Below are 57,671 nucleotides of genomic sequence, written 5' to 3'. Positions count from 1 at the left end.
ACGCGAATCGTGTCGACACCGCTCGGCGCGTATTCCGCCGCCGCGCCGAGCGCGATGCCGAGCGCGTCGGCCTCGTTCTGGTTGTAACGGTGGTTTTCGTATTCGACGACCAGGTCCGCGCCGACCGCGCCCGCACGCACCCGCTCGAGCCCTGCGTCGGTCAGGATGCGCACGATCTCGTCGAGCTTCGCTGCATCGGGCATCGCTGCATCTGGCGTCGCCGTATCGGGCATCGCCGATTTGGCGGGCGCCGCTGTTTTCAGGTAAAGCGGGCTGCGCAGCGGCAACGCGTCGACGTGGTCGTATTCGGCTGCGACGCTCGCCGGTGAATCCACACCCGGCGTCACGCGCACGAACGATCCGAATGGTGCCGCTGCCGAGAGCGGTACCGGCGCGACGTCGCTGTCGGCACGCAAGCCGTAGGCCGATGTCGTGTTTGCTGTCGTGTTTCCAGCCGTATTCTCTGCCGTGTTTCCCGCGGCGGCCATTGGCCCCTGGCACAGCCCGTCGCCACAGCGCGCCGCGTCGAAGCGCTTGCCCAGCGGAATCTGTACGCCGATCGAAAACGAGGTTCTCGCGACAACGCCGTTGGTGTCCTTGAGCGCGCGCACCAGCGTTCCCACGATACTCGCGTCGGCCAGCCAGCGGATCGGCGGCGAACGGTAGCGGATGCCCGCATACGGCGTCTTCGAATCATGCTCGGCCAGCAGCGACAGGCCCGTGTGCCACACCTGCAGTTCCGCGCCGCCGAACACGCCGTCGAGCCGGTCGCCCTTGCCATAGCCGACGGTGAACGTCGCGGGCCCGAGCGACTGCGACACGACCCCGTACGTCGATCGGAAATAGTGCGTCTGCCCACCGATATCGCTGATGCCGAGCGCCATGTCGGGCTGGTACGCGAAAAATTTCGGCACCGCGACCTTGAGGTTCGCCATCAGGTGCCGCAGCACCAGATGATCGTAGCCCGGCACCGTGACCGGGTTGTGGCCGGGATAGTTCACGAGCCCGCCGGACACCTCGACATACGGAAACAGGCCGACCGCGCCCCACACGATGTCCGAGCGCGTCGTCTTCTTGCCGAAACGCGGATCGATATAGTTGTTGTATTGCCCCTCGAACGTCCCCTCGGGCAACACGAACCCGTAAGGAATCACGAGGCCGCCCGTCAGGCCGAGCGATGTCAGCGCTCGCGAATCGGCCGCATGGGCCGCCTGGGCGGAAAGGGAAAAGGCCAGCGCGGCGCCCAGTGCGGCAGCCGTCGGCCTGTTCGTGATTCTCTGCGCGCGTAACTTGTTTGTCATTTGTTCAGGTCGAGATTGCTCGAATCGCGTTGAGGCACTCAACATCGACAGACGTCGTCGTCCGGCACGCAACCACCGCGCCGCCTTCCCGACTCATCCCTGCTTCAAAAAACGTTACTTTGCACGACTAATCAAAGGCCCATCATCAACCACTCCACCCGCGCAGCGTGAACCAGGCTGAACCAGCACCAGCCGCTTCACGCGATCTCCTGACTGCGAGCATGTTTCAAGCGGAGATTAAAGGATTCGCCCCCAAATCTCCGCCAGATTCTTGATCAAATCAGACAACGCCGAATGCCACACGATGCGCGCCCGGCCGGCGCTCACTCCGCCGGGCCTCCGGTGCTCACTCCCCGCCCCCTCGCGCGCCCTTCTCCACGGCCACCCGCTGCGCCCGATAGATCCCCGCGTGTCCGGAAAACAGGTACGCGACGACACACGCGACGATCGCATACACGCCGATATCCGCGCCGAACAGCTCGATCGCCATGATCGTCGACGCGATCGGCGTGTTGGCCGCGCCCGCGAACACCGCGACGAAGCCGAGCCCCGCGAGCACCGGCACCGGCAGCGCGAGCAACTGGCCGAGCGCATTGCCGAGCGTCGCGCCGATGTAGAACAGCGGCGTGACCTCGCCGCCCTTGAAGCCCGATGCGAGCGTGACCACGGTGAACGCGAATTTCCCCGCGAAATCGTAGAGCGGCAGCGGGCCGTGGAACGCGGCCTCGATCGTCGGGATGCCGAGGCCGAGATACTGCGGCACGTTCAGCGCCGTCGCCGCGGCCGCCACGAGCAGGCCGCCGATCACCGGCTGCAGCGGCGCATAGCGGATGCGCTGGCGGAACAGCGCGGACAGCGCATGCGTCGCATGCGCGAACAGCCGGCCGACGACGCCGAACGCGATGCCCGCGACGACCGTCGCGCCGAGCCCCGCCGCGGAAACGGGCGGCACGAACGGAATCGCATACACGGTGTGATGCACGCCCCACAACCGGCACACGGCGTCCGCGACGATCGCCGACGCGACGCACGCCAGCAGCGCGTCGTAGCGCACGCGCCCGATCGCGAGCACTTCGAGCCCGAACACGGCGCCGGCGAGCGGCGTGCCGAACACCGATGCGAATCCGGCTGCGATCCCGCCCATCAGCAGTACGCGGCGATGCTCGCGGTCGAGGCGCAACAGATGCGTGACGCGATCGGCGAGCGCGCCGCCCATCTGCACGGCCGTGCCTTCGCGCCCGGCCGAGCCGCCGAACAGGTGCGTGACGACGGTCGCGACGAGCACGAGCGGCACCATTCGCTTCGGCACGAGCGCTTTCGGGTCGTGAATCTCGTCGATCAGCAGGTTGTTGCCGCGCGCGACCGACTGGCCGAAGCGGTGATAGATCCAGCCAGTCGCGAAGCCAGCCGCGGGAAGCCCCCACAGCAGCCACGGATGCGCGACGCGCGTGCCGGTCGCCCAGTCGAGCGCGAGCAGGAACAGTGCGGAAGCCGACCCTGCGAGCGCGCCGAGCATGGCCGACAGCGCGAGCCAGCGGCACACGTAACGCGCGGTCGCGAAGAGGTCTGCAGACGTGTTGAACATCGAGTGATTTCCAGATTCGACAGAACATCAAACCTGGGCGGCAGGGCACCGCATGGACGGCCTGCGACCTCCCGAACCCAGGAATGCGCAGGCATCATCAGCCGGACAACCGGCGGTTGAGGGCCGGTGCGCGCTCATGGCGAGCGGGACCGCGCCCGGGGAGGCATGCCATCTCCGAAGCGCGCATTGTACGCGGGCGCGAGTGCGGCGCGCAACGCGGGCCGTCAGCTGAGCGGCTTGTGCGGCTTTGCGTGTTACGCGTCGACCTTGAAGCGCGACACGCTGGTACGCAACTGGGTCGCAACGAGCGTCAGGTTGTCGATCGCCTGCGACGACTGGCGCAGTGATTCGGCCGTCTGCTGCGCGGCTTCCGACAGCTGCGACAGCGCCTGCGTGATCTGCTCGGCGCCGCTCGCCTGCGTCTGCATCCCTTCGTTGACCATCTGGAAACGCGGCGCGAGCGTCTGCACCTCGTCGATGATCTGCGACAGTTGCCCGCCGACCTGCTGCACGTCGAGCATCCCGCGCCGCACTTCCTCGGAGAACTTGTCCATCCCCATCACGCCGGCCGACACCGCCGACTGGATCTCCTTCACCGTCTGCTCGATGTCGTAAGTGGCGACGGCCGTCTGGTCGGCGAGACGGCGGATCTCGGTCGCGACGACCGCGAAGCCGCGACCGTATTCGCCGGCTTTCTCGGCTTCGATCGCCGCGTTCAGCGACAACAGGTTGGTCTGATCGGCGACCTTGGTGATCGTCGCGACGACCTGGTTGATATTGAGCGCCTTCTCGTTGAGGATCGCGAGCTTCGCGTTCACCGAGCCCGCCGCGTCCATCACGCTGCGCATCGTCTCGCCCATCCGCGCGAGCCCGCCCTGGCCCACGCCCGCGAGCGTCGCCGACTGCTCGGCCACGCCTGCCACTTCGTTCATCGTGTGCAGCAGGTCGCGCGATGTCGCCAGGATCTCGCGGGACGTCGCGCCGATCTCGGTCGTCGTCGCGGCCGTCTCGTTCGCGGTCGCCTGCTGCTCGCGCGACGTTGCCGCGATCTCGGCGACCGACGTCGCCACCTGCAGCGACGATTGCTGCGCGCGCGCGACGAGCTCGGCCAACTCGTCGGCCATCCGGTTGAAGCCGTCCTGCAGCGTGCCGAATTCGTCGCGGCGACGCAGGTCGAGCCGCTGCGTCAGGTTGCCGGTGCGCATCGCGTCGTGCACGCCGACGAGCCGCGCCATCGGCACCGTGATCGACCGGTACAGCGCGTAGCCGAGGATCAGCGCAATCACCAGCACGACGGCCAGCGCGACCGCCACCACGATCTCGGTGCGCTGCACGGATTCGCGGATCAGCTTCGCGGACTGATCCGCGAACTTGCGGTTTTCCTGGACCATCGTGTTCGCGTTGCGCACGGCCTCGGCCCATGCGGGCATCGCGCGCGCATACGCGGCGAGCGCCGCGTTGCGCGATGCGCCATTCTTCTGCACGGCTTCGTTCAGCAGCGGCAGGTAGCGGTCGTACGCGGCACGGAATGCGACGAAACGCGCGCGATCGTCGTCGCGGAAGGTCGCGTTCTGGTAATCGACCGACAGCGCGTCGACCTCCTTCACCGCGTCGCCGATTTTCGCGAGTGCGCGGTGCACGGCTTCCGGGTTGGTCTCGACGAACGTCGCCTGCTGTAGCAGCATGAACGATTCGTTGACGGCGGCGCGCAGCGACGACGCGAGATAGACGCCCGGCAGCGAGTCGCGCTCGATGCTGACCGCTTCGTTGTCGATCGTGCGCAGCCGATCGTAGGACAGGCCGGCCGTCAGCAGCATCAGCACGAACAGCACGCCGAAGCTGAGCAGGATGCCGTTGCCGAGCGTCAGCCGGACACCGCCGATCGTCGGATGCAAGCTTTCATTGGTCGCACTGGGCGTCACGATGGCCATGTTTGTTTTGGGCTTTCAAAGTCTGCGTTGAGAAAGGGGCGCGCCTGACGCCGTACCGCACGGCGAAACGCCGGCACAGTGCGGCACAAAGCGGCACGCACGCATGAGGATCGGCGGAATCGCACGCGGTGAGGCCGGCACGTGCCCCGCCGCCGCGCGGACTCACCGCTCCGCTTGCGCCGGCAGCCAGAGCGCGACCATGAAGCCGCGCGCGGTATTGCACATCTGGATCTGGCCGCGGTGCCGCGCGGCGGTCGCGCGGACGAACGCAAGGCCGAGACCGAAGCCGGCGCGCGCCGCGCCGTGCGCGGGCTCGAGGCGCACGAACGATTCGGTCGCCGACGCGCGCTGCGCGGGCGCGATGCCCGGGCCGGCGTCCTCGACACCGATCAGCCATGCACCGCCGTCGCTGCTCAGCGTGCAATGCACGTCGGTGCCGGCCGGGCCGTATTTCAGCGCGTTGTCGATCAGGTTCGCGACCGCGCGCGTCAGCATCATCCGGTCGCCCATCGTCACGCATTCGGTATCGGGCACCTGCGCGACGACCCGGCTGCCGAACCCGGCCGCCTTCTCCCACAGCTGGTCGACCGCGTCGAGCACGATCTCGTTGAGGCTGACGACTTCGTGCGCGCGCCGCTCCGATTGCGCGCGGGTCAGGTGGATGAAGCCGTCGGCGAGTGCGAGCGCGTGCCGCGCGTGGCCCGCGATCCGCTCCATGATCGGCGGCATCTCGCCGTGCTCGGCGCGGTACCCGTCGAGCAGCGCGAGGATCGACGTCTGCGGCGAACGCATGTCGTGCGACAGGAAATCGAGCGCTTCGTCGCGCTGGCACGACATCAGATAGGAATTCGAATGGTAGCGAATGCGCGCCGTCAGCTCCATCGCATCGGGCAGCTTGACCAGATAGTCATTCGCGCCGGCAATGAACGCCGCGCGCTTGACGACCGGCTCTTCCTTCGCCGACAACACGATGATCGGCACGCGTGCGGTGGCCGCATCCGCGCGCCACGCGCGGACGAGGTCGAGACCGTCGATGTTCGGCATCACGAGGTCCTGGAGGATCACCGTCGGCTTCACATCGCGCGCGACGGCCATCGCGTGCTGCGCGTCGGTGCAGATATGAAGGTCGATGTCATGCTCGCTGCGCAGCGCGCGACGGATCACTTCGCCGACGAACGGCTGATCGTCGACGAGCAGCACCGACAACCCGGATTCAAGGTAATCCGACGGGATTTCCTCGCTCGATTCCTTCATAAATGCGGCTTCAATCGACGAATCTCCGGTCGATTCTTTCATGTGAGTTGTTTATCCGACTTAAAAACTATCCTGTTTTTTCGGAAGAGAAACCTGTCCGCATTTGCCGATATGGCCCGTCGGCATTGCGTCGCGGGGCTGCGAGCGTCGATTTTCCCCGTCGACACCCGCATGCCTTCCCCGGCTCTTCTGTCAATAAACATAATCGGCTGATTCTAGATGAAATTAGTGTAAGCCATCTATCTCGTGCCGTGACGATTCCGACAAACGCGCAAAAAGATGCGCGTTCGATTAAATCGGATCATTTTGCGTTCAACCGCGCGCGTGCTCCGCCGACACTTCCTGCAGATCGAGGTCGCGTTCGAGCGCGTGCAGCATTTCGTCGTGAATCTGCCCGGAGCGATGCAGCCGCAACAGTTCCGCGCGGCCCGCCGCGATCGCGGCCAGCACGACGTCGTAGTGCGCGGCGCGCGCGCTTTGCGGATACGCGGGCTCGTCCTGTACACGTTGCGTCAACTCCGCGCGATACGTGTACTGCTCGAGCAGGCGCGGGTGAATCACCTCGCTGCTCGCGTCGCGCACGAGCGGCTGGATCGCCGCGAGCTGTGCAGCCTCGACACGCGCCCACGCCTGCGGCTCGGTCAAGTGATGCGCGGCGTGCGCGGGATGGCTCGGCAACCGCAGCAACTGGATCAGCGGACCGATCGTCGTGCCCTGCAGCAGCACGGTGACCAGAATCACCGCGAACGCGGCAACAAGGATCAGGTCGCGGCCCGGCATCGTGTCGGGCAGCGACAGCGCGACCGCGAGCGTCACGACGCCGCGCATCCCGGCCCAGCTCATCACGGTCGCCGCCTTCCAGTCGGGCCGACACTGGCTGCGCGTCAGCCCGTTCACGGGCCATTTCAGCGCCTCGACCGCATAGATCCACACGAAGCGCGACCCGATCACCGCAGCCAGCACCGCGAGCACGGGCGGCATCATCGTGCCGATCACCTGATCGAAGCCGCCGAGCCGGTGCATCACGCCGCGCAGCGACAGCCCGATCAGCACGAACACGAGCGCCTCGAGCAGGAACACGATGACCTGCCAGAACGCGGTGGCGCGCGTGCGCACTGCTGCCGAGAACACGTCGTGCTGGTACCAGCCGAGCATCATGCCGACCACCACGGTCGCGATCACGCCAGACACTTCGAGCATTTCGCCGGCGACGTAGCCGATCCAGCCGGCGAGCACCGCGACGGTGATCACGAGGTAATCGTCGTCGAGCAGCTTCAGGAACCGCACGACGAGCCAGCCGATCACGAAACCGACGACGACACCGCCGAGCCCCAGTTCCGCGAAGCTGACCAGCGCATGCTGGAAGCTGAACGCGCCGGTCAGCGCGGCGACAACCGCGAAGCGGAACAGCACGAGGCCCGCCGCATCGTTCAGCAGGCTCTCGCCTTCGAGCAGCACCATCAGCCGGCGCGGCAGCGCGACGCGCTCGAGCACGGCCTTCGCCGCAACTGCGTCGGGCGGCGACACGATCGCGCCGAGCGCGAAACAGGCGGCCCACGGCAGCGACGGCACGGCCCAGTGCACGGCGAGCCCGACGGCGAGCGTCGTGAACACCACCGCGCCGATCGCGAGCAGCAGGATGCCGCCCACGTTGCGCTTGAATTCCTCCCAGACGGAGAAATACGCGCCGTCCATCAGCAGCGGCGGCAGGAACACCACCAGCACGAGATCGGGATCGAGATTGATCGGCGGCAGGCCCGGAATGAACGCGATGCCAACGCCGCCGACGAGCAGCGCCGCGGCGGGCGGCAACCGCAGGCGCTTCGCGATGCACTCGAGCGCAACAATCGCAAGGAATGACAACAGAATCAGCTTGAATGCCGAGACGGGGGACATGAATCGACCTCGTGAAGAAATAATCCGCGGCGTCCGGGTGTCGTACCCCGGTCGGCCGTTTCGCGGGATTACATCACGATGCCGTGCAGGCAGTCGAGGCCGTCGGCATACAGGTAATGCCGGCCAATACAAAACGCGGCACGCGGCCGGCCTCATCGCCAGCACGCGTGCCGCCGCAGATTGCAAATCGCCGCGCGCTACCTGCGCCGCACGACCATCAGTCGCGGCTCGGTCATGTCCTCGATCGCATAACGGATCCCTTCGCGGCCGAGACCCGAATCCTTCACGCCGCCATACGGCATGTTGTCGACACGGAACGACGGCACGTCGTTGATCACGACGCCGCCCACGTCGAGCTCGTCCCACGCGCGCTGCGCATGCGCGAGCGAATCGGTGAACACGCCGGCCTGCAGCCCGAAGTCGCTGTCGTTCACGCGCGCGAGCGCGTCGTCGAACTGGTCGAACTTCTCGAGAATCGCGACCGGGCCGAACGCCTCCTTGCGGTACAGGTCCTGCTCGCGGCCGACGTTTTCGAGCAGCGTCGCCTGGAACATCGCGCCGTCGACGTTGCCGCCCGCGATGATCGTCGCGCCCGCCGCGACGGCTGCGTCCATCCAGCCTGCGAGCCGGCGCGATTCGGATTCGGAGATCATCGGGCCGACGAAGGTCGCCGGATCCTTCGGATTGCCCATCTTCAGCGTGCGGGTCTTCGCGATCAGCTTCTCGCGCAGCGCGTCGTAGAGGGCCGCGTGCACGATGATCCGCTGCACGCCGATGCAGCTCTGCCCCGACTGGTAGTACGCGCCGAACGCGAGCCGCTCGACCACGTAATCGAGCCGGTCGCGCTGGTCCGCGTCGACGATCGCGGCTGCGTTGCCACCGAGTTCCAGCACGACTTTCTTCTTGCCGGCCTTCTCCTTCAGCGCCCAGCCGACTGCCGGCGAGCCCGTGAACGACAGCAGCTTGAAGCGCTCGTCGGTCGTGAACAGGTCCGCGCCGTCGCGATGCGCGGGCAGCACCGAGAACGCGCCCTTCGGCAGGTCGGTTTCCGCGAGCACCTCGCCGATGATCAGCGCGCCGATCGGCGTGCGGCTCGCGGGCTTCAGCACGAACGGGCAGCCGGCCGCGAGCGCCGGCGCGACCTTGTGCGCGGCGAGGTTCAGCGGGAAGTTGAACGGCGAGATGAACGAGCACGGGCCAATCGGCACGCGCTTCGTGTAGCCTGTGTAGCCCTGCGCGCGCGCGGAGATTTCGAGGTTGATCACCTCGCCGTCGATCCGCACCGATTCCTCGGACGCGACGCGGAACGTGTCGATCAGCCGCGTTACTTCGCCCTTCGAATCGTTGATCGGCTTGCCGGCCTCGATGCACAGCGCCTCGGCCAGCTCGTCGAAGCGCTCGCGAAAGCGCGCGACGCAATGATCGAGCACGGCCTGCCGCTTGTACGCGGGCAGCTCGCGCATCGGCTTCGCGGCGGCGACCGCCGCGCCGATCGCCGCATCGATCGCCTTCGCATCCGCGAGCGCGACGCGCGTCGCAACTTCGCCGCTGTACTTGTCGGTCACCTCGAGATCGGTGTTCGCGTACACGGCAACGTTGGCGAGGTAGTACGGATAGGTTTCCTTCAGCATGGAACGTCTCCTTCCGGTGAGTTCAGAGCTGCGCCGACAGGCGCTTGATCTCGCGGTTCAGCACGCGCTCGTTGTCCGAGTAGTCGATCGGGACGTCAATCACGTGCACGCCCGGCGCTGCGAAGCATTCGCGCAACAGCGGCTCGAGATCGTCGGCCGACTCGACCCGGTGGCCGTGCGCGCCGTAGCTCTGCGCATACGACACGAAATCCGGGTTCTGCAGCGTCATCGCGAAATCGGGGAAATTCATGTTCTCCTGCTTCCAGCGGATCATCCCGAACGCGTCGTCGCGCAGGATCATCACGACGATGTCGAGCTTCAGCCGCACGGCCGTTTCGAGCTCCTGCGAATTCATCATGAAGCCGCCGTCGCCGCACACGGCGATCACCTTGCGCGGCGGATGCACGATCTTCGTCGCGATCGCCGACGGCAGGCCCGCGCCCATCGACGCGAGCGCGTTGTCGAGCAGCAGCGAATTCGGCTCGTGCGCGCGCCAGTAGCGCGCGAACCAGATCTTGTACATCCCGTTGTCGAGGCACACGATCCCGTCGGCCGGCAATGCACGGTACAAGTCGTTGACGATCCGCACCGGATACATCGGAAAGCGCGGATCGTTCTGCCCCTTCTGCAGGTGCGCGTCGAAATGTTCCTTGATCATCGCGAAGCGCGCGAAATCCCAGTGCGGCTGCGGCGCAAGCGACTCCTTCATCTGCCACACCGCATTCGCGATGTCGCCGACCACCTCGATCTGCGGGAAATAGACGGGGTCGACCTGCGCGCCGAGAAAGTTCACGTGGATCACGGTCTTGTCATCCGCGCGCATGAAGAACGGCGGCTTCTCGATCACGTCGTGGCCGACGTTGATGATGCAGTCCGCGTGCTCGATCGCGCGATGCACGAAGTCGCCGTCCGACAGCGTCGCGTTGCCGAGCCACAGCGGGTGCGTCTCGTCGATCACGCCCTTGCCCATCTGCGTCGTGAAGAACGGGATGCCCGTCTTGTCGACGAACTCGAGCAGCATCTTGCAGGTCGTCTTGCGGTTGCCGCCCGCGCCGATCATCAACAGCGGATGGCGCGCGGCCTCGATCGCGTCGACCGCGTGTGCAATCGCCTTCTCCTCGGCCACCGGGCGCCGGCTGTAGCTCGCGGGGATCGGCTTGCCGTCGCCCTCCTCGTGCGCGATGTCCTCCGGCAGCTCGAGGTGGGTCGCGCCCGGCCGCTCTTCTTCCGCGCGCCGGAATGCCTCGCGCACGGCCGACGGGATGTTGCCGATCGACACGATCTGCCGCGTGAACTTCGTGAGCGGCTGCATCATGTCGACCACGTCGACGATCTGGAAGTGGCCCTGCTTGCTGGACTTGATCGGCTTCTGCCCGGTGATCATCAGCATCGGCATCCCGCCGAGCTGCGCATATGCGGCCGCCGTCACGAAGTTGGTCGCGCCGGGGCCGAGCGTCGCCAGGCAGACGCCCGTCCTGCCCGTCAGGCGGCCGTAGGTGGCGGCCATGAAACCGGCCGCCTGCTCGTGCCGGGTCAGCACGAGCTTGATCCGCGATCGCCGCAGCGATTCGAGCAGATCGAGGTTTTCCTCGCCGGGAATGCCGAACACATACTCGACGCCTTCGGCTTCCAGCGCCTTCACGAACAGATCCGATGCTTTCATGGGGGGACTCTCGGTTGATGCCGCCTGCCCGGCCTACGGACGCGCGGCGTTCAGGACGCACGCCGGCCTACGGCGCGCGGACGCTTTACCTAACAGACACAGACCACACTGCACTTGCCCGCCACGCAGCACGCGGCGGCGTCTCCGGATTCCGGAGGACGAACGGATCCGCCGGCGCGCAGCGAACGCGCACCGGCGGCAAAGACGTTTTTGATTGTAGTCGGAATCGGCAGACTTCGATTTCGGTCGCGCGCCGCGTTCGAGCGGCGAGTTCGAGCAGTGCGGAGGCATCATCCGAACAGCCATTTGCGTCACAAACGAAGCGGAAGGCTTTATGGTCAGTGGAAATCGACTCACCGAAATGTGAACCATGGTTGACACACTGCAATCAATGCCCTACAGTGCTCCTTCATTCAGCATCCGAACCACTGACGCCTTCGACGCATGGTTTGTCGGCCTGCCGGATCGCATCGCGAAACGCCGCATCCATGCGCGCATCGACCGTCTGTCGATGGGCAATCCGGGCGACTGGAAATCCGCCGGCGCTCCGGTCGTCGAAATGCGGATCGACCATGGCCCCGGCTATCGCGTCTATTACGTCCGGCGGGGAACGATCTTGGTGATCCTGCTTTGCGGTGGCGACAAGTCGACGCAACAGGCGGACATACGCGCCGCGCACGCGATGCTCGCGCATCTCGATATGGAGTGAACGATGGACAAGATCAGCACCCGCCCGTGGGATTCAGCCGAACATCTGAAGACCGAAGACGACATGGCCGAATACTTCGAAGCCTGCCTGCAAGAGGCCGACGACGATCCGGCCTTCATCGCGCACGCGCTCGGCGTGATTGCCCGTGCGCGCGGCATGTCGCAGGTCGCGCGCGATGCGGGCATGTCGCGCGAAGGCCTCTACAAGGCGCTGTCGCACGACGGCAATCCGAGCTTCGGCACGATCCTGAAAGTCATCAAGGCGCTCGGCCTGCAACTGCATGGCTCGAAGGCGCACGCCTGATCGGTGTGATCCGCCTGACCCGCGTGCGCGCGACGTCGCACGCGGGTCCCGACGCCGGCCGCGTCAATGCACCCATCCCCCCACCCACCGCGGCACCAGCGACACGAGATACAACCCGAGCCCAATCAACCCGCCAACCAGCGTGCCGTTGATCCGGATGTACTGCAGGTCCTTGCCGATGTTGAGTTCGATCTGGTGCGACATCTCGCGAGCGTCCCAATTACGCACCGTGTCGCGAATGTGACGCATCAGAAAATCCGCAAAATCCGGCGCCATCTCGTACACGGCCTTCTCGACGTGCTCGTTCAGCGACGCGCGCAGCGCGGGGCTTTCCGCGAGCCGCGCGCCGAGCCAGCCGCCGAGCGTCGCGGCCTGCCGGTGCAGCATCGAATCGGCGCGTGCAAGATCGGCCTTCAGCCATGCGCGCAGCTGGTCCCACAGATCCTTCAGGTAGAGGTTGAACGCGTCACCATCGCGGATGTAGCGCTTGATCTCCTCGCCCTTCTCGATGAACACGGGATCGTGCTTCAGGCGCTCGACCAGCTTGACGACTGTCGCATCGAAGCGCTGCCGCAGCTCGTGCTCCGGATCCGCGGCGACCTGTTCGAGCACACGGTTCACCGCGTTCGCGATCAGCTCGGCGCCGTTCTCGCCGAGCCAGTTCGTCGGCAGGATCTTCTCGACGGTCGGGTACTGGCTCTTCAGCCAGTCGACGATGTACGCGGCGATCACCGCGCGGTTTTCCGGCTGGTCGAGCAGGTTCGTCACCTGCCCGATCGCGTCGTCGAGCAGCGCCTGGTGGCGGCCGTCCTTCGTCAGCGTGTCGAGGATCGCGCCGGCCGATTGCGACAGGTCGATCCGATTGACCAGCGCGCGAAACGCGTCGTGCACGAACGACTGGATTCGCGCATCGTCGGTCATGTCGAGCGCGAAGCTCATCAGCTTCGTCGCATAGCTGCCGAGCGCGTCGGTGTTCGCGGGCTCGCCGAGCCACGCGCCGAGCTTCTGCGCGGGATCGTGCTGGCGAATCTGCGCGGCAAGCGCGTCCGGGCCGAGGAATTTTTCGCGGACGAAGATCGCGAGGTTGTCGGCGATCTTGTCCTTGTTCTGCGGAATGATTTCGGTGTGACGCGACACGAACGGAATCGGCACGCGGCGGAACAGCGCGACGACCGCAAACCAGTCGGCAAGCGCGCCGACCATCGCGGCCTCGGCCACCGCCTTGATTCCGTCGATCCAGATGCCGCGCGGCAGGAAGATTGTCGTCACGAATACCGCGACGGCGACGAGCAGCAGCGACAGCGCGCGGCGCTTGCTGCGGTTCAGTTCGAGGGCTTTGTCTGGCGTCATGGGCGGCCGGCGCAGGCGGCGGGCGAGTCGGCGATGGCGCTACTATCCCCGATTTCGCGGCGGCCGACAAACGTGCTGGCGACCGCGATACGCACACGATGCGGCGCCCCGCGTCACGGCATGCACCCGTGCGGCAAGTGCGCGCGCCGCCTGGCCGCTTAGCCGCCGCTGCCGCATGCCCTCATCCGCGCCGCCGATACAGGCCGCGCGCCGCCGCCGTCACAGAAACGTCTTCAGATTCACCGCCGGATCGGCCAGCCGCTCCGGATCGGGCACGACACCCGCTGCGATCATCCGCCGACACGCGCCAATGTCGCGCCCCGCGCTCACCGCGGCGGCCGCGACGAGCTTGCCGTCGTCGCCGAGCCCGAACACCGTGAACGGCCCGCTCGACGGATCGCCGCGCACGACCGTCGTCCGCTCGCTGCCGAACAGCCCGAGCATCTGCAGGTTGCAGTCGTACTGATCGGACCAGAGCCACGGCATTTCCGCATAAGTCTCGTCCGCGCCGAGCACGTTCGCCGCGGCGACGGCCGGCTGGTTCTCCGCGACCTGCCACGATTCGATCCGCACATGCCGCCCGAGCAGCGGATTGAAGTGCATCGTCACCTCGCCCGCCGCGTAGATCGCCGGATCGGCCGTGCGGCAGCCCGCATCGACGCGCACGCCGTTGTCGACGTCGAGCCCTGCCGCGGCCGCAAGCTCGACGTTCGGCACGACGCCGATGCCGACCACCACCACGTCGGCCGCCACGTCACCGCGGTCCGTCTCGACCACCGCGCCGCCGGACGCACTGCGCCGGATCGCGCGTGGCAGCGTCGACAGCCGGAACGCGACGCCGCGCCCGTCGTGCAGGTTCTGCGCGTAGGTGCCGACCACGTCCGGCAACGCGCGCTGCAGCAGGCGCGCGGCCGGATCGATCACCGTCACCGCGCAGCCAAGCTGACGCGCGGCCGCCGCCACCTCGAGACCAATGAACCCGCCGCCAAGCACCGCGACGTGACGCCCGGGCGCGAGCGCCGTACGCAGCGCGCGTGCATCGGCGACCGTGCGCACGTAATGCAGCGGCACGTCCGCGCCCACCGGCCCGCCGAACGTGCGGACCCGCGAGCCGGTCGCGAGCATGAGCCGCCGGTATGGCAGCGCGGCACCGTCGTCGAGCCGCACGCGTTGCGCATCCCGCTCGATCGCATCGACCCGCGTACCGAGCCGCAACTCGATCCGTTGCGCGTCGTACCACGCGGCATCGCGTATAAACGCACGCGCTTCGCCGCCGTCGCTCAGCAGCGCGTCCTTCGACAACGCGGGCCGGTCGTAAGGCAGTTCGCGCTCCGCGCCGATCATCACGATGCGCGCGTCGGCGTCGCGCGCGCGCAGCGCCTCGGCGGCACGCCGCGCGGCGTGCCCGGCGCCGACGATCACGATCGGATCAGTCGACATTGACTTCCACCTGCCCGTCGACGATGCGGATCGGATAGGTTCGCACCGGTTCCGTGATCGGCGCGCATTTCGGCGCGCCGGTACGGATGTCGATCAGCCCCTGATGCAGCGGGCATTCGACGCAGCCGTCCTCGACATAGCCTTCCGACAGCCGCGCGTGGCCGTGCGTGCAGAGGTCGTGCATCGCGAACAGTTCGTCGCCGATCCGGAACACCGCGATCGGTTTCTGTCCGGCGACGCGCGCCGCCGGTTCGTCTTCGGAGAATTCGTCGAAGGCGCCGAGCGAATGCCACTCGGTCAGTGTTGCTTCAGTCATGTCTTCCTCACACTCAGATCGGGGTGGCCAGCAGCGTCTGCACGCGCGACGTGTCGTAGATCACGCGCTTGGCCTTGTAGCGCAGGCCGTCGGGCGTGCGCACGACCGTGTCGTAGTACTTGCCGGCCTGGTAGACGTTCGATTCGCCGTTGCTGCGCGTCTGCACAACCACGTAATTGCTTTCGGTGTCGATCTCGCCGTCACGCGCCGCGACGATCGTCAGCCCCGACGTCATGTGCCGGTACGTGTGCTCTTCGTAAATGTTCGCGTGCCGCAGCGACACGACGCGGTCGCGCAGCATCCGCTGGTTCGTGCAGTACACGATCCCGACCGGCAGCCCGAGGTCGGCGTTTTCCTTCGGCACGATCTCGTACCGGCAGTCTTCGGTGAACATTTCCGGCCACTGCTCGAGCCGGTTGTTGTCGAGATGGCCGATGTAGCGGTTCTGCAGCATGTAGATCTCGAACCACGTCTTCATGTCTTCCGTCAGGTTTTCCATCATTGCGCGCTCCCGCATCAATAGCCCATCAGCTTCTGGTAGCCGACCCAGAACTTGCGGATCAGGCTTTCGGTGATCACCGTGTCCTGCTGGTCCGGATTGCCGCGCGACATCTCGATCACCGACGTCGCGTCGCCGTCGCGCACCGTGCCGCGCTGCACGAGTTCGGTCGCCTCGGTGTCTTCCATCGAGATATAGCCAGCCGGCCCGACGAGGTTCGCCTGCTTGATGCGCAGCTCGCGCAGCTCGGGCGTGTCGTCCGTGTAGCCGAAGAAATGGAAGATCAGCTCGAAGTTGTCGGGCCCCTTCGGCAGGATCTGCCGCGCGACCAGCGTGTTGTGGATCTGCTGGATCACGAGCTGCGGGAAGATCGGCTGGATGTGGTTCGTGCAGTCCTCGTCGTATTCGGACACGAGATCGAGTATCGATTCGTCCTCCAGATGAAAGCCTTCATCGAACGAGCGGATGTTCTGCTGCTTGTAGGCCGCCGACGTGTCGTCGCCGGTCTTCGTCACGGTAATGATGCTGTGCAGCCCGTGGTTCGCATCCGGAATCGAACGCGCCTTCATGCCGACGCGGAAGATGTTGAAGGTCGTATGGAACAGATGCAGCATGCTCGCGTGATACGGATCCTTCACGTTCTCCATGTACAGCTTCCAGTTCGACTTCGAGTACTGGCGCGTGCAGCCGAGATACTCGATCGGCTTGTGGAAGATCCGGTCGATCCACGGGCGCATCTGCTCGCCGAGATAGTCGGGCAGCGGCGCGACGTCGTCGCTGAAGGTCGCGAACACGAGGCCGCGATAGCTGTCGACGCGCAGCTTGCGCAGCCCGTGCTGCTTCGGATCGAAATCGGCCGGCATCCCGGTCATCCCCTTCTGGCCGCGCCGGAACGGCACGCCGAGCAGGTTGCCCGTGTTGTCGAAGCTCCACTGGTGATAGACGCACGTGTGCGACGTGGCATTGCCGCGCGCCTTGCGGCACACCTGCGCGCCGCGGTGCGCGCAGCGGTTCACCCACGCGGCGAGTGCGCCGTCCTCGGCGCGCGTGACGACGACGGGCGTGTCGCCGACGAACGTGCTCTTGAAGTCGCCGGGGTTCGGGATCTCCGCTTCCAGCGCGACGAAGTTCCATGTCGGGCCGCGGAAGATGCGTTCCTGCTCGCGGTCGTAGACGGCGCGCGAGCTGAACACCTTGTACGGCACGCGCGAGCCGTCTTCGTGCGGAAACGTCACGTCGGACGCGTCGTCGCGCGCCGCAAACAGGACTGGCGATTCGGTCTGCTCCATGTCGGACTCCTTGTCGATCCGGTTGGGTAGTTCTGATGGAGCCGATTTTTGAAAAGCTAAAATTCGCCGTCTATCCGGAATCTGCAATTGCGGCAGCGCAGTATCCACTTCCGGCAGGTTTCTGCGCTAGGATGGCGGCACACATGACGCCGGCGCGCGATCCCGCCCCATTCGCGAGACCGAAGCGCGCGTCCAAGAACAGGCTGATGCCCATGTCCCCAACGTCGTTCGAGCCGTTCGCGCTGCGTGCGCACCGGCTGTTCGAATCCCGCGATCTCGACGAGACGCGCGAGCGGATCTCGCGCGTGATGCAGCCGCACGCGCTGCAGCCGAGCGGCCGCGTGCACGGCGCGTCGCATATGGATTTCGTGCGGATCGGCGGGCTCGGGATCGGCACGATCGCGTTCGGCGACGCGATGCGCGTGCAGGTCGATGCGGTCGACGGCTATTACCTGCTGATGTTCTGCCTGTCGGGGCAAGCCAACGTGCGGGCGATGGGCCGGCAGATCGGCGTCGACGCGCAGACCGGCATCCTGTGCGCACCTGGCGAGCGCTTCGACGCGCAGCTGTCCGCCGACTGCGAGCAGTTCGTGCTGCGCATCGACGCGGCCACCGTCGGCGCACTGACCGGCGATCCGCGCGCGACGCTCGACCCCGTGCTGCGCGTGAGCGACGCGGCGCTCGCCGCATGGCGCCAGCAGCTGATGCTGGTCGCGGGCTCGCCGGACCTGCTCGAACGCGCGAACGCGAATCCGCGCGTCGCATCGCAACTCGAACACCTGCTGATCGACCTGCTGATCGAAGGGCATCCGCCATCGGCCGTGCCCGCGTCGCGCCACGACCCCGCGCCGGGCTTCGTGCGGCGCGCGCAGGAATTCGTCGCCGCCCACTACGCGCAGCCGCTGCAGCTCGCCGATATCGTCCGCGCGGCCGGCGTGCCGGAGCGCACGCTGCGCGACGCGTTCATGCAGTTTCGCGCGATGAGCCCGATGCAATACCTGCGCCACACGCGGCTCGAGCACGCGCGCGAACTGCTGCGCGCTGCGGACACCGAGCGGCGGATTGCGGACATCGCACTCGATTGCGGCTTCATGCACCTCGGACGCTTTGCTATCGCGTATCGGGAGACGTTCGGGGAATTGCCGTCGGAGACGCTTGAAGGGAAGCGCTGACGCGGCAGCGCCACGTCAGCGTGGGGGCTCGGGCTCGACCGTTAGTTGCAATCTCTAGCGCCAAAGCCAGCGTCAGCCCGCCGGCGCGATCATCGCGCGGGCGATCGCGCAGAACGCCGCCGTCGCGGGGCTTTCGTCATGCACGCGGCGGCTCATGATGATCGGCGACGTCGCGACCGGTTCCGGCAACCGTCGGTAGACGACACCCTTCACCCGCACACCTTCGACGCTTTCCGGCACCAGCGACACGCCGACCTCCGCGGCCACCAGCCCGAGCGCCGTCTGCAGCTCGCGCACCTCGTGCACGGCGGCCGGCGCGAGGCCGCCGTCGCGCAACGCGGACAACTGCTGGTCCGCAAAACTCGGCCGCGGCGTGCTCGGATAGACGATCAGCGTCTCGCCCGCGACGTCGGCCAGCGTGAGCGGCCGGTCCGGATCGGCGAGCGGATGCCCGACCGGCAGCGCCGCGATCAGCTTTTCCTCGATCAGCGCCTCGCGCACGAGCTGGTCGTCATCGAACCGCAGCCGACCGAAGCCGACATCGATCCGCCCGCCTTTCAGCGCGCCGAGCTGCTCGAGCGTGAACATTTCGATCAGCGACAGCTCGACGCCCGGCTGCGCCTCGCGGAATGCACGGATCACGTCCGGCAGCGCGCCATACAGCGTCGACGGCACGAAGCCGATCACGATCCGCTCCGACATCTGCGCGAGCCGCCGCGTCAGCGGGCCGAGCTCGTCGGCCTGGTCGACGAGCCGCTTCGCCTGCGCATAGAACACCCGCCCCGCCTCGGTCAGCTTCAGCGGCCGCGCGCCGCGCTCGAACAGCGGCAGGCCGATTTCGTCCTCGATCGCCTGCAACTGGCGGCTCAGCGGCGGCTGCGTCATGTGCAGGCGCTCCGCGGCCCGCGTAATGTTCATTTCCTCGGCGACGGCAATGAAATACCGGAGCTGACGCAATTCCATTGCATACCTCGAAAGTATGGAAGTAGTCGGAAAGAGTGTTGGACGCCGCCGGGCGGATCTTCCTACCATGTGCACCAACAGGAGGAATCGCATGATAGCAACTGCCGCCACCATCGACCGCGTCGAGACGCTGCTCGTCGATGTGCCGACGATCCGCCCGCACAAGCTGTCGGTCGCCACGATGAATTGCCAGACCCTCGTGCTGGTCCGCATTCGATGCTCGGACGGTATCGAAGGCGTCGGCGAGGGCACGACGATCGGTGGCCTCGCGTACGGCGAGGAAAGTCCGGAAAGCATCAAGGTCAACATCGACACCTATTTCGCGCCGCTGTTGCAGGGCATGGACGCGACCCGCCCGGGCGCCGCGATGGCGCGCGTGCGCAAGCTGTTCCAGGGCAACCGCTTCGCGAAGTGCGCGCTCGAAACCGCGCTGTTCGACGCGCAGGCGCGCCGCCTCGGCGTACCGCTGTCCGAGCTGTTCGGCGGCCGCACGACCGACGCGGTGGACGTCGCATGGACGCTCGCGAGCGGCGACACGCAGCGCGACATCGCGGAAGCCGAGGCGATGCTCGACGCGCGCCGCCATCGCGCGTTCAAGCTGAAGATCGGCTCGAACGCGGTGGCCGACGACGTCGCGCACGTGATCGCGATCAAGCGCGCGCTCGGCGAGCACGGCGACGTGCGGATCGACGTGAACCAGGCGTGGACCGAAGCCGACGCGATCTGGGCCGGCCCGCGTCTCGCGGAGGCCGGCGTGAGCCTCGTCGAACAGCCGATCGCCGCGACCAACCGCGCGGGCCTGAAGCGCCTCACGCAGCTCGCGCAGATTCCGATCATGGCCGACGAGGCGCTGCACGGCGCCGTCGACGCATTCGCGCTCGCGCAGGACCGCGCGGCCGATGTGTTCGCGGTGAAAATCGCGCAGTCGGGCGGCCTGCAGGGCGCGGCGAGCGTCGCGGCGATCGCGGCGGCGGCCGGCATCGGCCTGTACGGCGGCACGATGCTCGAAGGCGCGGCCGGCACGATGGCGTCCGCGCAACTGTTCAGCACGTTCGGTTCGCTGCAATGGGGCACCGAGCTGTTCGGCCCGCTGCTGCTCACCGAGGAAATCCTCGTCGAGCCGCTGCGTTACCAGGATTTCAAGCTGCACCTGCCGGCTGCGCCCGGCCTCGGCATCACCTTCGACTGGGCCCGCATCGAGCGGATGCGACGCGACGCCCGCTGATTCCCCACACGACACCCGATATTGGAGACACGCATGAACAAGGACGCCATCGACGCGCTGCTGAAGACCTTCGACGATGCGGCTGAGAAGCCCGGCAACCCGCGCGTGCGCGCGATCGTCAACCGGATCGTGAAGGACCTGTGCTACACGATCGAGGATTTCGACGTGCAGCCGAGCGAGTTCTGGACTGCGCTCAACTACCTGAACGAAGCCGGCAGGGAGTTCGGCCTGATCGCCGCGGGCCTCGGCTTCGAGCGCTTCCTCGACGTGCGGATGGACGAAGCCGAAGCGAAAGCCGGCTTCCACGGCGGCACGCCGCGCACGATCGAAGGCCCGCTGTATGTGGCCGGTGCGCCGGAATCGGTCGGCTTCGCGCGGCTCGACGACGGCACCGATCCGGGCCAGACGCTCGTGATGCGCGGCCAGGTGCTCGGCGACGACGGCGCGCCGCTCGCGAACGCGCTCGTCGAAGTGTGGCACGCGAACCATCTCGGCAACTATTCGTACTTCGATCAATCGCAGCCCGCGTTCAACCTGCGCCGCTCGATCCGCACCGATGCCGAAGGCCGCTACAGCTTCCGCAGCGTGCTGCCGGTCGGCTACAGCGTGCCGCCGGGCAGCAAGACCGAGCAGCTGCTCGACCAGCTCGGCCGTCACGGCCATCGTCCCGCGCACATCCACTTCTTCGTTTCCGCGGACGGTTATCGTAAGCTGACGACGCAGATCAACATCGAAGGCGATCCGCACATCTGGGACGACTTCGCATTCGCGACGCGCGAAGGGCTGATTCCGAAGATCAAGCAGGCCGAAGGCGCGCAAGGCCAGCCGTATGGCGTCGACGGACAGTTTGCGCTGATCGACTTCGACTTCACGCTGCTCAAGGATCGCGCGAACGTGCCTGAGAGCGAAGTCGAACGCGTGCGCGCACAGGCGTGACGGACTTCGCAGAAAAACATAACGCAAGGAGCGTGTGATGCTGTTTCATGTGGAAATGACCGTCCATCTGCCGGCCGACATGGATCCGGTCAAGGCGGCGACGCTGAAGGCCGAAGAGAAGGCGATGTGCCAGCGGCTGATGCACGAAGGGGTCTGGCGGCATCTGTGGCGGATCGCAGGGCGGTATGCGAACGTCAGCATCTTCGACGTCGAGAGTGTGCAGCAGCTGCATGACCTGTTGAGCCAGTTGCCGCTGTTTCCGTATATGGATGTCGAGGTGCGGGCGCTGTGCCGGCATCCTTCGTCGATTCGGGAAGACGATCGGTAAGCGAGCGGTGCAACGCGGCAGTCGTCGGACGGCCGCGAGCGTTCGCGACGCGGGTTTCAGCGCCCCGCTGTCTCCACATGCGCCGCGAACCCCACCTTCTCCGGCACGATCTCCGCCTTCAACGTCAGCGCCGGAATCTCGTAATCGCCGAAATTCTGCCGCCGGAACGGAATCGGCGGCGTCTCCCACAGACTGTCCAGGCGCTCGCCGAGCGCATCGCGCGTCTGCGCGAACCGCGCATCATCCATTTTTCCGGACCGGTAGATCACGAACGGCGGCAGCACGTCGAAGCCCGGGTAAAACAGAATCCCGTGCTGGATCGGGAACAGCACGTCGTCGATCGCGCCGTTGATGCCGCGCGGGCTGTAGTGCGATTCCCAGCCGCCCGTCGTGACGAGCACCATCGCGCGCTTGCCCGCGAGCGACCCTTCGCCATACCGGTTGCCCCAGTGCGCGTCCGAGTGCTCGCCGACCCCGTACGCAAAGCCGTACGCATACACGCGCTCGACCCAGCCCTTCATGATCGCCGGCATCGAGAACCACCACATCGGAAACTGCAGGATCACCGCATCGGCCCACTTCAGCTTCGCCTGTTCGCGCGCGATGTCGTCGCGTTGCGTACCTTGCTCGAACGCGCGCTTCGAGTCGAGCGACGGATCGAAACGCGCTTCCTCGTGACGATCCGTCACGTCGTCCGCGTCGAGCGTCGCTTTCCAGTTCATCGCGTACAGGTCCGACACCTGCACCGAATGGCCGGCTGCTTCGAGACGTTGCACGGCGAAATCCCGCAGCGCGCCGTTCAGCGAGCGCGGCTCGGGATGGGCGTAGACGACAAGAACATTCATGATCGGGCACTCCGTTGCTTGAATGTCAGCAGGATGCCGAATCGACAGGTATATTGGAAATGAATCTCTGATATTCCAGCTATAGCCATGACTAATCTCCGACGTCTGGACCTGAACCTGCTCGTCACGCTCGACGTACTGCTGTCCGAGCACAACGTCACGCGCGCCGCCGAGAAACTGAACGTGTCGCAGCCGTCTGTCAGCGTGCAGTTGCAGAAGCTGCGCGACGTGTTCGGGGATCCGCTGCTGCTGCCCGGCCCGCGCGGGATGCGGCCGACCGCGCGCGCCGAAGCGCTGCGCGAGCCGCTGCGGGAAGCGCTCGAAGCGGTCGAGCGCGCGGTGCTGCCTGCGACGCCGTTCGATCCCGCGATCGCGACGAACACCTGGAGCGTCGCTGCCACCGACTACGGCGAATCGACGATCGTGCTGCCGGCGCTGCGCACACTGCGGTCCGCTGCGCCCGGCACGCGGCTCGCGGTCGTCGAACTCGCGCCGCCTCGCATCGAGAAACAGGCGGAACACAGCGAGATCGACCTCGCGTTTCACACGACCGAAGGTTCGCCGGCGGGCATGCGGCGTCTGCCGCTGTTCGTCGAACGCTATGTGCTCGTCGGCCGCGCCGGGCATCCAAAGCTCAGGCGCCGGCCTACCCTCGCGCAATTCGGCGCGCTCGAGCACGTGATCGTGTCGCCCGACGGCGGCGGTTTTGCCGGCGCGACCGATGAAGCGCTCGCGAAATGCGGCGCCGCGCGCCGCGTCGTGCTGTCGGTGCCGCATTTCCTGTTCGTGATGTCGGCCATCGCGAACACCGACCTCGTCGCGATGCTGCCCGAGCGCCTCGTGCGTGACGCGCCCGCGCTGCGGATCGTCGACGCGCCCGTCGAGGTGCCCGGCTACGAGATGTCGATGCTTTGGCACGAGCGCTCGCACCGCGATCCGGCCCACCGGTGGCTGCGGGAAACCATCGCCGCATCGGTGTGAACCAGCCGCTCACCCAAACATTCTCTTCATCCGGGACTTGAAACCATCCGAATCACTGTATATATTTACAGTGCTTTTGACCATATGACCCGATTTCCGTCACCTTCGACGGACGGACCTTGTGAGGCGACCATGTTCCAGTCATCCGCTTTCGATCCCGAGCAACCCGGCTTCAATCCCGTCCACTTCGAGCGCGCCGCGCAGCGGGCGGTCGTCGACTTGCAGCGCGTCGTCGGCGCCCCCGCCCAGCGGGCGCTCGGCCTGCGCCGACGCACGCACCCGGCCGCAGTGCGCACGATGAGCTGGCAAGCGCTGCTCGACGTCGAGGAACTGGCGTTCTCCAATACGGGATTTCTTAACCGGAACGATCCGACGGTGATCGACGCGTTCATCCGGCTACGCGACAGCCGTCTGCTGGCTGCGGACGTCGAAGAGGCGGTCGACTGGCGCCGCGACGACGACGACCTGCCGGCCGTCTATCTGATCGTGAAGGCGATGCTCGACGCGGAAGCGGCGGAGCAAGCCGAAGCCGCCTGAGCGAAACTGGATGATCAGCGCCGGTCGCGATGGCATCGCTGCGTCGCGCGTAGGCGACTGCCGCGCGACGCGGCGATGCCAATGCGAGCGGCGCACGCATTACAGCCGCGCCGCCAGCCGCGCACCCTGGTCGATCGCGCGCTTCGCATCGAGTTCGGAGGCCAGCTCCGCGCCGCCGATCAGGTGCACGGGCCGCCCCGCCGCCTGCAGCGGCTCGACCAATGCGCGCTGCGGTTCCTGGCCCGCGCACAGCACGATCGTGTCGACCTCGATCAGCTCCGGGTCGGTGCGCTTCTCTCCGTACGATACGTACAGCCCGCGCGCATCGATCCGTTCGTAGTTCGCGCCGCCGATCATCTTCACCTGCTTCATCTTCAGCGTCGCGCGGTGAATCCAGCCGGTCGTCTTGCCGAGCCCCTTGCCGAGCGGCGCGGCCTTGCGCTGCAGCAGCGTCACCTCGCGCGCCGGCGGCGTCGCCTGCGCGCGCGTCACGCCGCCGCGCGTCGCGGCCGGATCGGTCACGCCCCATTCCGCCTTCCATTCGTCGAGATCGAGCGCCGGCGACACACCGTCCTGCACGAGGAATTCCGCGACGTCGAAGCCGATCCCGCCTGCGCCGACCACCGCGACCCGCTTGCCAACCGGCCGCTTGCCCGCGAGCACGTCGATATAGCTGAGCACATTCGGCCCGTCCTGACCGGGAATCTTCGGGTCGCGCGGCGACACGCCGGTCGCGAGCACGATCTCGTCGTAGCCGCCCGCGATCAGGTCGCTCGCGTCGACGCGCCGGTTCAGGTGGAGCTTCACGCCGGTCAGTTCGACCTGGCGGCCGAAATAGCGCAGCGCTTCGTGGAATTCCTCCTTGCCGGGAATCTGCTTCGCCATGTTGAACTGGCCGCCGATCTCGGATGCCCCGTCGAACAGGTCGACGTGATGGCCGCGCTGCGCGAGCACGGTCGAGCACGCGAGCCCGGCTGGCCCCGCACCGACCACCGCGATGCGCTTCGGTTGCTGCGCCGGCGCGTACTTCAGCTCCGTCTCGTGGCACGCGCGCGGGTTCAGCAGGCACGACGCGATCCGGTTCTTGAACGCGTGATCCAGGCACGCCTGGTTGCAGCCGATGCAGGTATTGATCTCGTCCGCGCGGCCCTGCGCGGCCTTGATCACGAATTCGGCATCGGCGAGCAGCGGACGCGCCATCGACACCATGTCCGCGCAGCCGTCCGCGAGAATCTGCTCGGCGACTTCAGGCCGGTTGATCCGGTTGGTCGTCACGAGCGGAATGCCGACCTCGCCCTTCATCTTCTTCGTCACCCACGCGAACGCGCCGCGCGGCACCGACGTCGCGATCGTCGGTACGCGCGCCTCGTGCCAGCCGATCCCCGTGTTGATGATCGTCGCGCCCGCGCGCTCGACGGCCTTCGCGAGCTGCACGGTTTCGTTCCAGTCGCTGCCGTCCGGGATCAGGTCGAGCATCGACAGCCGGTAGATCAGGATGAAATCGCAGCCGACCGCCTCGCGCGTGCGCTCGATGATCTCGATCGGCAGGCGGATGCGGTTTTCATACGAGCCGCCCCATTGGTCGGTGCGCTTGTTGGTATGCAGCGAGATGAACTGGTTGATCAGATAGCCCTCGGAGCCCATGATCTCGACGCCGTCATAGCCCGCCTCGCGCGCGAGCTGCGCGCAGCGCACGAACGCGCGAATCTGCCGCTCGACGCCGCGCGCGCTCAGCTCGTGTGGCGTGAACGGCGAGATCGGCGACTTGATCTTCGACGGTGCGACCGCGAACGGGTGGTAACCGTAGCGGCCCGTATGCAGGATCTGCAACGCGATCTTGCCGTCCTCCGCGTGCACGGCGTCGGTGATCACGCGGTGCCGCCGCGCGCCGGCCGACGTCATCAGTGTGCCGCCGAACGGCTTGGTCCAGCCGGCCACGTTCGGCGCGAAGCCGCCGGTGACCATCAGGCCGACGCCGCCGCGCGCGCGTTCGGCGAAATAGTCGGCGAGCCGCGGCAGCGTCTTGCGGCTGTCCTCGAGGCCCGTGTGCATCGAGCCCATCAGCACGCGGTTCTTCAGCGTCGTGAAGCCCAGATCGAGCGGCGCGAGCAGGTGGGGGAAAGTTGTCGTCATGATGGTCCTGCCGGTAAGCGATACGTGTCATCGTAGGCCGCGCGCCGCCTTGAACGTGAGGGGGCAAACAGCCATAATGCTTGTCATTTTCGGCCAATACGACATGACCTCCCCTCTCGCCAAGGACCGCCTCGGGCTGCGCCGGCCGACGATTCCGGTCGCCTATACGCGCCTGCTGCTGCAGGCGCTGGCCGCGCGCGGCGTCGACCTCGCCGCGGGGCGGGCGGGCACCGGCCTGCGCGACGCGGTGCTGGCCGAACCCGATGCGCGCATCGCGCCGTCGCAGTGGGGGCGGCTCGTGCTCAACGCGATCGAGGTGGGCGGCGATCCGGGCATCGGGCTTGCGTTCGGGCTGCAACTGAAGCCGACCGTGCACGGCTTTCTCGGCTATGCGACGCTGACCGCGCGGGACATCCGCGAAGCGTTGCAGGTCACGCACCGCTACTTCCGGATGCGCAACCGCCAGTACCGTCTGACCTATGACGAGGACGCACGCGGCGCGACGATCGAACTGCACGGCGTGCAGGCGAGCCCGGTGCTGCAGCATCACGTGATGTTCGAATTCGTGCTGACGGGGCTCGCGCAGAACATCTCGCAGTGGTCCGGGCGCGCATCGCCGGCCATCTCGCTGCGGTTCGCGTGGCCGGAGCCGGCCTATTTCGCGCGTTATCGCGACCAGTTGCCGACGGTGGAATTCGGTTGCGCCGCCAATGCGCTATGGATCGCGCACGACGTGCTCGACTGGCCGCTGCCGCTCGCCGACGAAGTCGCGCACCGGCAAGCGCTCGTGCAGGTCGAGCGCGAATACGCGCAGGTGCGTCAGGACGAAGGGGATCTCGTCGAGCGCGTGCGCGCGGAGCTGGCGCGCACGGCGGGCGCGTATCCGGGGCCGGAAACGCTCGCAGATGCGCTGCTCGTGTCGACGCGCACGCTGCGGCGCCGTCTGGAGGAAGCCGGTTCGAGCTATCGGCAGTTGCTCGACGAAGCCCGGTTCCGGGACGCAACGCAGTTACTCGCGGCGTCGGATCTCGATCTGAAGACGATCGCCGAGCGGCTGCAATTCACCGATCCGGCGAACTTCACGCGTGCGTTCCGGCGCTGGGCCGGGCAGACGCCGAGTGCGTATCGGGAGGCGGCCGCCGCGGTCACGGGATCAGGCCGAACAGCTAGTGAGGCGGAGTCTCATCCCGCTCGCGATTGACACCCGTGCGCGGTTCAACGCGCACCCGGGCATTCTGGGGGCGAAGGGAGAACCAGCCTTGCGGCGTCACCGGCCCCACGATCGTGATGTCCCAGTGCTCGATCCAGTAAGCCAGCGATACGGCCAGGTCCATCATCGCCATTCCGGTACCGGGACAAGCGCGATCACCGACGCCAAATGGAAAATATGCCCCCTGCGGCCAGGTCGGAGTTTCCATGAATCGCTCGGGCCGGAACGCATCGGGCTCGGGAAACCAACGCGCGTCGCGATGCGTGATCCAGCTGGAAATCATCACGATATCGCCGCGCGCGAGCGGTGTTCCCGACACGGTCATCGAGCGCGACAGCCGGCGCGGCACCAGCGCATAAGCCGGCGGATACAGGCGCAGCGTTTCCTGAATCACCGCGCGCAGCAACGGAGCCCGACGCAGATCCTGCAATTGCTTCACGTCGGACCAGTCGATCGTCGCGAGTTCCTTGCGGAGCGCGGCCAGCACATCGGGATGCTGGGCCAGCAGCAATTGCGCCCAAGCCAGCGTCGCGCCGGTGGCCTGGTGCGACGCCATCAGCAGCGTGGCGAGATCGTCGCGATGCATGACCAACGGGTGTTGCGATTCCTTTGCGACCTGCTCGATCTGCGAACGCATCACGCGCAGAGCCCAACGCTTGCGCGGGCAAAGCTTGCTGGGAAACCAGTGACCGAGCGGCAGCCCCGTGCTGACTTCGAGCAGTGCGACGCGCGACAGGATACGCACGGCTTTCGCGATGGATACCGCGTTCGGAGCAAGATCGATATCGAACAATGCATGGCCGGCCAGCGTGACGCTGTAGGCAGCCATTTCCAGATCCAGATCGATCACCTGGCCCGGCACGATATGCGCCGACCAGTGTCGGGCGATGCGCTGAATCTCCGGTACGGCAGGCGACTGAATATGCGGACGCACCGTCTTGCGCTGACGACGTGCCGCTTCGCCTTCCTTCATCATGAAGCTGGTGCCGTTCCACTGGCGCATGATGCACAGGCTGGGTTCCCAACGTTGCAGGTCGGCCCGATGGGAGACCATCAGATCATGGATCGCCTCCGGATGAAATATGCACCAGAGCCGCTTCGGCCCCATCCGCAGGCTCGCGAAATCGGGCGAGGCCCGATGCGTGTCGGCCAGCCACTTCAAAGGATCGCGCTGAATTTCCAGCCAGGTGTTCAGGCCGGTATCCGGGAGCTGCCAGTATTTGCGGCGGAAGGCCAGACGCTTGCGGATCGGGCAGGTCGTTACGGTTGACGTGTCGTTGCTCATTCGACCGGTCCAGCGGAGGCGTTGTTGGATTTGTTGGCCGCCTCAACGGGACTGTGCGGGACGGCGGGAGGGGCGCCGTCAATTGTATTACAAAAGGCTTGTGCAGCATGTCGCGGGGGCTACAGGCCGGACTTTCAAGACTCGTCAGGATCGCAAACACGACCACGAAACAACGTGCACGACCCGCCCTTCTAGCGCTTCCCCGTCAAACTGAACAACTCGTCGCGCAGCGCCTTCGCGCGGCCCTCGCCGAACTGCGTCTCGAACTCGTCCTGCGCAGCCTGCCATGCGTGCTTCGCTCGACCGAACGTGCGCACGCCCTGCTTCGTCAGGTTCAGCGCATGCGCGCGCGTATCACGCTCGGATATGCCCGTCGCGACGAGCCCGTCGCGCTGCAGCGGCTTGAGCGCGCGCAGCAGCGTCGTGCGGTCCATCACCAGCGCATCGGCGAGCTCGCTCATCAGCACGTCCGGCCGGCGCGACAGGGTCACCATGATCGAGAACTGCGCCGGCGTTACGCCGAGCGGGCTCAAGTGGCGTTCGTAGATTTGCGTGACGAATCGCGTCGCCTGACGCAGCGCGAAGCAATTGCACGCACCACCAATCTGAATATCGTCCATGAACTGCAATTTATATGTGCATATGCATAAAGTCAACGTATACTCCGCCGTATCGGCTGGCAGCGGCCGGGCGTATCGCTGCATGCATCCGGGGCCGGAGCATCGCGCGCCGCCGACGGCCACCCCGCTCCCCTGCCTCACCGCTCCGCGTTCGAACCCGAGGACACGCACATGGACTACATCGACAAGCTGCGGATTTTCCGGTCGGTGGTGGAGCAGCGCAGCTTCACCCGCGCCGCCGACATCCACGGTCTCGCACGCCCGGTCGTGTCGCGTGCAATTGCCGACCTCGAAGCGCGTTTCGGCAGCCGCCTGCTGCATCGGACGACGCGGCAGGTCACGCTCACCGAAACAGCCGAGCGGATCTACGAACGCTGCGCGGCGTTGCTCGACGAACTCGACTCGCTCGAAGCGGAGGCCATCACGCACACGCGCGAGCCGGACGGCCTGCTGCGGCTCGTCGCGCATACGACCGTCGCGCTGAACCGGCTCGTGCCGCTGATCGCGGGGTTCAAGGCCGCGTATCCGAAAGTCCGCCTCGACGTCACGCTGACCGAGCGCCCGGTCGATCTCGTCGGCGAAGGCTACGACATCGGCATCGTCGTGCCGTACATGCTGACCACCGAATCGACCGTCGTGCGGCTGCTCGAACGGATCCCCGTCGTGATCGTCGCGACGCCCGACTACCTGCGCACGCACGGCCGCCCAGACACCCCGGCCGAGCTGGCCGACCATCTGTTCGTGCCGCTGTCGCCGTCGCTGCGGCGCGCGGCGCTCGCGTTCCGCAGCGACGGCGACACGCTGACCGTGCCGTACCGCTGCGACGTGTCGTCGAACAGCCCCGTCTTCAACCGCGAGATGGTGCTGCGCCATTTCGGGATCGGCGTCGTGCCGAAAGCGCTCGTCGAACGGGAGCTGGCGTCGGGCACGCTCGTGCAGCTGCTCGCGGACGCCGATCTCGTCGACGCGTTCGTCGAGATCAAGCTCGCGTATGCGAACCGCGCGCTGCTGCCGGCGAAGGTCAAGGCGTTCATCGACTATGCGGTCGCGTATGACGAGCGCGGGGACGCCGCGGAGATCGTTGCCGCGCCGCTTGATTTCGGGGTGAGCGGCGCTGACGATCGATAGGCGGGCTCGGCTCGGCTCGGTGCGGCTCGGCTCGGTGCGGCTCGGCTCGGCTCGCGCCGGCGCAGCGCGGACTCAGCGTTCGTCTGTCGCGTGTCCGGCCTTGACTGCGACGGCCTCGACTTCGACAAGAAACGACGGACCGACCAGTTGCGGCACGTAGACGACAGTCGACGCGGGACGGTGATGCCCCAGATACTGCTGCCGAACCTCGCGGAATACGTTCATGTCCTGCCCTGACAATACGAAGCACGTGAGCTTGACGATCGCATCCATGGCGAGCCCGTGCGCCTCGACACATGCCCGGATGTTTTTGAACACCCAGTCAGCCTGCTCCGCGAACGTCTCGGGTATCGAGCCGTCAGGCCGCACGCCGACTTGCCCCGACAGGAACACCATTTCCGTGCCCGCCGGAATCGAGACGGTATGTGAATACGCGCCAACCGGTTCGTGAACGGTTTGCGGATCGAGAAAACGGGTCATCATCGAACTCCAGGATTGCGCCACCGGCATCAGCCGGACAGGTTGCCAAGGGATCCATCGACATCGAAGCGTACGGATTCCGGACGCGCGTCAATCTCGCGCAATCAACACGTTGTTCTCGTGCTTCGTGCCGCCGAGTTCGAAGTACGCGATTCCGTCCTGCTTCAGGCCTTGCCGATGATAAAAGGAAATCGCGTTCCGGTTCTGCGCGTTGACGAGGAGCCAGATTGCCCGGCTTCCGGTTCTCGCCGCCGCGATTTCCCTGGCGCGATCCAGCAACGCCGCGCCGATTCCACGCCCCGCGAACGCTTGCTGGACGTAGAGCGTCTCGATCTCGGTGGCAACGTCCGCATGGAGCGAACCGAAGCGCATCACAACGTAGCCGACCAGACTGGCATCCGCTTCGGCAACCAGCACGATGATGTCCGGGTCGTTCAACATCGCGAGGACGCGCTGCGGCGTGAAAGTCGCGAGCACATATTGCGCGATGATGTCGGACACGCCCGTCGTCGCGTAGGTGTGGATCCATACGTGCGCGCCCAGTACCGCGATACGCGCGGCGTCCGCGGAGGTGGCCGCTCTGATCGAATGTGATGCTTTCATCGGGTTCGTTTCCTGAATTCACCGGCAGGCACGGGTTGGCGACGTGCGCGAGCGACGCTCGCCCGCCGGGCTACCCGAGAATGACACAAGCGGCTCGAACGACGATTGTCTGCGCTTTGGCCGGGCTTGTCTTTGCTCTGTCCGGCCGGGTCCGCGACTGACTCTGTCGATGAACCTTGTAGCAACACGTCCTGCCGTTCAATTCAAATTTCGTCGGCGAATTCGTCGAGAAACCGCTGTAATCGAGCGTGGCGAAGTTTGGGCAATCGAGCCACTGGCAGTGGCTTCTGCCAAGAATTCGCTCAGGTCCGTCATCGTTCCATACCTTGGAATATTGAGAGGCGTTATTGCACAAACCACGTCGACGGGAACGTACTTCACCTTGTGTCCTATGCTGCTCCCACGCGCGGCGCCTGGTAAACGTTCGTTTTGCGATGAGAAGCGTTCGTGGAACGTCATTGTGCTCGCATCACCGGACACGGAGCGGAAGCGGTGTAATGAATCGAAACACATGATCCGTCAACGACATCGCAAACCGATCGTTGAGCAGTGACCTGAAGGTAGCTGCAGCCCCCCGATCAAGAGGAGTTTGCCTATGCTGCGCAGTGTCAAAAAAATTGCCGTTGGTGGCGTTCTGATTTTGGCTTGTGCCGTCGCACAGCCGAACCCGGTGTTCTCCGACACTGGATATGCGGCTGACGCGTACGGCGCCGCGGATCACTACCCGTTGCCCATGCCCGGCCACGCGAGAACACAAAAGCAGTTCGTCGGCTACTACACCCATTTCGACAAGGTTCGTCTGGTCGATCCAATTACCCGGGCCGGCGCTCCGTCGATACTGAAGACATCCGGGCGCGAACTGACGCTGAACTACCCGTACGGCGGGCAGTATCGCAATCTCAATGACTATCTCGATCGCAATCCGGTGACCGGCCTGCTGATCGCGCACGGCGACACGATCCTTTACGAGCACTATCGCTACGCCCGCAAAGATTCACACCGGTTCATGTCGCAATCGATGGCGAAAACGATAGTCGGCATGCTGATCGGCATTGCAATATCTGAAGGCGCGATTCGCTCGATAGACGATCTCGCGGATGTCTATGTGCCGGAGCTCGCAGAAAATCCGTACGGACAGACTTCGATTCGGGATCTGCTGCACATGTCTTCCGGCGTCCGTTTCTTCGAAGACGACAATCCCGGTGACGACCGGGACAAGTTGGGCCTCGCTCTTTTTGATCCGCGCGGGCGAGGCGCCATTGATGCCGTCAAGCAATTCGATAAACGTGAACATGCACCCGGCACGCATTTCAGTTACGCGAGCATCGAAACGGAGGTGCTTGGACTCGTGTTGAGCCATGCGACACATATGTCTGTCGCGCAATACGCGAGCGAGCGCATCTGGAAGAAAATGGGCATGGAGTCGGATGCATCGTGGGGACGCGATGCGACCGGGCAGAACATTACCTATTGCTGCGTGAGCGCCACACTGCGTGACTGGGCAAGGCTCGGATTGATGCTCGCCTATGACGGCCGGTGGAACGGTCAGCAAATCGTCCCGCGAGATTGGGTGTTGCAGGCCACAAGCGTTGCCGCCGGCGACGATTTCCTGGCTCCGGGCAAGGCCAACCCGATATTCGGTTACGGGTATCAGGTCTGGCTGTTGCCGGGCGAGCGGCGCATGTTTGCGCTGCAGGGTATGGACGGTCAAAGAATCATCGTTGACCCGAGCTCGAAGCTCGTACTCGTCCAGACGGCGGTATGGACCAGCGACCACGATCCTGGAATGCGGGAAATTTATGCGTTGTGGTACGCGCTCGTTGCCCAGTATGGAAACGATGGCCTCGCAGGTGAATGACGGGCCGCTTTCGGGAAACTCGACAGCCTGTGCCGGTTCGGTTGCCGAAGTTGGCGGCTGATGCTGCAGCGCGCGACTGGCACTCAGCGCCGGGCTTCCGGGTTCGGCAAGAAGCGGTCGTACTCGGCCTACAGACAGACGACTGCCACCGCGCCAAAAGGGACGTTCGTTAGGCCTTCGGCACCTTCACGTACCGTGCTATGCCGGAAAGACGCATTTTCGCGAAACGCCGGAGCAATTCGTCCTCTGCCGAACTCAGTGCATCGTCGAGGAACCGGTTGACTGCTGACTCCACCGGGCAGGCCGGATTGTCATCCGCCGTACCGATTGCGAATGCGCTCTTAGGTGCTATAGCAGCATATATGTCACGCACGGTGAGATCGCCGAGTTCACGACAGAGAGCCCAGCCTCCCCCCGGTCCGACGATCGACTCTACATAACCGGCCGCACGCAGCGCAGCCATCGTGCGTCGAACCACCGACGGCTGAGTGTGTAGCATTTGCGCGATCGTCTCGGAGGTGGTTGTGCCGCCGCGCAGGTGCATGTGTATGAGTACGTGAAGAAGCCGGGCCAGCCGTGTATCTCGTTGCATGTTTTTTGAAGCAAGCCATTCGTGACATTTGATGTTACGATTTCGCGTGACTTTAGGCAACCATCGGAGCGCGATCGTGTACGCATTTACTCAGTCCTTCATCGAAACCAATGGCGTCCGCCTGAGCGTCGCCGCCCAAGGAGCGGGGCCGCTAGTCCTGCTTCTTCATGGGTTTCCTGAGACGTCGTACGCGTGGCGACACCAATTGGCGGGCTTGTCGAATGCAGGGTTTCGCGCAGTCGCACCGGATCTGCGGGGCTTCGGACTCAGCGATTGTCCGATTGAACCAGGGCGGTATACGACGCTCGACATCATCGGTGACCTCGTCGGGATCATGGACGCGCTCGGAGAAACAAATGCTGTCGTGGTGGGAAATGACTGGGGCGCAACCATTGCGTGGCAGGCCGCGCTGTTGCGCCCCGACCGCTTTCGCGCCGTCGTGGCGCTCGGGGTTCCCATGATGGGCCGAGCCCCGATCGCGCCGAGCCGGTTATTTCCGCAAACTGAACAAACGTGGTTTTACACGCATTACTTTTCTCAACCGGGGCAAGCCGAGAGCGAACTCGAGCTCGACGTTGCCGCTACACTGCGTAAGCTTTATTTCTGGGCGTCAGGGGACGCCGGCCCGCGCGACCAGAAAACACCCAATCCTTTCGGACTCGTTGCGCGGCAGGCGGGACTCCTCGGCGCGTTGCCTGAACCTGCGTCGCCACCCACATGGCTCGATAAGGCCGACTTCGACGCTTTTGTGCGGGCATACGAGGCGTCGGGGTTTCGCGGTGGGCTGAACTATTACCGCAATCTCGACCGTAATTGGGAATTGCAGGCAGCCTTCAATGGCCTGCCGGTCCAAACTCCCGCCCTTTATCTAGTCGGGGAATACGACACCGGGCTAGCGATTCCAGGCATGCACGAAATCATCGGCGACATGCGGAAGCTTGTGCCCAACCTGCGAGATTCCCAAATCATTCAGCGAGCGGGTCACTGGCTTCAACAAGAGGCCCCGGACCTCGTCAACGCCGCGGTGATCGGGTTTCTGCGCGATCTTTAGGAGCCGTTGACCGCGTGTAGATCTGTATCGGTCGTTCGCTCAAGGGTGAGCAACGGCCGTCTCGGGTCAACATCAGCCGACCGCGTCCGCGGCCTCGAACGAGACGGCACGACCTTGGTCGGTCCGGGTTCGCCAGTTCCATCCGTTCGACACGGGCTTCAAAGTCGTTGAAACTATCGTCCGACTTGACGCCCTCTAGTCACTCACCCTGACGCGTGTCCTTGCGATAGTCCGTAGGACTACTTCCAGTCCAGTGTTTGAATGCGCGACAAAAACCGGTGGCATCGGAAAAACCGAGATCAAACGCCAGCACTGCCACGCTCGTGTTCGAGTTTGTCAGCCGATCGACTGCGATATCCCGTCGCAGTCCGTCTTTCACCTGCTGGAAATGTGTGCCCTCTTCCGCAAACCTGCGGTTGAGCGTGCGTACGGAGGTATGCAATGCCTGTGCGAGCCCCTGTATCGTTAGCGGCTGCGCAATATTCCGCTCAAGATGCTCGCGCGTTTTGGCCACAATGGAGCCGCGATGAAATACGCTGAATGTCCAGTCTCCAGGCGCACCTTTCAGGAATGCCCATAGCTCGTGCTTTTCGCGCTTGAACAGCTCGGCACAATCCTGGTACGAGAAATGAATGCTCGTCATCGCGGAATCAAAGTGCACTGCGCCGGGGAACAGAAACGCATAGTCTTCGACGTGCCTCGGCCTCGCAAAACTGAACTCGACCCGGTTCAGGGCGAGCTCCCTGCCAAGCAGCCAGGATGCTATGCCGTGAGCCAGCTTCATCATCAACTCATGTCCAAGTGGCGTGACCGGCGTGCCAGGCGCCCTTTCCACCAGCGCTAACCGCACCAGATCGTTCTTCGTTGAAATCTGCAATCGGTAGTCATCCAGCAGCAAATTCCAGAAACGAACAAAACGATTGAACGCGACCAACACCGTAGGCGCGTCCAGCAGGCTGAGCATCAGGTACTTTAACGTGCCACCCCGGATCGGCCGGGACCATAGTCCCAGCATCTCGTCATCGAGCGTCGCCGCGACAGCCCTGTACAGCGCGACGTATTGCTGGCGTGTTATTCGTGCATCGGGCTGATTGAGAAGGGACTGCGGGATGGCGGCGCTCGCGAGTACCTGTGCCGCCACGTCTTCTCCGTGACGCGTGCGAACAGCGCGCAGCATCCCGTGCAGGAAGTGAGCGGAAACAGTGAGGGGACTTTGCCGGGACGGGTTCATGATTCGCTCATTATGGCGCACTTTGCATATTGATTGGCGTGATGTGCCAATTTCTTGCTACCCCCCTGCCTATACTGACTCGAAAATTCCGCAGTTCCTGAACTTTTCGATGGCTGCCCGATGGCGCGTTGTGCCAATCGCGGGCTGCCCGTCTTCATCTGTCAAAAGGGGAGCATGGTTTGAATACGAGACGTATTGTCGTGACGGGCATGGGTATGGTTTCGCCGTTGGGATGCGGGGTTGAATCCGTATGGAGCCGTCTCCTGAACGGGCATTCGGGCCTGGCCGGTTTGCCTGACGACCTCACGGAAGGGATCGCATCGAAGGTCGGTGGCGTCGTCCCCTTGTTGACGTCAGACTGTCCATGGGGATTCGATCCTGCCCTCGCAGTAGAACCCAAGGACCAGAAGAAGATGGACCGGTTCAGCCTGTTTGCGCTGGCCGCCGCACAAGAGGCTTTGAATCAATCCGGGTGGCAACCTGACACTGAAAGCGCTCGTCAAAGAACGGCAACCATCGTGGCGTCTGGCGTGGGCGGGTTCGGTGCGATTGCGGAGGCCGTCAGGATCACTGATAACCGCGGGCCAAGGCGGCTGTCTCCTTTCACCGTTCCCAGTTTCCTGGCCAATATGGCAGCTGGCCATATCTCCATCCGCCATGGCTTTCGTGGCCCCCTGGGCGCACCGGTTACTGCCTGCGCGGCCAGCGCACAGGCCATTGGCGACGCAGCGCGCCTGATCCGGGCTGGCGAAGCCGACATCGCCGTGTGTGGTGGAGCGGAGGCCTGCATCGATCGCGTCAGCCTGGGGGCGTTCGCCGCGGCAAGAACGATGTCCACGGGATTCAATGATCATCCCGCGCAGGCGTCCCGCCCGTTCGATGTCGGGCGCGACGGCTTCGTCATGGGAGAGGGCGCCGGCATGCTCGTGATAGAAGACCTGGAGCACGCGTTGCAGCGAGGCGCCACGCCGATTGCCGAAGTGCTCGGTTATGGCACGAGCGCCGACGCACACCATATGACGTCTCCGCCCGAAGATGGTGCCGGCGGACAACGCGCGATGGAACTGGCAATCCGTCAGGCGAATCTTGAACCCATGCTGATCGGGCATTTGAACGCCCATGCGACGTCCACGCCCGTCGGTGACATCAGTGAGCTGGCGGCCATCAAGGCGGTGTTTGGAACGGGTCGAGGTCCCGCCGTATCCGCCACCAAAGCGTCGACAGGACATTTGCTCGGGGCAGCCGGCGGCGTGGAAGCCATTTTCACGGTACTCGCGCTGCGCGATCAGCTCGCGCCTCCTACGCTCAACTTGACACAACCTGATTCGGCGGCGGAAGGCATCGACATTGTCGGCGGATCGGCCCGCAGGATATCGACGGAATATGCGATCTCCAATGGCTTTGGTTTTGGGGGTGTCAATGCCAGTCTGGTATTCCGTCGGCTTTGATCCGGCTATTGTTACACCCGCCGCACCAATCTGATCACGCCCCGCGCATCGCTTCCTCCCGCCGTGCCCACTAGTATGTGCACATGCACAAGTACACGCTCACCGATGACGACTGTTTCGCTGTCCGGCAGGCCGCACGGCGGATCTCGCAGTTCTACGAGCGCTACCTGTCGCACGCGGGCGTCACCGCGTCGCAGTACAGCATCCTCGCGTTGCTGCGCGACCGCCCGGGCCTGACGATGGCGGCGCTGTCGGCCGTGCTGGTGATCGAACGCACCGCCCTCTTGCGCGCGCTCAAGCCGCTCGTCGGCGCGGCGCTCGTCGCGGGCCGCTACGACGGCAACGGCCGGCGGCTGACGTACGCGCTGACCGGCGAAGGCGAAACGAAGATCGCGCACGCGCACACGCACTGGCTGGCCGCGCAGGAGGCGTTCGAACGGCGCTTCGGGCCGTCGGAAGCCGCGCGCCTCAGAGACGAACTGTTCCGGATCACGCACAACATTCCGGAGCGCTGAAGCAATTCCCCGATCGGCGCGGCGCGTCGATCGTTTCAATAAGTGCATATACATAGGTGAATCGATGGATACGACCCAGACTTCCGTTTCCCGAGAGGCGGCTCCCGTCGAGCACGTCGTGCGGCAACGCCGCCGCGTGCCATGGATGGGGGTTGCCGTGCTGGCCGTGGTCGCGGTGGTCGCGTCCGCGGCGCTCTATTGGGATCTCGTGCTGCGCTTCGAGCAAAGCACCGACGATGCGTACGTCGGCGGCAACGTCACGGTGCTCGCGCCGAAGGTGAACGGCTTCGTCGACGAGATCCTCGTGACCGACAACCAGCGCGTAAAGGCCGGCGACGTGCTGGTGCGGCTCGACGCGCGCGACTACGACGCGAAGCTCGCGCAGGCGACGGCGGAAGTCGACAGCGCGCGCGCCGCGGTGGCCGAGCTCGACGCGAAACAGCAGCTGCAGAACGCGGTGATCGGCCAGAACACCGCGGAGAAAAGCGCGTCGGCGGCCGAACTGACCCGCGCGGCATCCGACCGGGTGCGTTACCGCGAACTCGTGAAGTCCGACGCGGTATCGAACCAGATCGTCGAGCGCGCCGACGCCGATTACTCGAAGGCGAGCGCGGCAGTCGACCGCAGCGATGCCGCGCTGCTCGCCGCGAAACGGCAGCTCGACGTGCTTGGCGCACAGCTCGTCGACGCCCGGGCGCGCGTGAACACCGCGCTTGCCGCGCAGAAAGTCGCGGCGCTCAACGTCGAATACACGACGATCCGCTCGCCCGTCGACGGCTTCGTCGGCAACCGCACGGGCCGGGTCGGGATGCTCGCGAACGTCGGCGTGCCGCTGCTGACGATCGTGCCCGCGCAGGGCCTGTGGATCGACGCGAACTTCAAGGAAGACCAGTTGAAGAAGATGCGCGCGGGCGACCGCGTCGACGTGTCGCTCGACGCATCGAGCGCTACCCTGCACGGCCGCGTCGACAGCCTCGCGCCCGCAACCGGCGCGACCTTCAGCGTGCTGCCGCCCGAGAACGCAACCGGCAACTTCACGAAGATCGTGCAGCGCGTGCCGGTGCGCGTGCATCTCGATCCGCAGCCGGGCCTCGAAAACGTGCTGCGCCCCGGCCTGTCCGCGGTCGTGACCGTGCATACCGATCGCACGAACTGACGCGGAGCCGACGATGACCACTGCTTTCTCCGGCGACCCCGCGTCGCAACCGATCAAGCAGCGCGTATTCGCGTTCGCGCTGATGTGCGTCGGGTTCTTCATGGCAACGCTCGACATCCAGATCGTCGCATCGTCGCTGCGCGACATCGGCGGCGGCCTGTCCGCGAGCCAGGACGAGCTGTCCTGGGTGCAGACCGCGTACCTGATCGCGGAAATCATCGTGATCCCGATGTCGGGCTGGCTGTCGAAAGTGCTGTCGACGCGCTGGCTGTTCGTCGCATCGGCGGTCGGCTTCACGATCACGAGCATGCTGTGCGGCCTCGCATGGGACATCAACTCGATGATCCTGTTTCGCGGGTTACAGGGCGCGCTCGGCGCCGCGATGATCCCGACCGTGTTCACGACCGCGTTCGTGCTGTTCCCCGGCAAGCAGCGGCTGGTCGCGTCGACGACGATCGGCGCGCTCGCGTCGCTCGCCCCCGCGATCGGGCCCGTGATCGGTGGCTGGATCACCGATCAGTGGTCGTGGCACTGGCTGTTCTACCTGAACCTCGTGCCCGGCATCGTCGTCGCCGCGCTGGTGCCGCGCTACGTGCACATCGACACGCCCGATCTCAGCCTGCTCAAGCGCGGCGACTATCTCGGCATCGTGTTGATGTCCGGCTTCCTCGGCTGCCTCGAATACGTGCTGGAAGAAGGCCCGCGCAAGAACTGGTTCAGCGATCACGTGATCGTCGGGTGCGCGTGGATCTCCGGAATCTGCGGCTTCCTGTTCATCGTGCACGCGCTGACCGCGAAGGATCCGATCGTCGATCTGCGTGCGCTCGCGGTCCGCAACTTCGGGATCGGCAGCCTGCTGTCGTTCGTGACGGGCATCGGGATTTTCGTGACGGTGTTCCTGACGCCGCTGTTCCTCGCGCAGGTGCGCGGCTTCAATTCGCTGCAGATCGGCATCGCGCTGTTGTCGGTCGGCGCGTTCCAGATGCTCGCGCTCGGCGCGTATGCGATCGCCACGCGCTTCGTCAGCATGCGCGTGCTGCTCGTGTTCGGGCTCGTCTGCTTCGGCCTCGGCTGCTACCTGTACACGCCGATCACGCACGACTGGGGCTGGCAGGAGCTGCTGCTGCCGCAGGCGCTGCGCGGGATCGGCCAGCAGTTCAGCGTGCCGCCGATCGTCACGATGTCGCTCGGCTCGCTGCCGCAGTCGCGGCTCAAATCAGCGAGCGGCCTGTTCAACCTGATGCGCAACCTCGGCGGCGCGATCGGCATCGCTGTTAGCGCGACGATGCTCAACGACCGGCTGAACTTCCATTACCTGCGGCTGAACGAGCACGTGACGGCCGGCCAGCCGCAGATCGAGTCGCTGCTCGACCAGCAGGCCGCGCACTGGCTGACCGTCGCCGGCGACACGCTGAACGCCGCGCAGGCCGGGCTCGCGAACCTGCATCACCTCATCTATCGCGAAGCGTTGACGCTCACCTATGCCGATACGTTCTATGCGCTGTCGCTGTGTTTCGTCGTCGCGCTGGTCGCGGTGATGTTCTCCAAACCCATTTCGTTGAGCGCGCCGCCGCCGGATGCGCACTGAGAGATTCGCCATGAAGAAGCTACTTGTCGCCGTCGCCGTCAGCGTGTTCGCCGCCGGTTGCGCGGTGCAGCCCGCGCAGCATCCCGCACTGCACGAGTCGGTCGAATCGCTCGCGCCGGCAGCGTGGGACACCGACGTGCCACAGGCCGGCACCGACGCCGCCACATGGTGGGCGCAGTTCCGCGATCCCGTGCTCGACCAGCTGATCGCGACCGTGCTCGACGGCAACCTCGACCTGCAGGCCGCCGCCGAACGCGTGAAGCAGGCGCAGGCGCTGACGGTGCAGAAACGCTCGGTGCTGCTGCCCGAACTCGATGCGACCGCGCACGCGTCCGACGCGCGCCAGAACACGCCGCCGCCGGTCGGTTACGTGAAGCAGGCCGGCGCGGGCCTCGTGCTCAGCTGGTCGCCCGACGTGTTCGGCGGCGAACGGCTCGACCTGCTCGCCGCGCAGTCCGAACTCGTCGGGCAGAAACACGCGGAGGACGCGATGCGGCTCGCGCTCGCGGCGGACACCGCGTCCGCGTATGTCGACCTGCGGTGGGCGCAGCAGGAGCTGCGGATCCTGCAGGACAACGCGAAGATCCGGCAGCGTGCGCTCGATCTCACGCACAAGCGGCAGGCATTCGGGCTGTCGACCGAACTCGACGTCGCGCGCGCGCAGAACCAGCTCGACGCGCTCGAAGCGCGCATCCCGCCGACGCAGGCGCAGATCGCGCATCAGCTGAACCTGATCGCCGTGTATTCGGGCCGCACGCCCGAGTCGGTCGACCGTCTCGTGCTCGCGCAGGCCGGCGACATTCCGGCGCCGCCGGACGGCACACCGCAGACGCTGCCGTCGCAGGCGCTGCTGCGCCGCCCCGATGTGCTGACCGCGTATGCGCAGGTCGAGCGCCGCGCGGCGCAGGTCGGCGTCGCGAAGGCCGAACGCTATCCGAAGTTCTCGCTGAACCTGACGGACGGCATTCTCGCCGCGTCGTACCTCGGGCTGCCGACGCTGACCGACAACCTGTTCAGCGCGGCGCTGAGCGCGACGAGCCCGATTTTCAACGCGGGACGCATCACGGCCGACATCGCGCAGAGCGAGAGCCGGATGCGCGAATCGGAGCTCGGGTTGCGGCAGACGATGCTGCAGGCGCTGCGCGAAGTCGAGGACTCGCGCGCGAATCTGGTCAGCACGACGGCGGCAACGCAGCGTCTGACCAGCGCGCTCGCCGCGTCGGACAAGGCGCTCGGTCTCGCAAACCAGCTCTACAAGGGCGGCGCGACGGATTTCCTGGACGTGCTGTCCGCGCAGGAGGTGTATCTGCGCGATTCGGATGCGCTCAATCAGGTGCGCCGCGAGCATGCGCTGTCGGCGGTCGCGTTGTATCGGTCGTTGGGGGGTGGGTGGAGCAGGAATGAGACGGCGGATGACGCGAAGGCGGAAGCTGTTGCGGCGAAATGATCGATCCTGAGGACCGAAGCCGCGCAGAACGCGCTGCTTGCTGATGTGTGACGGGCCGTCCGCTGTTGCCGGAACGGCCCGTCATGCGGCAAGCGGGTTACCGATCCAGCGCGAGTTTCGTGCCGAGACCGAGCAGCACGGTCCCCATCACCGCGTCGATCGGCTTGCGCAGCTTTGCGTAGCCGGTCTGCACGCGGCTCGTCGAGAACAGCACGGCCATCGTGCAGAACCACGTCAGCGACACCGCGACGACGATCGCGAGCGTCGCGCCATGCATCCACGACGGCGCGTGCGCCGGCAGCAGCGTGACGAACAGGCTACCGAAGAACGCAGCGGCCTTCGGATTCGTCATGCCGACAAGCAGACCTTTCCGATACGCCTGCGCGCCGCTGCGGGCCGGTGCGACGGCCGGGTCCGGCTGCTGCGCGGACTTGCGCAGGCTCCACAGCGTCTTCACGCCGAGATAGATCAGGTAAGCGGCGCCGGCGATGCGGATCGCCTCGTACAGCCACGCGAGCTTCGCGACGATCAGGCCGAGCCCGAAGATCGCCATCGCCGCCCATACCGCGTGCGACGTCGCGATGCCCATCGCCGCAAACAGGCCCGCGCGGCGATTGCCGAGCGCGTGGGACGTGACCGCGATCAGGTCGGGACCGGGGCTCACACATGCAAGAAGCATCACGCCGCCGACCGCGGCGAGTTGGGGAACATAGCTCATGTCGATTGGGTACGGTTGAACGATGGAGAGAATCGGCGGGCTCACGCCAGCACGCCGAAATCGGGCGCGTGGCGCGTCGTGCCCTTTACTGCGCCGGACGCTTCAGCTTCACCCAGCGCTGCACCGACGGCCGTTCCCACTGCGCACGCGCGTAGTCCGCGAGGCGCGGCGGCACCGGATCGTCGTTCAGCACGAGACGATTCAGCATCACCGCGAGATCGACGTCCGCAATGCTCCAGTCGCCGAAGAGGTTCGCCGCGCCCGGCGCGAGCAGCTTGTCGGCGGCCGCGAACAGCTTCTGCGCGGAGGCCTGCGCGAGACTCGACAGCGGTTCGCTGGACGGCCCATAGAACAGCACCTCGGTCGAGCGTTCGGTGCGGATCGGCATCAGGTCACTGCGCAGCCACGCCTGCACCTGCCGCGCGCGTGCGTGCTGGCGCCGGTCGGCCGGATACAGCCGCGTGCCGGGGAACGCGTCGTCGAGATATTCGGTGATCGCCGACGATTCCGACAGCGCGAAGTCGTCGTGAATGAGTGTCGGCACGCGCTGCGTCAGCGACGTCGCCGCATAGTCCGGCGCGAAATGCGCACGGTTGCCGAGATCGACCGTCACCAGCTCGAACGGCAGCGATTTTTCCTGAAGCGCGACGTAGACCGACATCGCGTACGGGCTCGTGTATTCCGAGTCCGCGTAAAGACGGAGGTTCCCGTTTTGCACTGCTCTCTCCTGTTTCATTTTCATTGGGATGGGGGCGCGAGCGATCTGCCGCCGCGCCCGAGGAAGCCGAGGAAGCGAAAAGCAAGTGGATGGTGCAACCAGCCTGCAGCAGTGTATCAATCCGCAGGCGAGCGCGTGCGACGGTTGTAGATCGGGACGCCCGCTATTCGGGCCACCGGTAGCCGATCACGGTGTCGAGCGGATACGCGAGCTCGCGCACTTCTTCGAGCTGGTTGCCGCCGAACAGATAGACATTCTCGTCGTCGTGGCGCAGATAGAAGCCGACGTGCCCTTTCCAGCTCGCCGGATCGTCGCGCGTCAGCACCGCGACGCAGCCGTAGACAGGCTGCTCCAGCGCCCTGCCCCATTCGAGCCACGAGCGCGCGAGCGCGGAACCGGTGCCGCGGAAGCCCGCGTGCGTCATGCACCAGTTGAGGAACGACGAGCACCACGAAATCTTGTCGTCATAGCCGACCAGGTTCGTGTGGTTGTTGTACTCGACGATGCGCGGGTTCGTCTCGCCCGCGGGGAAACGACGCACGCCGCGTTCTCTCATCGCGACAGGCATCCATACCGGGTGGTGATCGACAGTCATGTGCGTCACTTCTGGTTGTTGTTTGCAAGGTTTGAGGAATCGTCGCCGATCTGTGGGTGGATGTCGAGGGGCGGGCTGGTTATGAGTCGGGTTGCGCCGTTTTGCGCTGGTTCGCGTCGCGGACCCACCGACTCAACCGGAAACCGCGGCGCGATCGCGAGTCGTTGTGCAGCACCGGGCCGTGCGCACAGCCGCTCCGTCTGTGACTACGACACGCTCTGTGGATTCCTCCGACGTCGCGGCAATCACCGAGACGACTGTCACGCCTGACACCACTGGCGGTGTGGCAAGTCCCTCGAAGTGACGGATGTCAGCCACCGTCGCCAAGGGCCGCGAACTTCGCGGCCCCACGGCGCTTACATCGCCGTGATAATTAGCCTGCCCGGCTCGACCGTTATCCGTGCCTTTCGGCCCGGGATGAAACCCGCGTCGTTAATGATCCACATCCCGCCGATCCTGAACCACGGGTAAAAGCGCTCCGGCCTGCGTCCCATGCTCTTCGGAAAGCCCCAGGATTCCTGAATCGTCACGTAGCGTTCCGTTATCGGTGGGCGTGACTTATGATCTGCCTTAGCCATTGGCAACTCCTGTTCAGTTGGCTTTGGTTAGCGGGTCGTAGGTGTTGGCGCATCTGCGGCCCGCGCTCGTTTACGTCGGTATATCGGTGGTTTGCAGTCCTCCTCATTAATCTGGTCGATTCATTCGGTGCCGCAACAGACAATCATCGCGCGCGACGTATCCGTCATGTGCGCATCATGGATTCACGATCACCATCGGCTACACATGACTCATTAGACCAGCATTGATTGCTCGTCGTTTGCTGGGTAGGTGAACGTTAGCCGAAGGTTATAGGGAGAATGATCTCATCGATGCATGGTTGCCACGGCGAACGGTCACGACGAAGCTCAACGCGATGCACGCGTGACTCGTCCTCGCCCTTCCCTAATCATTCGAATCGTGACGATTCGAAACGATTCGCCATCGGAGCATCGCGTCGATGCTTGATGCACTATCCGTCATGTGCCGCTTAGATTTCAATGTGACCGTTACCACTTGTCAGCCATTGCCGTCATTTGAGTATCGGTCGCGGTAATGCGGCTACGCGCAGCTTTTCAGTCGTTCGCACCACGCCAGTCGAAAATGACCGGTGACACTTTCCGTCGTCGTGCACTCACCACCTCTCGCTCACTAGATAGCCGGCCCTGAAGTACGTCGGTCGTCATGTTGGATGCGACACATTCGCGAGTCGGACGTTTGTGTCATCGGTCTTCCCAGTTGGATCGACGGAACTTGAGCGCCGCGCTCAAAGTTTGGTACGCCCTCTCGCATCCACGGTACCGCAAAATTAGAAAAACCCGGCATGCGACCGGGCAACTGGTTATAGATGCGTTAGCGATATTTATGTAATGACACGATGACGTCAATACTTAATCAGTTATACACAACACAACTTCACTTACTAAACACAGAGGCCGATCTGAACAACTGATCAGCAAATTGAGCGCTTGTATAGGCGGCGTACTTCTGCCAATCGTCGCTTTTCGACGAGTCAGCAAAGTCGCATACGGATTTTATTACCAACCCCAGAGGTTTTTGCCCGTTTGACGTGCGGGATGAGTAGTCAATCGCTGCCATCACTGCATACGCTTCCATCTCAATGGCCAGAACCTCGCGGTTTTGGAGTGCGACCAATCGACCGTGCTCGTCGTCAGCCAAAACTGCTGCCCCCGAAGCCATCGGTCCGATCCTCACTTCAAGCGTTCCTTGTGGCACTGAGCCATTCCACCCACTACGAATGACTCGCACAACGTTCGCGTCTTTTGACAGATCTTGGCAAACCTGACTAATTTCTGGATCTAGCGACTTCTGATGCGGCGCAGCAAGAAAAACGAGGGAACCGTCAGCCTGCTGCGCGCGCTTGCCACTGCCATAGTCCCAAGTCGGGTCGGCGACAATTACATCACCCAAATTAGTTTTTCCGCGAATTCCCGCACATATTCCAAGCATTACAAGAAAACGCGGCTGAAAAAGACTAACCATCTTGCTCGCCAATGCGGCGGACGATGGCATTCCCTTGCGTTGAGCATGCGCGGCAACCACGCTTAGCTCACTCGCGCCCGAGCGTTGGATAGAACCGAACTGATAAGTCGAAGGGTCACCAGCGAAACGCTGGGATTTCCATTCATATGGCAGATCCAGAACCGCATCGAGCTCAGGTGACCGCAGCGCTGTCAAGATCGCTATATCGACCTGCTTCATCACACCCGAGCGCGCCCGTTTGTGTTCGAGATACTTCACTCTTCCCACCAACATCGACTTCCATGAGCTCGCTTGATCACGGAACTGCCATAGCACCGCCCCGCGTTCGGCCGCCTTCTGCCGAGCATCGGCGACCAGTTCTTCTCTTGAAGTGATAAAGACTACGTCCGGTGGAAGTTGCGCTTCTTCGTCGAGAAGCAACATGTCGAATAGTTTCAATCCGCCCTCTTGCGTGGGAGCCACACCCAGCCCATCAGGCAAATTGAGATCGATAATGAGCATATCGAAAAGACTATCCTGGATGCAACGTCGAGCGGCCGTCGCAGTGCTGCGATGCTCAACGTGAATTACCAAACCGGCGTCGCGCAACGCCGTAGTGATCACCTGGGCTTTTTCCAACTCATCATCAACAATAAGAATGTTCATTTTTTTAGGTCTATAGCTTTCTTAATTGACTCTCTCAACGAAACGCGCCAACCTTCCTGTCGTGAGGAATAGTAAACCAAATCACAGAATGGCGGCGAATAGTTATCGCGAAGTCTTTCAGTTAACTTGTTCAACGGGACTTTATTGGGCTTCTCACCGAATTCATCGAACATCGTCACGACGATCGTTGGAATTTCAATCATCCGAAGCCTCATCTGAGCTAAAAGATCCTCACCTGCATAGTTTTCCGGAACCCCTCCAGTGGGCTCCAGAGGCGACACATCGAAGCTCGGCATGCTCATATCTAGAATGATGAGATCCGTCGAATCAGCCTCAAATATAATTTTCCGGAGACCGCTACCATGTGATCTAGCGATCGAGATCTCGACTTTCGGAATCTCATTCTCGATAAAAGCAACGAGATCCTTCATTTTGTCCTCATCGTCTTCAACGAGCAAGATTCTCATAATCGGCTCTCTCAAGTGAGAAAGAAAATTCGACAAAAAATACTTTGTCACGAAGTCCAAAACTAAGCTGCGGAGAGCGATAGGTCGGCGCGCTTATCGTTGACCATATTTTATGCAATCCGCTCTGCCCCTCGGCTTGCGCTCGGCGACCGGACTCTTTCCCTCCAATTGATTGTTGACTCTGAGCAATGCGCTCGAAGTCCTCACTTGCAAAAGCATCAATATTAACGGGGTTCGTCACCCTGAAGAGATATTTATCCTTCTCAAAAGAAAGATCGACGTCCAAGCTTAATCTATGCACCGGCAGCTTCGAGCGTTTTATTGCGTTCTCCAAAAGCCCATAGAATACATACACCATTCCGTCCAACGTCCTACCAGTCATAACTTTGTCATTGGTGTTAGCTTTGATCTTCACCGTCGACCACGATGACGCCGCTGAAATGGTATTCCTTATCATGTTCAAAGCGATCTGAACAGGAAATTCCATCGCATAGTCTTGTCGATCGAACACCTCGCTCCGCTTGAACCAAGATGAAACGATCGTAATCTTCATTTGCATCGCCGTCTTTGCTTGCGCAATGGCGTTAAACAACCCTTTCGTAACACTAGCATCAAACTTCACGAGAGCCTTTGAAAGCGCTTCAAATGAACCCATTAACCGATCGCGAACGCTCGTCTCGATCGCCTGTCGGACTACCGCCAAATTCTCATCCGTCTTTTCCCAGAGCGTGTCAACGCAGGTGTCTACGAGCTGATCGAGTTCCGAATTCTGCCTATCAAACTCTTGCACGAACTTGCTCTCAAGCTTTGACGTTCGGTAAACAAAAAGTGCATCAAGATTGTCTGACGAGGAAGAGAATTCGTGAATCACGCGAATTCGAAGAAGTCGATCCTTGAGGAAATCCAAAACGCCATCAAACTCCAAAGAGAAGGCTTCCAGGGCACTTGAAAGTTCTTCAGCCTCAACAGAAGAGCAGTCTGAAAGCCAATACGTATTCTTCACATAAAGTGGCTGATTCTCCTCTCGCGGGGTGATAAGCTTTAGATCCTCTACGGGGTTGCGCAACGTGTTGCTGAGAGATCCATGCCTGACGCGCGTACTTAGGTACGCATTTAGCCCGTGGTCCCCGAGTAAAAACTCATTTGTGACCTCTGCGAAGAGCGCAGCGAACTGGGCATCGGTCTCAGTAGAGATCGGCCCCCCTAAAACCTGCAACGTCGAGAACAATTTCGCTAGAGACTTGTCACCGGTCTGGCTCAATGACTGAGCTAGGGCCTGAGTCAAGGTGTTCAGAAGGTCATCGGGCTGGTTTGGAGTAGAGCTCGAGATAAGCTTGTATCTAGCATAAGAATCACCAAGTTTTGTACGCAGACTTTTCTTTATTGCGTCGATGTCAACGTAGACCTTACTCTGCTCAACGAGCGTAGTGCCTTTGGCTATCTCCTGCTGCTTTACACGCTCCTTGATTTCATCAAGGTATTTCGGAGCAAGATCGGAGTCCAAGTTTGCGATGGCGCGGCAAACCTGTATCCGCGCGTCATCAATTTCGCGCGTACCTGAGTACAGAAGGGTTTGGCGCATCACCTCCGGCCGCCAAACCCGCTCGAGATATGCGGTCACAGTGGGCTTACCGAAATCCTCCAAGCGCGCGATTAGGTCCTCAGGGGTATGTATCTTATGTGCGCGCTGGAACTTCTCGAATGCGACGCGAAGGTTTGGCAAGCGATCTCGCTCTACAAAATCTAAATAGAGTTCGAGGAGCAGGGGAAACTCGATTATGTTAGGCCATATCTTTGGACTGTCCATTGCATGGACAACCTCGGGAATCGGCAACGTCGAAGGCGTATGCGGGTGCTCCAAGAAAGCGTCCACAATTACCTTTGTCGCAACACCGTATCTCTTTATCTTCAAGGCAGCGAGGGCAAGGCCGCCAGCGCAACGGAGCTTGTCCGTCGCAGCGACACGCTTAAGAAGATCACTGTATAGAGAAAATGCTTCTTCGTTGCATCCAGAGGACAGGTAGTGCTGCGCAAGATACTTCTCCACCCGAGTGGATCCTGACTCGTTCGAGCATTTTCCTTCAGCAACAGCGAGAAAGATATTTAGCGTCGCTGGATAGGTCCTGACCATCGCGGCAGATGAGAGCACCAGATTCGCCTCGATTTTCGGAATAGTTATGGCGCTGAACGGGCTCAGATGTTTGTCACGTATGTAGATGTCTCTAAGCCATAGCGATGGAAAGTCGTAACCCTGCGGCTGAAGTTCGTTCATGACGACTAGTCGAACGTAGTCCATCCATGCCTGACCATAGAAGCGATCGCTCATGGTCATAACCCAGTGAGCAGAGATGTATGCGTCCGGCCCTGCGCAGAAAATTCGATAAAGGTTCGCGTTAAGTTCATGCACGATACCGACGTTAGCCGCAGGAGGTAGGCCAATATGCGCATGTGCTTTGGCGCTAATCACGAGTACACCGATATCGTCCGGGCAGTCAGACAGGTATCGCTGTGCACTTGCGATGCACTCACCGTATTTTTCGTTGCTGTATGCTTCGATGACTTGCGCTCGCTCCGAATTCAGCAAATCATCTATCGACAATGGAACTCCAAATGCTCGCAAAACCCCGTGCAAACGGCAGTCGCCCACCCGCTCGAACAGGACAGTCACCGGCTTGCGCATTAAATCGATGAAGGAACGTGAAAGATTTTGCATCGAAGCCAATGACTGAAGGATATGTATGAGTATCTCGTACAGATCGACTCCGCTAATCCGCTCATCGAGGCCAAGCGAGATGCTCATGCTGTCGAGCGCTACATCGGCGTTCCAGAAAATCTTGTTCGTCAGATAAGCATGGATCTCCTGCAGAGGCTCGTCCTTTAGCATATCGGCCAACTGCTTCCGAAGGCGCCCCTTGACGTCTGTTGCCTCAATACGACGCTTAAAAAAATAAAGAAATATGGGAAGAAGAGGTTCATCCTTCACCTGTTCTTCGTAATTTTTAGCAAGGGCGAGAAGTTCCTCCTGCCCCCCCCAGAAGTGTCCAGCACTTAGCTTCGATTGCATTAGCCAGATCGATTGACCGAAATCACGTTCGATGCTGTCGATAACTCGTGTACTTTCTTCTTTGCAGTTCGTGAGTATGCCAAGTTCGAACCGGTGGCGGAGCGCGCAGTATTCTCTAAGCTTTGCTGACTCTTGGAGGCAACGACAGATTGCCCAAATGATATCTCTGTCGATACTGTGGCAAGCGAGAGGCTCGATAGCACGGAGAGGATCGCGAAGAACCGTCGGGTAGAAGTCGCCGTAGCACGTGCTTAGCATCCTCCCGTCTCCGAAAAGACGCGGAAAGAGCTTGAAAAGTTGCTGCGCAGTCAGGAGATCACGGATTCTTCGAACAGCGATCTGTGGAGTTTCGAGACGGAGCAGGCGATCGCACCGTATTTTTAGCCCTTCCAACAAGCGCTGTTCGGTCGTCGAGTTATAAGAAGAACGCGGTCCTTTAGTTTTCAAATTATTCCTCTAGCGCGGGCTTACGGCGTTTAAACTTCTGAAATGGCTCAATTTTCGTCAGTTCATTTTAATGGCGTGACATTTTGGCTCAATCGGTTTTTCCGTTTCTAAATTTCGAAAAGAGTTGGGAACGCCAGTGGCAGAATGCGAACTCCGAACGCGACCCAAAGTCGTGCGCGAGTGTTTATGTCCGGCCACCAGCATCTCGCTGCCGCTGACGTTCAAAGCATAGAGGACGGTGCACCCCGCCACTTGGCAGATTCGCTCCGAGCAACATAACGGACGTGCAGCAGATCCGTCACGCCCCCCTGCAAGTCTTGTGCCACAAATGATGACTTCTCCACGATACTTACACAGTAACTCCAGCAGGCCACAACCACTTCGCTACAGGAAGCAGTCGTGCCCGGTAGACTTTAACGAAAGTCCACATCGGCCGACAAGCATTCGACCAAAAATTGATGACGGGAGATCGCCTTCGCAACGAAGCGGTAGGCTGAATCAAGTTGTCTCAGCGATTCCAAACGTCGCGTACTGGCCGCTCCCCGCGGGATGTGACGGACGACTGTCGACCTCGAAGCAGCATTGGGCCTTGCACAACCGCGACAACAGTCGACCGTGATTGGCCTCTTATCTTGCGGCTCGATCGTCCAACGGAATAGCTGCGGCAAAACAAAAAGTCGATCCTCTGATGGCTTTGGTTTGCCACGAAAAAATGTCATGATTCATTGTGGCGTCAATGCCCGGAACAGACGGACCAGGGGCAAAATGAAAGCATCGGAAGCACAGACTGGTTCGGAAGTCGACTTCTAAGATTGTCGTGAGGGAACTGCAGCCCTCCAATGAACGGGCCATGTCTGGCGAATGAATCTAACCCTCCGTTCGAGCCGACCGGAGCCAGCGGTGGCTGAACTCTAACTTGGTATCAGAAATGGACGAGCGCGATATCAAATACGTGTCTGCATTTCTTAAGGAACTTCAGGAGGAGTCTGATCGCGGCGCTGCGCTTGTCGGAGCGGCCCTCTTGGACGCTCGCCTCGAGCGATTGCTTTTAGCGCACATGCTTCCGGGTAAAGTTACGACGGACCTTATCAACGGCAGAAACGCCCCACTCGGCACGTTCTCAGCACGGATCAACGCTTGCTACGCCCTCGGCTTGATTACCATCTCGGAACGTCACGACCTGAACTTGGTTCGCGCAGTCCGAAACGAGTTCGCACACCGCGAGCACGGGATCACATTTTCCGATGAAAAGATAGCTGGGCTTTGTACCTCATTGAACTCTCGCCGACCTCCAAATATCGTTGAAGATATGGGCGGTTATCCGCCGCGACAGAGGTTTAATGATGCTGTCATTTTCACCGCAATGCAGCTTTGGCACCGGCCAGAGCATGCGGAGCCGTTCAAAGCAGAAGAGCGCCAATGGCCTTACTAAGCTCCAACACTTTGTACTTCGGCGAATCGCTGGGAGCGTTACCCTAAAAGGGCTATCGGAGCTCCAATTGCGGCCAGTTGCGGTTACTCAACCCCACTCTACAAATCGTAGACAATGTGGCCTTGGACAATGCGCGTTAGGAGACACATCCATGGATGTGTCATCAGACCTTTAGACATCGTGCTTGCTCGCCTCAGAACGTGGGAAACCCACGTTCTGCGCGCCAGCGGTTGAGTTCCTCTTCAAAATCTCTAATATAGGCGGCGGCCATGCCGGCATAGGGCTGCTCTGGATGAGCATGAGCCGTCAGCACCTCTACCTCCTTCATGATGTCATCAAGATCCACCTGTGAACCGTCCCATTGATTTAATCGATTAATAATGTGGGTTCGTAGCGTCCTCATGGGCCGAAGTGTGGGGATGCGATCCAACACGAGCTCTGCTCGATTAAGCCCACACGTTTTGATTGTATATTCCCCGTAAAGACTTGGTCGATTTATTTCCACTTCCTTTGGCTCTATCAGCGTTAATTCTGTCGAGAAATCCCATCTCAACTCGTTACCCGGATCGCGTCGACATGGATCAATGAGAAGCGGGTCTTCAGCCTCCAGCGAGCAAGAGTCGCTGACTGCACGAACTCCACGAATTGCAAACTGCGTGGCCTTACCGTAGTTGCCCTTCGGAGTCCTGCTGAGAATATCCTCAACCTGAGCTCTCGTCATGCCAGGCGCTACTATATGTTGGCGTAGACTTTTATTACAGTCTCGGCACGTCGGAAGTAAATTATTCCAATTATGCGCCAACCACCAATAGCCAGGATGGTTAGCCGTCCCGTCGATGCCACCCTTTGGGCGATAGTGCTCTACCTCGCGAGCGCCGACAGCACCGATTTTGCTTTCGCAATAGGCACAGTTTCCACCGGCTAGTTGACGAAGCGCAGCCTTAACGTCCCGCGCCTTATAATGCTTGAAAGAAAATGAACTGTAAGTTGCCGTCCACGGCGTGCGGGCGCCATAGTAACTTACGGCTTCAGTCTTTTCTGCACTCACAGCTGCGTGTGGATTCGCGAGCGAAGGAGGAATTTTCACACTCGCCCGATCAAGCTTGCGCATGCTACTGCCCCCCGCGCGCTGACCGCAAAGCTCTGAATACGGCTGCCACCGCATCACTGCGGGCACTCGGCGAGAGGCTGTCGACTGGTAGTTCTCTTTCGCTCAGATATCGTAAGAGCGCATCATGGATCACCTGTGCTGCAGCGCTGTCACCGACCGTTAGCTTCGAAATTAGGGCCTTGGCCTCATATCCAATATTTTGCGTCGACTTTGCTTCAACGCTTTGGGCTAAACGTGCAATCTCGAGATGAACCTCGGGATCAATCGTGCTTGATAGTCCGAAATATTCCGAGGTCAAAATCTGTTCAGCGCTCATACCCGATATCCTAGGAAGATCCTCGAGCACTTGCACTCCGCCGTCCTCATTCCGAGTTAAAACGATTACCTCACCGTCGTCCATGCCGCGAACGCACAAGGGGTCGTGAGTGGTTGCAACGAATTGGACGGCGGGAAAGGCTTGTCGGAGTGACGACATAACTCGCATTTTCCATCTGGGATGCAGGTGAGTCTCGATCTCGTCAATCAGCACAACACCCTGCGCGGTTTCAAGGTTAGACCAGTGGTCGAATAGCGATCGACATATGTCCGCAACCATTGCGAAGACGGAGCGATATCCCTCACTCAATTGGTTGACTGGCGTCAGTTGGCCTTGCGCAAGGACGCAAATTCCGGCCTGTCGGTCATTGACAAGCTGATCGTCGTCGCCGGTTGGCAAAATGGTCCGAATAGTGCGGGCGACTTCGTCAAATTTTCGACCGGATAGTCCCTTCAGCCAGTCGGTTGGATCAGGTAGAGGCCTTCTAGGATCAAAAAGGCTACGCACTTTCTCTGCCGCTGTTGCACCTCGGCGTCCTTGCGCATTAGCGAAATAGCGGTGAGGACCATAACCGAGAACCACAGTGGACTGCTCCGCGGTACCATCCAGTGACTTTCTAACCGGATCATAGTAAAACTCTGCGCCGTTTTGCGCATCATGGAACCAAATCGTTACCTCGAGGCGTTCCTTTCCCCATAAATTCCATGTTCTCCGATCTGCACTTCGAGCAAGTTCATAGTACGGAAGCCTCAGCTTCTTGGCCTGCTTGGTTCCGAGAAGAGCTAGCGCGATTGCCGATAGGCAGGTGGATTTTCCAACCGCATTCTCGCCAAGAATAAGCAAGCACGGTGTGCCTGCCTTAGTCGACCTCACTTTCGAAAAAGGGATTTCCACGTTGTCGATTGCGCGGAAATTGACGACGCGCAAAGATCTAAGCTCCCCCCTTGCGGACAACATATCGACCGGCCACGGCGAAAGAAGAACCGACGTTGCTGGACGGCGCCTATCAGAATCTCCTTGCCGTTTCAGCTCAGCACGCCTGATCTCGTCGGATCGTCTCAACAGTTCCATGATCGCGATCATGCGGTCGCGCTCTTCGCGGTCACCGCGGTCGATCATGGCCTGAAGATACCGCCTCATTGCCGATCCATTGTTAATCGAGAGACTTTCCGACCTATACTCGCTCAGTGTTCGCAGCACCACCTCACGGCGAGCACCAAGGAAGGATCCACCCAGCAAAAAATCTTCCGGCAATGACTTGCTCTGCTCTAGCGATTCACGCCAAGTCTGCAAGGCTTCTTCAATCGATTTGCGTCGCTCGAAAAGGAGATACTCGTCGTTGAGCTGGAGAATGTCGATTGTTGCAAGAGATTTTTCAGAGTTCTTTTTGGAAACACACTCCCCTGTTACCAGATAAGAAATATGAGCAAACGGGTTATCGAACGTCGGATCGATAAGAAAAGGCTTTTCTTCGGCTCGGACCTCGTCAAAGGTTGCGAGAAAGCGGGAGCGGCGTCCGTTTACAACGGGGAAGCGATCGGCCTTCGCTTTCTGACAGCGGCGACAAAGTAGAAAGAGGTTGAGCCATTCATAGGCGAGCCACGCGTAATGACCAGCAAAGTCTTGTCCGTCAGCTTCGTATGCGATATCCAGCGGTCGGAAGTGCCCAATACCTTCAGACGTTCCGATCTGTCGCTCGCAATACGCGCAGCGACCTTTGAAGTCCGACACTACCGCATCCACCACATGGCCAGATCGGAAGACATCGTGATCGATTGGAGCTCGGCGTTGGCGGCGCTCCGCCGGCGGGCGATTAACCCATCGCAGTAAATTATCGCGGGCTTGCTCGATAACTTCGAAGTAGAGAGAACTTGGTCGGCTTCGACTAACGCGTAACACTTCCACCCCTTGAGCATTTCCCCAATCCGGGGATTCCTGAACCTAAATTCTTCCAACAAGTACACGGTTGGCGCCCGCATCCCAATGTTCAGCGCGATCTACGCCATCGGAGACGGCCCAACGGATTATCATACATATATCTCATTAGATCCAGCCGCAAAGAGGGTGACACAGTACCAAGCGAGTGACGGCGGTAACGAGTAAAACCGCTCGCGTGATCAACACCTCCATTGATGTCGGAATCGCCGCGATCAAAGCTTGACGCGTTCTTTCAGCGCAGCCGTAATCATTTCAATATCGACGTCTTCGCCCGGATGGCTCGCACAGAAGTCGTAAAGAACAGCGACGTAAGCGTTACCTAATGTTTTAGTGATCGCGCCCGCCGTCGTGGCAGCGATTGCGCCTCCCGCGGCGCTTCCTGCCCCCGGAATCAACTTCAGCAGTCCGGACACCACCGCACGACCAACCAGCGTCGCTGCCGACGTACCAAGGACTGAAGTTATCAATGTGGTCAACGTCGCGGTGCTTAGCTCCATGCCGAACGTAACGCCGATCTTTGCGATCATGCCGATTTGGATAGGAACCAGGGTAATGGCATCTGAGAATGGAATCGGCGCTGCGGCAGCTGCAGCCGCCAAGCCGGCTGCAATATTGACTTCATTCTCAGCTTGGCGCTTTTTTACTTCGAGCGCCTTTTTGTTCCGTGTCGACAGCGCGTTTGCATAGGCTCGCTTTTGCGCGTCAGGTATAAGTTGCGACGTGACCTCGATGAGGGAATCGAGCCCACTCGGCGGAAGCGTAATCTCGGCTTCTTCAATCCATTCCGGCATCGCACGGACGCAAACTACGTTCGTTGCTTTGGGAATGAGCTTCCGGACGTCATCGATAAAGGGATCGCCTTTACGCGCTTTCGTCAGCACGACGATGACGGGAATCCGATGCGATGCAAGGATGTTACAAAGATCAACCTCGGCGTCTTCGACGCGATGGCTTCCCTCGTGAATGCACAGCCATGCGACGTGGATGTGTCGCTCCTGGTCATCATCGAGTGCGCGGTCTTGAGCCAAGTTCTCGAGGGCCGCCTTGGTTTCGGCGTAGTTGGCGACCTCCAGGCCCTTTGTGTCGATGATCGTGAGCGGGTGCCCCGGCTTGGTGATTTCGACGATCTCCTGTGTCACCGGCCGGCCCGAGCCAGTCTTCGCTAGCTCACCACGAAATACCGCATTTATCAGCGTGCTCTTGCCGACGCCAGTTTTGCCGGCGATCAAGACGTTGACCTTGCCGAGCCCTCGAGCGGCAGACTTGATCGCGTCAGCCACAGCGTCGTGAAGTTGATCATCCTCGGCAAATTCGTTGCTTCTCATCTTTTTTCCTTATAGAACGCGCGTTGTTAATAGCAAAACAGTTCGCCCTTTCTGTAGATCTGGAGCGACTTCATCGCAGAAACCCGCTCTCTCAAACCCATCATTGAAATAGCGAAGGCCGTGTCGAGCAACCGGCCGTTCAATACTGCACTAGAATCGTGACTCTTCGATTCGCCGCCCTCGCCGCCGCATCATCCCCCACGACAAGCGGCAAGTTATCCGCCCTGCCGATCGCCGCCAACCGATGCGCCTCAACACCCCGCTCGACCAGATACCGCACCACCGCCCCCGCCCGTGCCGACGACAATTCCCAATTCGATTCATACTTCGCCGTCGAAATCGGCGCACTATCCGTA

Annotated in this window: 50 protein-coding genes and 1 riboswitch (2 of these 51 cut by a window edge); of the genes, 18 read left to right on the top strand and 32 right to left on the bottom strand. The window is 62.7% G+C overall.

Features of this window, described 5'->3' with window-relative positions:
• From G3N94_RS04920 to G3N94_RS04890, 7 genes are all read right to left on the bottom strand, one after another.
• Nucleotides 1–1,301: the 5' portion of a YjbH domain-containing protein gene (locus G3N94_RS04920; RefSeq protein ID WP_205790970.1), read on the bottom strand. The gene continues 1,099 nt to the left of window position 1, outside the view; the window shows 1,301 of its 2,400 coding nt (coding positions 1–1,301); the start codon lies at nucleotides 1,299–1,301; its stop codon lies beyond the left edge, outside the window.
• Between the two features lie 346 nt (nucleotides 1,302–1,647).
• Complete coding sequence (locus G3N94_RS04915) at nucleotides 1,648–2,886, bottom strand: voltage-gated chloride channel family protein (protein ID WP_205790969.1); 1,239 nt, start codon at nucleotides 2,884–2,886, stop codon at nucleotides 1,648–1,650.
• A gap of 81 nt (nucleotides 2,887–2,967) precedes the next feature.
• A riboswitch (Fluoride riboswitch) is annotated at nucleotides 2,968–3,071 on the bottom strand.
• A gap of 69 nt (nucleotides 3,072–3,140) precedes the next feature.
• Complete coding sequence (locus G3N94_RS04910; RefSeq protein WP_205790968.1) at nucleotides 3,141–4,817, bottom strand: methyl-accepting chemotaxis protein; 1,677 nt, start codon at nucleotides 4,815–4,817, stop codon at nucleotides 3,141–3,143.
• Between the two features lie 162 nt (nucleotides 4,818–4,979).
• Complete coding sequence (locus G3N94_RS04905) at nucleotides 4,980–6,113, bottom strand: hybrid sensor histidine kinase/response regulator (protein ID WP_205790967.1); 1,134 nt, start codon at nucleotides 6,111–6,113, stop codon at nucleotides 4,980–4,982.
• Between the two features lie 270 nt (nucleotides 6,114–6,383).
• Complete coding sequence (locus G3N94_RS04900; protein WP_205790966.1) at nucleotides 6,384–7,967, bottom strand: Na+/H+ antiporter; 1,584 nt, start codon at nucleotides 7,965–7,967, stop codon at nucleotides 6,384–6,386.
• Nucleotides 7,968–8,164: 197 nt separating this feature from the next.
• Nucleotides 8,165–9,598: an aldehyde dehydrogenase family protein gene (locus G3N94_RS04895; RefSeq protein ID WP_205790965.1), complete on the bottom strand. Its 1,434-nt coding sequence runs from the start codon at nucleotides 9,596–9,598 to the stop codon at nucleotides 8,165–8,167.
• Between the two features lie 22 nt (nucleotides 9,599–9,620).
• Entirely contained in the window at nucleotides 9,621–11,261 is a 1,641-nt protein-coding gene (locus G3N94_RS04890; RefSeq protein WP_205790964.1) for an acetolactate synthase large subunit, read from the bottom strand.
• A gap of 391 nt (nucleotides 11,262–11,652) precedes the next feature.
• On the opposite strand from G3N94_RS04890, the gene G3N94_RS04885 reads away from it, so the two are divergent.
• A complete protein-coding gene (locus G3N94_RS04885) occupies nucleotides 11,653–11,970 on the top strand; it encodes a type II toxin-antitoxin system RelE/ParE family toxin (protein ID WP_346778649.1) in 318 nt (105 codons plus the stop codon).
• A gap of 3 nt (nucleotides 11,971–11,973) precedes the next feature.
• Nucleotides 11,974–12,273, top strand: a complete 300-nt coding sequence (locus G3N94_RS04880) for an addiction module antidote protein (protein WP_205790962.1) — start codon at nucleotides 11,974–11,976, stop codon at nucleotides 12,271–12,273.
• 63 nt (nucleotides 12,274–12,336) lie between these two features.
• On the opposite strand, the gene G3N94_RS04875 is transcribed toward G3N94_RS04880, so the two are convergent.
• The 5 genes from G3N94_RS04875 to andAc form a co-directional block, all read right to left on the bottom strand.
• Nucleotides 12,337–13,623, bottom strand: coding sequence for a DUF445 domain-containing protein (locus G3N94_RS04875; protein ID WP_205790961.1), 1,287 nt, complete (start codon nucleotides 13,621–13,623; stop codon nucleotides 12,337–12,339).
• A 219-nt stretch (nucleotides 13,624–13,842) separates the two neighbouring features.
• On the bottom strand, nucleotides 13,843–15,063 hold the full coding sequence (andAa, locus tag G3N94_RS04870; RefSeq protein WP_205790960.1) for an anthranilate 1,2-dioxygenase system ferredoxin--NAD(+) reductase: 1,221 nt from the start codon (nucleotides 15,061–15,063) through the stop codon (nucleotides 13,843–13,845).
• Entirely contained in the window at nucleotides 15,053–15,379 is a 327-nt protein-coding gene (gene andAb, locus G3N94_RS04865) for an anthranilate 1,2-dioxygenase ferredoxin subunit AndAb (protein WP_205790959.1), read from the bottom strand. The genes andAa and andAb overlap by 11 nt, the downstream gene beginning before the upstream one ends.
• Nucleotides 15,380–15,392: 13 nt before the next feature.
• Nucleotides 15,393–15,881, bottom strand: a complete 489-nt coding sequence (gene andAd, locus G3N94_RS04860; RefSeq protein WP_205790958.1) for an anthranilate 1,2-dioxygenase small subunit AndAd — start codon at nucleotides 15,879–15,881, stop codon at nucleotides 15,393–15,395.
• A gap of 14 nt (nucleotides 15,882–15,895) precedes the next feature.
• Entirely contained in the window at nucleotides 15,896–17,167 is a 1,272-nt protein-coding gene (gene andAc, locus G3N94_RS04855) for an anthranilate 1,2-dioxygenase large subunit AndAc (protein ID WP_205790957.1), read from the bottom strand.
• 212 nt (nucleotides 17,168–17,379) lie between these two features.
• On the opposite strand from andAc, the gene andR reads away from it, so the two are divergent.
• Nucleotides 17,380–18,339 carry an anthranilate 1,2-dioxygenase regulatory protein AndR gene (gene andR / locus G3N94_RS04850; protein WP_205790956.1) on the top strand — a complete coding sequence of 320 codons (960 nt, stop codon included), beginning with the start codon at nucleotides 17,380–17,382 and terminating at the stop codon, nucleotides 18,337–18,339.
• A 72-nt stretch (nucleotides 18,340–18,411) separates the two neighbouring features.
• On the opposite strand, the gene G3N94_RS04845 is transcribed toward andR, so the two are convergent.
• Complete coding sequence (locus tag G3N94_RS04845; protein WP_205790955.1) at nucleotides 18,412–19,302, bottom strand: LysR family transcriptional regulator; 891 nt, start codon at nucleotides 19,300–19,302, stop codon at nucleotides 18,412–18,414.
• A 91-nt stretch (nucleotides 19,303–19,393) separates the two neighbouring features.
• Between G3N94_RS04845 and G3N94_RS04840 the strand changes: the two genes are divergently transcribed.
• Genes G3N94_RS04840 through catC form a run of 3 tightly spaced genes read left to right on the top strand, consistent with a single transcriptional unit; the run spans nucleotide 19,394 to nucleotide 21,791 of the window.
• Nucleotides 19,394–20,527, top strand: a complete 1,134-nt coding sequence (locus G3N94_RS04840) for a muconate/chloromuconate family cycloisomerase (RefSeq protein WP_205790954.1) — start codon at nucleotides 19,394–19,396, stop codon at nucleotides 20,525–20,527.
• 33 nt (nucleotides 20,528–20,560) lie between these two features.
• Nucleotides 20,561–21,463, top strand: a complete 903-nt coding sequence (catA, locus tag G3N94_RS04835; protein ID WP_205790953.1) for a catechol 1,2-dioxygenase — start codon at nucleotides 20,561–20,563, stop codon at nucleotides 21,461–21,463.
• A 37-nt stretch (nucleotides 21,464–21,500) separates the two neighbouring features.
• The gene (catC, locus tag G3N94_RS04830) at nucleotides 21,501–21,791 is read left to right on the top strand and encodes a muconolactone Delta-isomerase (protein WP_124600434.1); all 291 of its coding nucleotides are present in this window, start codon (nucleotides 21,501–21,503) and stop codon (nucleotides 21,789–21,791) included.
• 56 nt (nucleotides 21,792–21,847) lie between these two features.
• On the opposite strand, the gene G3N94_RS04825 is transcribed toward catC, so the two are convergent.
• Nucleotides 21,848–22,636, bottom strand: coding sequence for an NAD(P)H-dependent oxidoreductase (locus tag G3N94_RS04825; protein WP_205790952.1), 789 nt, complete (start codon nucleotides 22,634–22,636; stop codon nucleotides 21,848–21,850).
• Between the two features lie 87 nt (nucleotides 22,637–22,723).
• On the opposite strand from G3N94_RS04825, the gene G3N94_RS04820 reads away from it, so the two are divergent.
• Together G3N94_RS04820 and G3N94_RS04815 are read left to right on the top strand one after the other, a co-directional pair.
• Nucleotides 22,724–23,617, top strand: coding sequence for a LysR family transcriptional regulator (locus G3N94_RS04820; RefSeq protein ID WP_205790951.1), 894 nt, complete (start codon nucleotides 22,724–22,726; stop codon nucleotides 23,615–23,617).
• A 132-nt stretch (nucleotides 23,618–23,749) separates the two neighbouring features.
• Nucleotides 23,750–24,154, top strand: coding sequence for a DUF2471 family protein (locus tag G3N94_RS04815; RefSeq protein ID WP_205790950.1), 405 nt, complete (start codon nucleotides 23,750–23,752; stop codon nucleotides 24,152–24,154).
• Between the two features lie 99 nt (nucleotides 24,155–24,253).
• Here the strand turns inward: G3N94_RS04815 and G3N94_RS04810 are convergent, their stop codons facing one another.
• On the bottom strand, nucleotides 24,254–26,287 hold the full coding sequence (locus tag G3N94_RS04810; RefSeq protein ID WP_205790949.1) for an NADPH-dependent 2,4-dienoyl-CoA reductase: 2,034 nt from the start codon (nucleotides 26,285–26,287) through the stop codon (nucleotides 24,254–24,256).
• A 76-nt stretch (nucleotides 26,288–26,363) separates the two neighbouring features.
• On the opposite strand from G3N94_RS04810, the gene G3N94_RS04805 reads away from it, so the two are divergent.
• The gene (locus G3N94_RS04805) at nucleotides 26,364–27,488 is read left to right on the top strand and encodes an AraC family transcriptional regulator (RefSeq protein ID WP_205790948.1); all 1,125 of its coding nucleotides are present in this window, start codon (nucleotides 26,364–26,366) and stop codon (nucleotides 27,486–27,488) included.
• Here the strand turns inward: G3N94_RS04805 and G3N94_RS04800 are convergent.
• Nucleotides 27,454–28,782 (bottom strand): cytochrome P450, encoded by a 1,329-nt coding sequence (locus G3N94_RS04800; RefSeq protein WP_241021591.1) that lies wholly within the window; start codon nucleotides 28,780–28,782, stop codon nucleotides 27,454–27,456. The genes G3N94_RS04805 and G3N94_RS04800 overlap by 35 nt on opposite strands.
• Before the next feature lie 191 nt (nucleotides 28,783–28,973).
• Nucleotides 28,974–29,402, bottom strand: a complete 429-nt coding sequence (locus G3N94_RS04795; protein WP_205790947.1) for a MarR family winged helix-turn-helix transcriptional regulator — start codon at nucleotides 29,400–29,402, stop codon at nucleotides 28,974–28,976.
• A gap of 171 nt (nucleotides 29,403–29,573) precedes the next feature.
• Between G3N94_RS04795 and G3N94_RS04790 the strand changes: the two genes are divergently transcribed.
• On the top strand, nucleotides 29,574–30,530 hold the full coding sequence (locus G3N94_RS04790; protein ID WP_205790946.1) for a LysR family transcriptional regulator: 957 nt from the start codon (nucleotides 29,574–29,576) through the stop codon (nucleotides 30,528–30,530).
• A 72-nt stretch (nucleotides 30,531–30,602) separates the two neighbouring features.
• On the opposite strand, the gene G3N94_RS04785 is transcribed toward G3N94_RS04790, so the two are convergent.
• Complete coding sequence (locus G3N94_RS04785) at nucleotides 30,603–31,013, bottom strand: RidA family protein (RefSeq protein ID WP_205790945.1); 411 nt, start codon at nucleotides 31,011–31,013, stop codon at nucleotides 30,603–30,605.
• Nucleotides 31,014–31,100: 87 nt separating this feature from the next.
• Nucleotides 31,101–31,613: an N-acetyltransferase gene (locus tag G3N94_RS04780; RefSeq protein WP_205790944.1), complete on the bottom strand. Its 513-nt coding sequence runs from the start codon at nucleotides 31,611–31,613 to the stop codon at nucleotides 31,101–31,103.
• A gap of 595 nt (nucleotides 31,614–32,208) precedes the next feature.
• Here G3N94_RS04780 and G3N94_RS04775 point away from each other — a divergent pair.
• Nucleotides 32,209–33,471 (top strand): serine hydrolase, encoded by a 1,263-nt coding sequence (locus tag G3N94_RS04775; protein WP_205790943.1) that lies wholly within the window; start codon nucleotides 32,209–32,211, stop codon nucleotides 33,469–33,471.
• A gap of 169 nt (nucleotides 33,472–33,640) precedes the next feature.
• Here G3N94_RS04775 and G3N94_RS04770 read toward each other — a convergent pair whose 3' ends face one another.
• The gene (locus tag G3N94_RS04770) at nucleotides 33,641–34,063 is read right to left on the bottom strand and encodes an Rrf2 family transcriptional regulator (RefSeq protein ID WP_205790942.1); all 423 of its coding nucleotides are present in this window, start codon (nucleotides 34,061–34,063) and stop codon (nucleotides 33,641–33,643) included.
• 76 nt (nucleotides 34,064–34,139) lie between these two features.
• Here G3N94_RS04770 and G3N94_RS04765 point away from each other — a divergent pair, with 76 nt between their 5' ends.
• Nucleotides 34,140–35,114, top strand: a complete 975-nt coding sequence (locus tag G3N94_RS04765; RefSeq protein WP_346778647.1) for an alpha/beta hydrolase — start codon at nucleotides 34,140–34,142, stop codon at nucleotides 35,112–35,114.
• A gap of 199 nt (nucleotides 35,115–35,313) precedes the next feature.
• Here the strand turns inward: G3N94_RS04765 and G3N94_RS04760 are convergent, their stop codons facing one another.
• Complete coding sequence (locus G3N94_RS04760) at nucleotides 35,314–36,345, bottom strand: AraC family transcriptional regulator (RefSeq protein WP_205790940.1); 1,032 nt, start codon at nucleotides 36,343–36,345, stop codon at nucleotides 35,314–35,316.
• 179 nt (nucleotides 36,346–36,524) lie between these two features.
• Between G3N94_RS04760 and fabF the strand changes: the two genes are divergently transcribed.
• The 5 genes from fabF (at nucleotide 36,525) to G3N94_RS04735 (ending at nucleotide 42,499) form a co-directional block, all read left to right on the top strand.
• Nucleotides 36,525–37,793 (top strand): beta-ketoacyl-ACP synthase II, encoded by a 1,269-nt coding sequence (gene fabF, locus G3N94_RS04755; RefSeq protein WP_205790939.1) that lies wholly within the window; start codon nucleotides 36,525–36,527, stop codon nucleotides 37,791–37,793.
• An 83-nt stretch (nucleotides 37,794–37,876) separates the two neighbouring features.
• Nucleotides 37,877–38,308 (top strand): MarR family winged helix-turn-helix transcriptional regulator, encoded by a 432-nt coding sequence (locus tag G3N94_RS04750; RefSeq protein ID WP_124603676.1) that lies wholly within the window; start codon nucleotides 37,877–37,879, stop codon nucleotides 38,306–38,308.
• Nucleotides 38,309–38,372: 64 nt separating this feature from the next.
• Nucleotides 38,373–39,464: an HlyD family secretion protein gene (locus G3N94_RS04745; RefSeq protein ID WP_205790938.1), complete on the top strand. Its 1,092-nt coding sequence runs from the start codon at nucleotides 38,373–38,375 to the stop codon at nucleotides 39,462–39,464.
• Nucleotides 39,465–39,477: 13 nt separating this feature from the next.
• Nucleotides 39,478–41,052, top strand: a complete 1,575-nt coding sequence (locus G3N94_RS04740) for a DHA2 family efflux MFS transporter permease subunit (RefSeq protein WP_205790937.1) — start codon at nucleotides 39,478–39,480, stop codon at nucleotides 41,050–41,052.
• A 10-nt stretch (nucleotides 41,053–41,062) separates the two neighbouring features.
• Nucleotides 41,063–42,499 carry an efflux transporter outer membrane subunit gene (locus tag G3N94_RS04735; RefSeq protein ID WP_205790936.1) on the top strand — a complete coding sequence of 479 codons (1,437 nt, stop codon included), beginning with the start codon at nucleotides 41,063–41,065 and terminating at the stop codon, nucleotides 42,497–42,499.
• A gap of 97 nt (nucleotides 42,500–42,596) precedes the next feature.
• On the opposite strand, the gene G3N94_RS04730 is transcribed toward G3N94_RS04735, so the two are convergent.
• From G3N94_RS04730 to G3N94_RS04700, 7 genes are all read right to left on the bottom strand, one after another.
• Entirely contained in the window at nucleotides 42,597–43,217 is a 621-nt protein-coding gene (locus tag G3N94_RS04730) for a LysE family transporter (RefSeq protein ID WP_205790935.1), read from the bottom strand.
• Between the two features lie 85 nt (nucleotides 43,218–43,302).
• Nucleotides 43,303–43,935: a glutathione transferase gene (gene yfcF, locus G3N94_RS04725; RefSeq protein ID WP_205790934.1), complete on the bottom strand. Its 633-nt coding sequence runs from the start codon at nucleotides 43,933–43,935 to the stop codon at nucleotides 43,303–43,305.
• 163 nt (nucleotides 43,936–44,098) lie between these two features.
• A complete protein-coding gene (locus G3N94_RS04720) occupies nucleotides 44,099–44,530 on the bottom strand; it encodes a TIGR02594 family protein (RefSeq protein ID WP_241021590.1) in 432 nt (143 codons plus the stop codon).
• 356 nt (nucleotides 44,531–44,886) lie between these two features.
• Nucleotides 44,887–45,108 (bottom strand): SymE family type I addiction module toxin, encoded by a 222-nt coding sequence (locus G3N94_RS04715; protein ID WP_205790933.1) that lies wholly within the window; start codon nucleotides 45,106–45,108, stop codon nucleotides 44,887–44,889.
• Nucleotides 45,109–45,982: 874 nt separating this feature from the next.
• Entirely contained in the window at nucleotides 45,983–47,215 is a 1,233-nt protein-coding gene (locus G3N94_RS04710) for a response regulator (RefSeq protein WP_205790932.1), read from the bottom strand.
• Nucleotides 47,212–47,673, bottom strand: a complete 462-nt coding sequence (locus G3N94_RS04705; RefSeq protein WP_205790931.1) for a hypothetical protein — start codon at nucleotides 47,671–47,673, stop codon at nucleotides 47,212–47,214. The genes G3N94_RS04710 and G3N94_RS04705 overlap by 4 nt, the downstream gene beginning before the upstream one ends.
• Nucleotides 47,663–50,746 (bottom strand): hypothetical protein, encoded by a 3,084-nt coding sequence (locus G3N94_RS04700; RefSeq protein WP_205790930.1) that lies wholly within the window; start codon nucleotides 50,744–50,746, stop codon nucleotides 47,663–47,665. Before G3N94_RS04700 ends, G3N94_RS04705 begins: the two co-directional genes overlap by 11 nt.
• 1,375 nt (nucleotides 50,747–52,121) lie before the next feature.
• Between G3N94_RS04700 and G3N94_RS04695 the strand changes: the two genes are divergently transcribed.
• Nucleotides 52,122–52,625: an MltR family transcriptional regulator gene (locus G3N94_RS04695; RefSeq protein ID WP_205790929.1), complete on the top strand. Its 504-nt coding sequence runs from the start codon at nucleotides 52,122–52,124 to the stop codon at nucleotides 52,623–52,625.
• A gap of 193 nt (nucleotides 52,626–52,818) precedes the next feature.
• Here G3N94_RS04695 and G3N94_RS04690 read toward each other — a convergent pair whose 3' ends face one another.
• The 4 genes from G3N94_RS04690 to G3N94_RS04675 form a co-directional block, all read right to left on the bottom strand.
• On the bottom strand, nucleotides 52,819–53,736 hold the full coding sequence (locus G3N94_RS04690; RefSeq protein ID WP_205790928.1) for a hypothetical protein: 918 nt from the start codon (nucleotides 53,734–53,736) through the stop codon (nucleotides 52,819–52,821).
• 1 nt (nucleotide 53,737) lies between these two features.
• Nucleotides 53,738–55,783 carry an AAA family ATPase gene (locus G3N94_RS43145; RefSeq protein WP_205790927.1) on the bottom strand — a complete coding sequence of 682 codons (2,046 nt, stop codon included), beginning with the start codon at nucleotides 55,781–55,783 and terminating at the stop codon, nucleotides 53,738–53,740.
• A 419-nt stretch (nucleotides 55,784–56,202) separates the two neighbouring features.
• Nucleotides 56,203–57,315, bottom strand: coding sequence for a GTPase (locus tag G3N94_RS04680; protein ID WP_205790926.1), 1,113 nt, complete (start codon nucleotides 57,313–57,315; stop codon nucleotides 56,203–56,205).
• Nucleotides 57,316–57,454: 139 nt separating this feature from the next.
• A protein-coding gene (locus G3N94_RS04675; RefSeq protein WP_205790925.1) for an OmpA family protein crosses the window boundary here: on the bottom strand, nucleotides 57,455–57,671 show its 3' portion. It continues 470 nt past the right edge of the window; 217 of the gene's 687 nt are visible here — the last part of the coding sequence; its start codon lies off the right edge, out of view — the gene reads right to left on this strand; the stop codon is at nucleotides 57,455–57,457.

The organism is Burkholderia sp. Ac-20353 (assembly GCF_017104785.1).
GTDB lineage: Bacteria > Pseudomonadota > Gammaproteobacteria > Burkholderiales > Burkholderiaceae > Burkholderia.
This window is presented reverse-complemented; position numbering and strand designations above follow the sequence as displayed.

Coding starts and splice junctions, on each gene's coding strand:
- G3N94_RS04915 (WP_205790969.1), bottom strand. CDS start 2,886: ATGTTCAACACGTCTGCAGACCTCTTCGCGACCGCGCGTTACGTGTGC.
- G3N94_RS04910 (WP_205790968.1), bottom strand. CDS start 4,817: ATGGCCATCGTGACGCCCAGTGCGACCAATGAAAGCTTGCATCCGACG.
- G3N94_RS04905 (WP_205790967.1), bottom strand. CDS start 6,113: ATGAAAGAATCGACCGGAGATTCGTCGATTGAAGCCGCATTTATGAAG.
- G3N94_RS04900 (WP_205790966.1), bottom strand. CDS start 7,967: ATGTCCCCCGTCTCGGCATTCAAGCTGATTCTGTTGTCATTCCTTGCG.
- G3N94_RS04895 (WP_205790965.1), bottom strand. CDS start 9,598: ATGCTGAAGGAAACCTATCCGTACTACCTCGCCAACGTTGCCGTGTAC.
- G3N94_RS04890 (WP_205790964.1), bottom strand. CDS start 11,261: ATGAAAGCATCGGATCTGTTCGTGAAGGCGCTGGAAGCCGAAGGCGTC.
- G3N94_RS04885 (WP_346778649.1), top strand. CDS start 11,653: ATGCCCTACAGTGCTCCTTCATTCAGCATCCGAACCACTGACGCCTTC.
- G3N94_RS04880 (WP_205790962.1), top strand. CDS start 11,974: ATGGACAAGATCAGCACCCGCCCGTGGGATTCAGCCGAACATCTGAAG.
- G3N94_RS04875 (WP_205790961.1), bottom strand. CDS start 13,623: ATGACGCCAGACAAAGCCCTCGAACTGAACCGCAGCAAGCGCCGCGCG.
- andAa (WP_205790960.1), bottom strand. CDS start 15,063: ATGTCGACTGATCCGATCGTGATCGTCGGCGCCGGGCACGCCGCGCGG.
- andAb (WP_205790959.1), bottom strand. CDS start 15,379: ATGACTGAAGCAACACTGACCGAGTGGCATTCGCTCGGCGCCTTCGAC.
- andAd (WP_205790958.1), bottom strand. CDS start 15,881: ATGATGGAAAACCTGACGGAAGACATGAAGACGTGGTTCGAGATCTAC.
- andAc (WP_205790957.1), bottom strand. CDS start 17,167: ATGGAGCAGACCGAATCGCCAGTCCTGTTTGCGGCGCGCGACGACGCG.
- andR (WP_205790956.1), top strand. CDS start 17,380: ATGTCCCCAACGTCGTTCGAGCCGTTCGCGCTGCGTGCGCACCGGCTG.
- G3N94_RS04845 (WP_205790955.1), bottom strand. CDS start 19,302: ATGGAATTGCGTCAGCTCCGGTATTTCATTGCCGTCGCCGAGGAAATG.
- G3N94_RS04840 (WP_205790954.1), top strand. CDS start 19,394: ATGATAGCAACTGCCGCCACCATCGACCGCGTCGAGACGCTGCTCGTC.
- catA (WP_205790953.1), top strand. CDS start 20,561: ATGAACAAGGACGCCATCGACGCGCTGCTGAAGACCTTCGACGATGCG.
- catC (WP_124600434.1), top strand. CDS start 21,501: ATGCTGTTTCATGTGGAAATGACCGTCCATCTGCCGGCCGACATGGAT.
- G3N94_RS04825 (WP_205790952.1), bottom strand. CDS start 22,636: ATGAATGTTCTTGTCGTCTACGCCCATCCCGAGCCGCGCTCGCTGAAC.
- G3N94_RS04820 (WP_205790951.1), top strand. CDS start 22,724: ATGACTAATCTCCGACGTCTGGACCTGAACCTGCTCGTCACGCTCGAC.
- G3N94_RS04815 (WP_205790950.1), top strand. CDS start 23,750: ATGTTCCAGTCATCCGCTTTCGATCCCGAGCAACCCGGCTTCAATCCC.
- G3N94_RS04810 (WP_205790949.1), bottom strand. CDS start 26,287: ATGACGACAACTTTCCCCCACCTGCTCGCGCCGCTCGATCTGGGCTTC.
- G3N94_RS04805 (WP_205790948.1), top strand. CDS start 26,364: ATGCTTGTCATTTTCGGCCAATACGACATGACCTCCCCTCTCGCCAAG.
- G3N94_RS04800 (WP_241021591.1), bottom strand. CDS start 28,782: ATGAGCAACGACACGTCAACCGTAACGACCTGCCCGATCCGCAAGCGT.
- G3N94_RS04795 (WP_205790947.1), bottom strand. CDS start 29,402: ATGGACGATATTCAGATTGGTGGTGCGTGCAATTGCTTCGCGCTGCGT.
- G3N94_RS04790 (WP_205790946.1), top strand. CDS start 29,574: ATGGACTACATCGACAAGCTGCGGATTTTCCGGTCGGTGGTGGAGCAG.
- G3N94_RS04785 (WP_205790945.1), bottom strand. CDS start 31,013: ATGATGACCCGTTTTCTCGATCCGCAAACCGTTCACGAACCGGTTGGC.
- G3N94_RS04780 (WP_205790944.1), bottom strand. CDS start 31,613: ATGAAAGCATCACATTCGATCAGAGCGGCCACCTCCGCGGACGCCGCG.
- G3N94_RS04775 (WP_205790943.1), top strand. CDS start 32,209: ATGCTGCGCAGTGTCAAAAAAATTGCCGTTGGTGGCGTTCTGATTTTG.
- G3N94_RS04770 (WP_205790942.1), bottom strand. CDS start 34,063: ATGCAACGAGATACACGGCTGGCCCGGCTTCTTCACGTACTCATACAC.
- G3N94_RS04760 (WP_205790940.1), bottom strand. CDS start 36,345: ATGAACCCGTCCCGGCAAAGTCCCCTCACTGTTTCCGCTCACTTCCTG.
- G3N94_RS04750 (WP_124603676.1), top strand. CDS start 37,877: ATGCACAAGTACACGCTCACCGATGACGACTGTTTCGCTGTCCGGCAG.
- G3N94_RS04745 (WP_205790938.1), top strand. CDS start 38,373: ATGGATACGACCCAGACTTCCGTTTCCCGAGAGGCGGCTCCCGTCGAG.
- G3N94_RS04740 (WP_205790937.1), top strand. CDS start 39,478: ATGACCACTGCTTTCTCCGGCGACCCCGCGTCGCAACCGATCAAGCAG.
- G3N94_RS04735 (WP_205790936.1), top strand. CDS start 41,063: ATGAAGAAGCTACTTGTCGCCGTCGCCGTCAGCGTGTTCGCCGCCGGT.
- G3N94_RS04730 (WP_205790935.1), bottom strand. CDS start 43,217: ATGAGCTATGTTCCCCAACTCGCCGCGGTCGGCGGCGTGATGCTTCTT.
- G3N94_RS04720 (WP_241021590.1), bottom strand. CDS start 44,530: ATGACTGTCGATCACCACCCGGTATGGATGCCTGTCGCGATGAGAGAA.
- G3N94_RS04715 (WP_205790933.1), bottom strand. CDS start 45,108: ATGGCTAAGGCAGATCATAAGTCACGCCCACCGATAACGGAACGCTAC.
- G3N94_RS04710 (WP_205790932.1), bottom strand. CDS start 47,215: ATGAACATTCTTATTGTTGATGATGAGTTGGAAAAAGCCCAGGTGATC.
- G3N94_RS04700 (WP_205790930.1), bottom strand. CDS start 50,746: ATGCAATCGAAGCTAAGTGCTGGACACTTCTGGGGGGGGCAGGAGGAA.
- G3N94_RS04695 (WP_205790929.1), top strand. CDS start 52,122: ATGGACGAGCGCGATATCAAATACGTGTCTGCATTTCTTAAGGAACTT.
- G3N94_RS04690 (WP_205790928.1), bottom strand. CDS start 53,736: ATGCGCAAGCTTGATCGGGCGAGTGTGAAAATTCCTCCTTCGCTCGCG.
- G3N94_RS04680 (WP_205790926.1), bottom strand. CDS start 57,315: ATGAGAAGCAACGAATTTGCCGAGGATGATCAACTTCACGACGCTGTG.